This is a genomic window from Neptuniibacter sp. 2_MG-2023 (assembly GCF_030547495.1).
In the GTDB taxonomy this organism is placed as follows: domain Bacteria; phylum Pseudomonadota; class Gammaproteobacteria; order Pseudomonadales; family Balneatricaceae; genus Neptuniibacter.
Genome location: NZ_JAUOQC010000017.1, coordinates 1 through 53445, shown reverse-complemented (window position 1 = coordinate 53445; position 53445 = coordinate 1). Strand labels below are relative to the sequence as shown.

Below are 53445 nucleotides of genomic sequence, written 5' to 3'. Positions count from 1 at the left end.
TTCTCACCCTCCAGTTTGGTGCACTGAATTTCGGTGAGGAGGAAACTGAAAGATGTGGAGACATATAAAAAAGTGGCCGCCTGGAGGGATTATTCGCTGCGCTCACCCTGCGGGCCGTCGCAAGCTCCGTTGTCTCGCTTCGCTCGGCTCGAACCCATCGGGGATTCTCACCCTCCAGTTTGGTGCACTGAATTTCGGTGAGGAGGAAACTGAAAGATGTGGAGACATATAAAAAAGTGGCGCGCCTGGAGGGATTCGAACCCCCGACCAACAGGATCGGAACCTGCTACTCTATCCAGCTGAGCTACAGGCGCACTCAAGAAGTGTTTGCGTGGCGTATTCTACCGATGCGCTGCTTATTCGCCAAGGCTTTTTAAGCTCAATTTGTTTGGGATTGAGTAGAGGTCGTGCAATATAGGCTTTTTAACTCTTCTTCGAGGTCGCCTTGCATAATAACCTCCCATTCATCTTTGTCTTCTGTATAAGCTAAGAACGAATGGCAACTACTGCACCTATAGATGCGCTGATTAGGTATAGAACTTAATAAGGTAAGCTTGGTTGTTGGGCTTGGTTTACCGGTCAACGTTCGGCAAACACAATTCTCATACATTCCATTGCTGGTCATCATAACCCCGCTGTTGATTTTAGACCTTAGTCTTAATATATTTTTACTCCTTTAGTTTAATAAAATCCATTCCTTTATCAATTCCTTGTTAAATTTAAGGTTTATTGCTTTTTAACTACAAAAAATTGCCCTAAATCAGCGGATTGCTGCGTTCTCCTGCCAAAGCCCCATTTCAGTTGTGATTATTTACCGTTATAATCCGCAGCCGGTGAAACTTTGAGCAGTCGAGTCTGAATTTCCGCCTCAGAGCAACTTATGTTGTGGTTGGGCATCCTACAGATCGCACTGCGCATATTAATTTGTGGTTTATTGAGAGGTCGTGACTGTGAAAAAAATCACTTCAGCATTGGTTGCTCTAGGTCTAGGTATTGCATTAAGTGCATCTGTACAGGCGACATCTAACGATGAAGCTGTTGCCGAGCGCATTAAAGCAGTAGGTTCTGTTTGTATAGAAGGCGATGATAGCTGTGGCGGCGCTGCTGCTGTAGCGGCTCCTGCTGCGGCTCGTACAGCCGAGCAAGTTTATTCAACTAAGTGTGCTGCGTGTCACGCAACAGGCGCTGCAGGTGCACCGAAATTTGGTACTTCTGAGTGGGCTGACCGTGGAGCTAAAGGCATTGACGCTCTACTTGCTTCAGCGATTAATGGCTTAAATGCTATGCCACCACGTGGCTTATGTGCTGATTGTTCTGATGATGAGCTAAAAGGTGCGATTCAGCATATGATGGATAGCGCTCAGTAATTAAGCGCCGTTCTGATATAAAAAAAGCCGCTTATGCGGCTTTTTTTATCTTTGTCTTATAACAAATCTAGTCAAACATATTTTTTAAACTATTCAGCGTAGCTTGGCCCCGTTTCTGATTTTGCACAGGGCACTTCTCTCCCGCTCCCTCTATCTCTAAATCTTCAGGCGGTAGTTCATCTAAAAAGCGACTTGGTAGGCAGTCCAACACTTCACCATATTGTTTACGTTGCTTCGCTAAGGTAATGGTCAAACAGCGTTTCGCCCTCGTAATACCTACATAGGCTAAGCGTCGCTCCTCTTCGATATTATCGGTTTCTATACTGTTCCTATGGGGAAGCAGCTCCTCTTCCATCCCCATAAGAAATACATGAGGAAATTCGAGCCCTTTTGACGCATGCAATGTCATTAATTGAACACGATTTGAATCGTCCTCTTCCTCTTGCCTATCTAGCATATCGATCAATATTAAGCGGTTAATCGCCTCTTGGATTCCCGCATCAGGTTCTTCTTCCTGTAAGCGCTCCATGGTCGATTTAAGTGAGTCCATTAAGAAATGCACATTCTGCATTCGCTTTTCGGCCATCGCATCACTAGAGCTATTTTGCGCAATCCAGCCTTCGTAATCGATATCGCGCATCATTTCATAGATCGCATCAATCGGATCACCTTGGTGACATTGACGGTAGATATGTTGCATCCAGCTACAGAAACGGCGCAACCGCTCTAAAGCATTGGCAGGCATCACTTGCTCTAAACCTAGTTCTTCGCAGGCATTGAACATACTGATCTGGCGTTCAACCGAGTACTGGCCTAGCTTTTGTAGCGTGCTCGGACCAATCTCTCGGCGCGGCAGATTGATAATACGTAGAAAAGCGTTGTCATCATCAGGATTAACCAACACTTTTAGGTAGCTCATTAAATCTTTAATTTCTGCACGGGCAAAAAAGGAGGTGCCACCATTTAACTTGTAAGGCACTTGATAGTGTTGCAGCTTCATCTCCAATAGACGTGCCTGGAAATTGCCACGGTATAAAACAGCCATATCTTTAAACTGAATATTATTCCGCAGATGCAGGTCTAAAGTTTCTGTTGCTATCCGTTCACATTCAGCATCTTCATTACGCGTATGTATCACCCTTATAGGATCACCCATACCCATATCACTCCATAAGGTTTTTTCATACACATGGGGGTTATTGGCAATCAGGGTATTGGCTGCTTTCAGTATACGGCTCGTGGAACGGTAGTTTTGTTCTAGTTTGACAACTTTTAGACTTGGGTAATCTTTCTCAAGCTGCACTAAGTTCTCAGGCCGCGCGCCGCGCCAAGCATAAATAGATTGGTCATCATCCCCTACAACGGTTAGTGCGCCTCGATGCCCAACTAAGAGTTTAACTAAACGATATTGAGAAAGGTTGGTATCTTGGTACTCATCCACCAGCAAATAACGTAACCGGTTTTGCCAACGCTCTAAAACCTTCGGATGTTCTTCAAACAGGCGAACAGGCACAAGAATTAGATCATCAAAGTCTACTGCGTTATAAGCACGCAAGTGTTGCTCGTATTCCTCATAGGCACGGGCACATAAAATATCTTGTGGTAACTGCGCTGACGCCAAAGCTTGAGCTGGCGTTAGCATCTCGTTCTTCCAACTAGAGATCTGATTTCGGACTATATCAACCTGATCACTTTCTTCGTTGTTCTGTAGCATCAGATCTTTTAATAGGGCTTTTGTGTCCTGATCATCAAAGATAGAAAATCCCGGCTTAAAGCCAAGATGCTTATGCTCACGCTTAATAATTGTAAGGCCAAGGTTATGGAAGGTAGCAACGGTCAGACCTTTACCTGCTGGACTCCCCTCTAACAGAGCATTAACACGCTCTTTCATCTCTCGTGATGCCTTGTTAGTAAAGGTAACAGCGGCAATATTGCGCCCAGCAATTCCACATGAGTTGATCAAGTATGCGATCTTGCGCGTAATTACACTGGTTTTGCCAGACCCGGCACCGGCAAGCACCAGTAAAGGACCACCAATATAGTCCACCGCTTCTTTCTGTCGTGGATTTAATCGAGACATTCTTTAAAAAACCTTAAAAAACGGCTAAAGCTTAGCCATACGCAGCCGAAACATAAAGGATGCGACTAGGGTAATACCAACTATAAATTTAGATAACTCTTTGATATATAAAAATAAAACAAGTGTTTGAATAATTCTTGCAGAGTGTTAATCTGAATAAAGTAAGACTTATTGGTAATTATGACACGAAAATTTTACAGGGAGACATCTCTTTATAAAATTTGTGTCTATAAATAAAGTGTCACACTGGGAAGTTGGCGATGTGCTCAGCGCTACAGCAGTTACCCGATAAACATAAAAAGATTTTACTGATCGATAGTCATCAGGAGAATCAAAGCAGACTTAAGTCGATACTGGAGCAACATCCACTGTATCAACTAACGCGCTGCAATGACCATGTAGAAGCATTGCTGATTCTGCAGCAGTCCTCTATTGATTTCATTTTACTCAGCTGTAACAACTCTCCACTCCCTTGCACAACTATAATTTCTGACCTGCATAAATTTCGCCCAAACACGCCAATTATTGCACTCAGCCCTCACATTACCGAAGAACAGGGGCAGAAACTCTTAACAGCGAACGCCACCGACTTTTTATCTTATGAGACACTGAATACAGAGATATTTTTAAGGACGCTACGCCACGCAGAACTCACCATTAAGCAAAGCACAGAGATACAACTTTTACGCCATTCCGATACTTTAGCTCCTGTTGGCAACCGTCAATTCTTCTATTTAACCCTCCTATACAAACTCAATTCCCTAATACAACAAGGCCGCCAACTTGCCCTAATCACTATTGATTTAGACCATTTCCGTAAATTTAATACCCGTTATGGTTTTTCAGCAGGTGATGAAGTTGTTTTAGAATTAGGTAAACGTATACAAAGTAGCGTTAGCAACGATGAAATGGTCGCAAGAATAGGCAACGATGAATTCGCCATTATTCTGGATCTACCAAGTACAGCGCCACTATTAGACACCGTCAAATCCCTACTGGGTAAGCTTATCGCCACATTAAAATCGTCCTATACTCACAGCGAGTCTCAGACCCAGATCGACTGTAGCATTGGTGCGGTATTGGCCCCTGAACATGGCAGTGAAGTTGATCTACTTACCAAGCGAGCCAGCATGGCTCGTATGCAAGCCAAACAGATTCATGGCTGTAGTTACTCCATCTATCGCCCTGGTATGGAATTAACGTCTGATAAAACCGTAGGTCTTGAATCGGAAATAATGACCGCCCTAAGAGCAGAGCAGTTTGTGCTCTTTTACCAACCCCGTATCGACCTCCGTTCAGGCAAGATTGTCGGGGCTGAAGCGCTAATTCGTTGGCAACATCCAACCCGCGGAATGATAATGCCTGGCGACTTTATCCCCCTATGTGAGCGGAATGGTTTAATTGTACCTATAGGGTATTGGACCATTAGACAGGCAGGCTTGCACCTTAAAGAATTAAAAGAAGCAGGCATCCATATTGATCGTTTAGGGGTCAACTTATCTTTCCGGCAGTTTAAGGATGATATGTTAGTCGATACCATCAAACGTATTATCAAACAGGAAGATATAGATACATCGGTTCTCGAATTTGAGTTAACAGAGTCAGCTATTTTTAACGATGAGAACCACGTTAGGGAGTGCCTCGATTCCTTAGCAGAAGAGGGGATCACTTTTTCATTAGATGACTTTGGTACCGGCTACTCCTCATTTTCATTACTGCATAAACTGCCCATCAGTGCGTTAAAAATTGATCGCTCATTTGTAAGTCACCTCAATGAGTCTTCAGAAGCCGAGGAGATTGTGCGCTCTATCATTAGCCTTGCCCATAATATGAAATTAACGGTTGTCGCTGAGGGCGTTGAAACAAGGGAGCAGTTAGACTTTTTGATTCAAGATAACTGCGACCAGATCCAAGGCTACTTCTACAGCCCTCCCGTTAGCTTCAGTGATTTTAAGCGAATGCTTCCTAAACCTCAGTAGCAACAGAAAACCTCTTCGAGCTAATACAATATCACCGCTGCGCTATCAGCTTTATCTTAATAAAGCCCTAGCAGATACTCGATAGCTCAACGCTTCCAGTAGATGCTTACTCTCCACCTTTTCCGCACCAGCAAGATCCGCAATGGTTCGCGCCACCCTTAAAACACGATGATACGCACGAGCTGACAACTGTAGTTTCTCCAACGCCTTAGCCAACATATCTTTATCTGAATCACTGATACAACAGATCTGTTCAAGCTGTTTACCCTCCAACATCTGGTTTGGGTAGCCTTGGCGCTCCATCTGCTGTGATCTTGCAAGAATAACGCGCTCTCTTACCTGCTCACTTGTTTCTTCAGCATCGGGGTAAGCCATCAGCTCTTTTTGTGACAAGGCTTGAACACTTAACTGCAAGTCAATACGATCCAACAATGGGCCCGATACTCGGGACTGATAACGTCGCACTTGATCAGGACTACAGCGGCAACGTTCCGTACCATCATTGTAGTAACCACATGGACAAGGATTCATTGCGGTAACTAATTGAAATCGAGCTGGGAATACAGATTGACGGGCAGCGCGAGAGATTAAAATCTCACCCGATTCAATAGGCTCACGCAGTACCTCTAAAACCTTACGACTAAACTCAGGCAACTCATCTAAGAATAAAACACCTTGATGAGCGAGAGAGATCTCACCCGGTTTAGGATTCCCACCCCCGCCCACCAAAGCAACAGAGGATGCGGTGTGGTGTGGCGCACGAAAAGGGCGCTGACAGATAAGCCCTTCACCGCCACTACGTTGCGCAATCGAATGTATTGATGCCACCTGTAAACGTTCAGACTCTGTCATTTCAGGTAGCAAGCCGGGCAAACGATTGGCCAACATACTTTTACCGCTACCGGGAGGGCCGACCAATAGTATGTTATGTGAACCTGCCGCCGCGATCTCTAAAGCCCTTTTCGCTTGAAGCTGTCCCTTAACATCATTCAGATCTGGATAGACTGCACTATATGTATGCGCTCCGGGACTAGCGACCGCACAGCTAATCAATTGCTCTGCTTTTAAATGGGCGCAAACATCCAACAGATGAGAAGCGGGATAAACACTCAACCCTGAGGCAAGCGTTGCATCATCTCCATTTGAAGAAGGAAGAAACAAACCCCGACCAGCCCCACGACAAGCCAGTGCTACAGGCAGCACACCCGCAACAGGTCTGAGCTCACCAGAAAGAGCGAGTTCACCAATCAGCTCTAGGGACTTCAGGGGCTCCACCGGTACTTGGCCACTTGCAGCTAAAATACCAATGGCGACAGCAAGATCGTAACGCCCACCCTCTTTAGGAAGATCTGCAGGCGCGAGATTTACTGTAATTCTACGTTGAGGAAAGTCATATCCAGAATTTATTAAGGCACTGCGGACCCGTTCTCGACTCTCTTTAACCGCAGTTTCAGGCAAGCCAACAATGGAGAAACTAGGCAGTCCACCTGAGAGGTGAACTTCCACAGTAACTAGGGGCGCATCAATTCCCACCTGCGCACGGGTATAAACAATCGCTAATGACATAAGCTTCCATCCTTGGAAGAATATTGAAAAAACTAAAGATAACCGCTAAACAGAAACTTGAAAAGGGCCCTTCTTATCCATGATTATTGGAGGGCCGATTAATGCTCAACAGCCAAATGTTCAAGAAGCTGCTGCAAAGTTAGTGGCATACCAAAATAACGGCCCTGCATTAGCATACAACCTTGCTCTGATAACTGTCCTCGCTGCCCCTCAGTGCTAACACCATCGGCCAACACTTCAATATCCAGTTTATCCGCAATTTTTAAAACGTTATCAATAATTTTATGGCGCCCCTCATCACTATTCATCATAGTTACTAGGCCTGCGTCGAGTTTAATAAAATCAGGATCTATATCACGTATTTTCTCCAGAACCGGCGCCTCACAAACGAATCCGCTGATGGATAAAAGCGCTTCGCTAGTCAACAGATCAAACAAGGCGCCCTCTTTTTCCAACGCGGTTTGAATATCCACGTCGATCATCACCCGCCCTATTTGCTGATATTGGCTTAACTGATTAACCCAACGCTGAATACTTTCTTTGCTCGATAGCTGCTGAGATTCAATGCGAAAAGAGATAAAACGAAGGCTAGGGAAACGCTCCCAAACTACATCTAAAGAGCGCAGTTCTGAATCGATCCAATGCTCAAATTGTTCGATGGAATCTGAATGTTCCAACAGTGCTGAAAATTCAGAAAATGGCACTAAGCCTAACTCAGGATGAATCCAACTAGGCCTTGCATGTACAGCCACAACTCGATGACTATAAATACTGTAAATAGGCAGATAGGTCATCTGGATTTCATGGCTGACAAGCGCAGTCACCAGATCCTCCTCTCGGAGAATCTGAGGGCCTTTGCTTCTCTCCATTAATGCACTATAGGCTCTAAATGTGTTCCGCCCACCCTGCTTAGCCGCATACATCGCAACATCTGCTTTTTTAACCAGATCTTTACCCCGCTCTGCATGTTCGGGATAGAGTGATATACCTACACTACCACTAATAAAAATCTCTCGATGGTCAACAAACACACCATGGGATAGCTGCTCAACAACCCTTTGTGCCACTTTAACAGCCGCATCCATACCATCAACAGCCGGTAGCATCATCACGAACTCATCACTACTTAAGCGTGCTAATGCATCTTCATCACGTACCACTGAGCCTAATCTACGTGCGACCTCCTGCAACAAATTGTCGCCAACATCGCGCCCTAAATTATCGTTAATCCATTTAAAACGGTCCAAATCAACCAGCATTACAGCCAGCTGTTCATTATCTGCTTTAGATTTTTCCAGTCGCTTATCCAGTATGCTTTGAAACATCTCCCAATTAAGTAGACGTGTAAGCTCATCATATTGAGGAATTTGTGACGGCGCTTCAGCGCTAGTTTTTAGCTGACTCATATTAAAAAATTGAGCAATATAACCAACAAACTCATTGTCGTTATTGGTTATCTTTATCACATTAAACCAAGCGGGATAAACAGAACCATTTTTATGCCTATTGAACAGTTCACCCTGCCATACATGAGTATCATTAAGATCAAGCCAAGCTTGCTCGTAGCTCGTATCTGATAAATTACCCGCACCTAAGACGCTCGGTTTCTGACCCACAACCTCATCAAAGCTATAACCGGAAATTTGCTGGAAGGCAGGGTTCACCCGAATAATATTATTATCCCTATCCGTCACAATCACAGCCTGAGGAGAACATAGAAACAACTGCTGCTCAAAATCTTTCATTATAAAAAACCAACCCCGTCTGGGTTAAATGTAAATGAGATAACATGTAAAACGGCTTAACTTTTCTATTTAAGACTACGGCTTTTTCTGTAAGGTTTCGTCTAACGCCTTTAACTGCAATTCTAATGCTTCAACTTTTTCTCTCGTCCGCAACAAAACCGCTTTTTGCGCATCAAACTCTTCTCTACTGACAATATCCAATCGATCAAACGTACCTTGTAGTAGGGATTTCACCTGCGCCTTAACGTTTTCTTGGTCTAGCACTTTCGCTTCACCAGAGAATAACTGAGAAAACTGTTCTGCTAAGCCTTCAATTAAATGTGGCTTGATCATTTTGTACCTCTAAAATCAGATAAAACACGACTCCAACTATAGCAATAAACCCATAACAAACCAGCCTCTCAAACAACGGCACCATTATGGTGCATCTACAAAAATAGCACTCAAACAACCGCCCTAAAATATCGCACAAAAATCAACCAAAGACAAAACAAACCAGATAACCGATTGATATTAAACAACTTTTAAAACATGGCACATCCTTCGCTATAGTCAGGGCAAGAATTGGTAATTAACTGTTTACTTAGCAATTTAAGTATTTTGTATTGAATTTAGTATTTATGGGGGATAACAAAATGAAGATGGTCTCCGCTGTCATCAAACCATTCAAACTGGATGATGTCCGTGAAGCTCTTTCTGAAATCGGTGTTCAAGGCATCACCGTTACAGAAGTAAAAGGCTTTGGACGTCAAAAAGGTCACACAGAGCTATATCGTGGCGCTGAATATGTAGTCGATTTTCTACCTAAAGTACGTGTAGATGCGGCTGTGTCCAGCGACATAGTAGATCAGGTCGTAGAAGCGATCAGTTCAGCCGCTCAAACCGGCAAAATAGGTGACGGTAAGATTTTCGTTACTTCTATTGAACAAGTAGTGCGTATCCGTACCGGTGAAACCGGCACTGAAGCGCTTTAAACATAGACTTACGATTGCTTCTGGAGGAACCAACCAATGGAAGAACTTTTAAATTCAACAGCTGCTGATGTAACTCAGCTGAAGTATGCCCTAGATACTTTCTATTTCTTAGTATGTGGTGCATTGGTCATGTGGATGGCTGCTGGCTTTGCTATGCTGGAATCTGGCCTAGTACGTGCTAAAAACACCACAGAAATTCTAACTAAAAACGTCGCGTTATACGCGGTGTCATGCATCATGTACTTAGTTTGCGGTTACGCAATCATGTACGGTGGTGACTACCTACTTTCAGGTATTACTGGTGATGGATTCACTGGCGCTGAAGAACCTGCTACTTACGCTCCATCAGCTGACTTCTTCTTCCAAGTGGTATTCGTAGCGACTGCAATGTCTATCGTTTCTGGTGCCGTTGCTGAGCGTATGAAGCTTTGGGCTTTCCTTGCTTTCGCTATCGTAATGACTGGTTTCATCTATCCAATGGAAGGTTCTTGGACTTGGGGTGGCAATGCTGTATTCGGCATGTACACGCTTGGCGATCTAGGTTTCTCTGACTTCGCAGGTTCTGGTATCGTTCACATGGCTGGTGCTGCTGCAGCTCTTGCTGGTGTTCTGGTTCTTGGTGCTCGTAAAGGCAAATACACTAAAGAAGGTGGCGTTAACGCTATCCCTGGTGCCAACCTTCCTCTAGCTACACTAGGTACATTCATCTTGTGGTTGGGTTGGTTCGGTTTCAACGGTGGTTCTGTACTTGCTACATCCGACGTTGAAAACTCAAACGCTGTTGCTGTTGTGTTCATGAACACTAACGCAGCTGCTGCCGGCGGTGTTGTTGCTGCGCTAATTGTTGCTCGCCTACTGTTTGGTAAAGCGGATCTAACAATGGCACTTAACGGTGCGCTAGCAGGTCTAGTTGCTATCACTGCTGAACCATCAACTCCTTCTGCACTACAAGCTACATTGTTCGGTGCGATGGGTGGTGTATTAGTAGTATTCAGTATCCTAACACTTGATAAAATGAAGATTGATGACCCAGTCGGTGCAATCTCTGTACACGGTGTTGTAGGTCTTCTAGGTCTTCTACTAGTACCACTAACTAACGATGGTGCTGCGTTCTCTGGCCAGATCATTGGTGCACTAACTATCTTCGGTTGGGTATTCGGAACAAGCTTGGTTACTTGGTTTGTAATTAAAGCGGTTATCGGTGTACGTGTAACTGAAGAAGAAGAGTACGAAGGTGTAGATATCTCTGAATGTGGTATGGAAGCATACCCAGAGTTTACATCTGCTAAGTAATCTATCTCTAGATTGAAAAGGGGTGCTTCGGCACCCTTTTTTTGTATTATTAACAAGCGCTTTTGAACCCCCTCCTGTAAATCTGATATACCACTCTGCATTTTTCTAGGTATACTTATCCCCATAGTTCACTGTAGTTAAAACTGCTAAGTGTTGAGCTAAACACTTAACGCAGGTACAAACTGAGGAATCGCATAATGAAACTGGTCACGGCGGTGATTAAACCATTTAAACTTGATGATGTACGTGAAGCTCTTTCTGATATTGGTATTCAAGGCGTTACCGTTACAGAAGTTAAAGGCTTTGGCCGTCAGAAAGGCCACACTGAACTCTATCGTGGCGCAGAGTACGTAGTAGACTTCCTACCAAAAGTTAAAATCGAAATTGCTGTTGATACAGATATGGTTGAGCAAGTGATCGAATCTATTGCAAAAACAGCTAATACTGGAAAGATCGGGGACGGGAAAATATTTGTTGCCCCCCTTGAACAAGTGATACGAATACGTACAGGCGAAAGCGGGCCTGACGCCCTTTAAAAACAAAAAAGCGCCTAACGGCGCTTTTTTTTACTAAAAGACAAAACGCTGAGCCAAATCAAACTATTTAAATGAAATAAAGTTCATTATCTAGTGATCTTCAGTAAATAATTAAAACAAAAATAATATAATGTCGAAACTATTGCTGTCTAAAAATAACATCAAAATGCTGATCGATTGGTTTAGCCAATCCAGTATCGGTATTTTGTTACTTGATCATTCACTGCAACCGGTGGCGAGTAATCCCTACGCGCTCGAACTCATTTGGGGATCCGCACAAACAGCCGAGTCAAAAAGTGAATTGCCTCAACTATTTAAACAAAAGATCAAGGCTCACTTAGACCACCTGAAAAATACTGATACCCAACATCACTCCGATTATCAGCTTATAGAGCAATCTAATTCACCTCCTATTCTACTCAAGATCGAATGTTCTCTAGTCGAAATAGACCCAACAGAACAAGGCTTTTTCATTACCCTTCGTAATGCGAGTAAAAATGCTCATTTAGCAAGAGAACTCAAACTGTTTAGGAATGCTGTAGAAAACACAGGAAGCGCCGTAGTTATTACGAATGCTCAAGGTGAAATAGAGTACGCCAACACTCGTTTCAGCGATATTACCGGTTATAGCTTTCCTGAGATACAGGGTAAAAAAACCAGTATTTTACGCTCAGACACAACATCAAAGGGTGCCCATGACAACCTATGGGAAACCATTAGTCGTCATAAAAAATGGCATGGAACACTTCTAAATAAACGGAAGGACGGCACTACATATTGGTCTTTACAAAATATATCGCCAATACATGATGAGCTAGGAAATATAACGAACTTTGTCTCAGTCAGTGAAGATATCTCTAAAATAAAAGAGCATGATCAGCAACTGGAAAAAATGGCTTATTTTGACCCGCTCACCAATTTAGGCAATCGTCGAAATTTCAGGCGAACCCTTGATCAATATCTGCAAAGCCCAGCCAATGAGGGTCCCCATGCTCTACTGCTTCTGGATTTAGATCATTTCAAGCAGATAAACGACACTATGGGTCATGAAGCAGGCGACGCTTTACTCAATACCATCGCCAATAGGCTCTGCTATTGCGTGCCAGATCAGGCCTCTGTCTTTAGATTAGGCGGCGATGAATTTACCATCATATTCCATGCGCTGAATGACCCTAATTTAATTATCCATAATGTAAATGAGATTCTGAGACTCCTCTCACAGCCAGTACAAATAGGCTTCCATGATGTGAGAATCACCGTCAGCATAGGGATAACCTTAATTGGTGCCGATAGCCAAGATCCGAGCGACCTGTTAAGAAATGCAGATTTGGCTATGTATCATGCTAAGCAACTCGGGCGAAATACCTTTGCTTTTTATGAAACATATATGGATGAAAAAGCTCAACGAATACTAAGCATCGAGCACGATTTAAGAAATGCACTCACAAGCAAGCAATTATCCCTAGCCTATCAACCTCAAGTTGATGGAAAGGATGGGCGAATTTCTGCAATAGAAGCACTTTTACGCTGGGAACATCCGACCAGAGGGACGATTCCACCCGATGAGTTTATTCCCCATGCAGAAGAAACAGGGGCGATTATTCCTATTGGCCGCTGGGTATTACTAGAAGCTTGCAAAGCAGCCCAGCAGTTGCAAGATGAAGGTTTGCCGCCTTTAAAGGTCTGCGTAAATTTATCCGCCCGACAGTTCGATGATCCCGATCTAATTGAACATATTGAGGAAGCTATTTCTAAATCCGGCTTGGCCTCAGAATGGCTAGAATTAGAGATCACCGAAAGCATGCTAATGCGTGATATGCAGCATGCTATAGAGACACTTAAAAAAATAAAAATGATGGGTATCAGCTTAGCTATAGATGATTTTGGAACAGGCTATTCATCATTAAGTCATTTAAAGAAAATGCCCGTAGACCTATTAAAAGTAGACCGCTCTTTCCTACAAGACATCCCTGCCGATAAAGACAATATTGCTATTACATCAACCATTATCGCCATGGCAAAACAACTGGGCTTAAGTGTAGTAGCAGAAGGCGTAGAAACTAAAGAGCAGATGCTCTTTCTCCAAGGGATAGACTGCAGGATGATGCAAGGGTTCCTATTTAGCCGACCCATCAGTTTTGAAACATTCAAAACTCTGTACCAGACCTGTCAGTTTCATTGTGGGATATGCAAAGAATATGAAATATGCACATTAAAACAGGATGCCGAAAAAGGTGTGTCTTTTCTCAATTAAAAAACGACTAACCGGAAGGCAAAGCCCGGCCTTATTAGAATCAACACTGTTCTCTGTCTGTATATCCTGAGCATATATCCTATAAAAGCTCGTTTAATATCAGGCCGAACCCAACACCCTCTATGTAGTGGTCTACAATGTTAAATAATATTAATAAATATAATGGCTTTTGAGCGTTTTATGGCTAAATTAGTTTTAGGTTATATCTGCCTATTGCTCGCCTTCCCAGCACAGTCGCACACTGCACCACTTGAGTTTAAAACAACTCATTTACCTCCCTTTATGTTCACTAAAGATGGAAATGTAGAGGGACCTGGCAAAGAGATTATTGCGGAAGCATGTAAAGCTGAGCAGTTAGAATGCCACTTTGAGATGCTCCCATGGCGACGTGCCCAGCAAGCAGTCAAGAGAGGTACGGCTGACGGTTTATTCCTAGTAGGGAAAAATAGCGATAGAGCAAAATGGCTGTACTTCAGTCCGCCTATTTTAGAAACAGGTTACGGCTTTTTCTCCCATAGCAGTCTGGATGTAAACTACACCCGCTTAGAGAGCTTAGCGGGTTTATGTGTCGCCGTAAATTCGCCCTCTAACATGCTGAATCGTTTAAAAGGCATCAGAGAGGGGATGGTGTCTAGTAACATAGAACCGATTAAAGTCATCACTACAACCAACTTCCCTACCGCCATCAAGATGGTCAATGGTGCCCGATGTGATTTGGTTTTCGGTAACGTAGATGTAGTAAAAACAGTTATCAAAGAACTACAGCTGGCATCTATACGCCCTGCAGGTTTCTATAAGCATGTTTTCTATTACGTAGGGCTATCAAAAAGCAGATTTTCTAAAGATCAAGTTGATAGGTTCAATCAGCAATTGATGCAACTCTATCAACAAGGAAAAATCCAAACGATCTTAAGGCGTTATGATTTAACGCCTGCAGATCTTACGGACACCGATTGGGATTATTGAGAATCCGATAATCGCCTATAACAGCGTCCCGTTAAAATTACCTAGTCTTAGGTAAATTATCTTTTACTGATTACGTGCACAAGGCAAGCGGATTATAGCTTCTAGCCCACCTTCTGGATGATTACGTAAAACGAGCGTTCCGCCTAAGCGCTCTATCGCGCGCTGCGCAATACTTAGGCCTAAGCCATACCCTTCTGTTTGACTCTGCCCTCTATAGAAGGGATTACATAACTGTGTCAATTGCTCTTCAGTAACACCTGGGCCATGATCTCGAATACAAACAACACACTGATCTGCTTTATCCACCGTTAAATCAATTTGAGTGCCTTCAGGTGTATGTTTACAGGCATTACCTAAAATATTATTAATCGCTCGCTCCAGCAATTTAACATTCACGCCGATCTCACAATCGGACTTCATATCAAGACAGAACTCCCTTTTTGGGTAGGCAAAATGTGCATCATCCACCCATTCCTGTAACAAAGGATAGAGCCATACATTTTCACCAAGCCCCTCCATCTGCTCAAGGCGAGACAAAGATAGAATCTCCCCGATCAATTGATCTAAGCGCTGACATTCACGAATAATTCGCTGCACCGCTTTATCATCTTCTCCCATGCGCTGTTCAGCTATACCTGCAGCTGCCTGCAAACGGGCTAAAGGAGCACGGAGCTCATGGGAAACATCCTGCATTAAACGTTGATGCGATGTGATTGTTTGTTGTACATAATCAGCCATGCGATCAAAATCACGGGCTAGCTCACCTAATTCATCCCCTCTTTTACGCAGCTTTTTATCAGTACGACGTTCTAATTCTCCACGATAAATCGCCTGACTATGCTCTCGCAGCAAGTTTAATGGCCTTGTGATAATCATCGAAACGAGCAACGCGCCTGCAGAAGCGATCAGCAGTATAAGTACCATCTGCACGGACAGAATCGTCGCTAAAACATGGGTAAATGGCGAAGCATCCCAATGCAGATCTACATCAACTTGATAAATGTTCCCACTATCGGAGCTCACATTAAAAACATAAAGCGAATCCGCATCACGCCGGAAGTTATTAAAACCAATCACTTTTTTCTTTTGCTTTAGATCAGTAATAAAAACGCGTTCAGAAATATTCCACCAAACATCACGACGAAAATTCTCACGCTGATTATTGTCCCTAGCGTGTTTGTCCTTTTTACCGCTCTCCTTATCATCGTCATCATCGCGATGCCGCGGCGGTGGAGGTGGGCGCGGCAATAAGGTTTGAAAGCCTTTACGCTCATACTTTTCAACCATTATCTCTGCATAGCCTTGAGCTTTCGCAGTGACGACCTCTTTAAAACGATCTTGCTCAGTAACTGCGCCGACAAAGAAAATCGTTGCCAGTAGCACGATAAAGCTGACGGCCCAAATAGAGGCAAAAACTTTCCAGAATAGACGCTTATACCACTTCATTGCTCACCTTTAACAAACTGATAACCTACTCCACGCACCGTTTTAATAAGCTCTTTTCCTGAAAGATGCTCCGCTAACTTCTGCCTAACTCGGCTAACATGAACATCAATAGCTCTATCATAAGCAGCGAGCTTCCGATGAAGCACCAGTTCAGTCAGCTGCTCTTTCTCTAAAACATTACCTGCATTAGCAATAAGGTAAGCCAATACATTAAATTCGGTACCCGTCAGATCAATTTCGTTTCCATTTACTTTTACTTCGCGAATACCTGGATCTAAACTAACGCCACCAACAGCCACTGAAGCTTCAGGAAAGAGCGTAGTTCGCTGTTGAGGCTCTGCACGCCGAAGTACCGCTCTAATACGCGCAAGCAGCTCACGAGGATTACAGGGCTTACTCAGGTAATCATCCGCCCCCATCTCTAACCCAAGAATACGATCAATATCCTCACCCCGACCCGTTAACATAATGACGGGAAGCTGAACCTTAGGGCGAATCTGTTGTAATAACTCCAAGCCACTTTTACCTGGCATCATTACATCCAAAATAATCAGATCATAACGATCCGCACGGGCCAACCGCTCACAAGCCTCATCGGCATTATGTGCATACTCCATCAGATAGCCTTCGTGCTCCAGATAGTCCCCTATCAATTCACACAACTCTGTATCGTCATCGACCATAAGTAGTCGTTGCTTGTCACCCATACTTATACTTCCCAACTATTAGTTATCAATACTGCCATTAAATAATAGAGCTTTTAGCTTTAAAAAACCTGACCGTTAATGCGCATTTACTAAACTTTACAACTCCTATACCCAACTTTGCAGTGACATCACGCAAACTTCACTACATCGAAACAGACAACACCGGAGAGAACAAAATGCGTAAACAACTTATTGTAGGTATCTCAGCAGCGATTATTTCTTTATCTAGCGCTGGTTTTACATTAGCGCATGCCGACGATGACGATCGTATGCAAAAACGTCACGAACACCGTATCGAACATCGCATTGAGCATTTAACTAAAACATTGAGCCTAACAGAAGAACAGCAGGTTCAGCTAAAAGAGCAGATGTTAAGCCAACAGGAGCAGCGCGGAGACAAACAAGCATCTCGTAAAGATGTGTTTAAACAGCTCCAGCAGCTTGACCCAAGCGCAGCAGACTACCAAACACAGCTGAATAGCTTAGTGCTACAAGCCCAAGATCAGACTAAATCTATGATTTTGGAAAAAGCGGAACAGAAAGAGAAACTGTTTGAGATCTTAACGCCCGAACAGGAGAAACAGTTCATCGAATTAAAAAGCGAAATGGATGACAAAAAATCTAAACATCGTCCCGACCACAAAGATGATCGTCACGGTGAAAAGAAATGCCGCTAATCGCATGTTCCTGTAAAGCGAATTAGCACTAACTTATTGTCATAAGCTCCTCTAGTCAGACTTTTGCCCGCCCCCCAAGCGGGCTTTTTTTTGCCCATAAATCATCTGAGAAGCCACACTTGTGATCACAACAGAGATCGATCAATGCTTACCTTAGCAAGCTAAAAATTATCTCAAGGGCTTCCCTCTGACACCCGCTCTGGGTATAAAGGGTGAGTTCCTACAGGCGTCATTCTGAGTAAAAAGCACCTATCTCCGCTTTCTTGCGTTAAAAAGTCTTTTCAGATTTCCGTATTTACCCATCTTTACAACACTTATACCCAACTTTGCGGTGACATCATGCAAACTTCACTACATCGAAACAGACAAACACCGGAGAGACGAAAATGCGTACCAAACTTATTGCAGGACTTTCAGCAGCGATCATTACTCTATCTGGCGCTGGTTTTACATTAGCGCATGCCGACGATGACGATCGTATGCAAAAACGTCACGAACACCGTATCGAACATCGTATTGAGCACTTAACCAAAGACCTGAGCCTAACAAAAGAACAGCAGGTTCAGCTAAAAGAGCAGATGTTAAGCCAACAGGAGAAGCGCGGAGATAAACAAGCATCTCGTAAAGATGTGTTTAAACAGCTTCAGCAGCTTGATCCAAGCGCAGCAGACTACCAAACACAGCTGAATAGCTTAGTGCTACAAGCCCAAGATCAAACTAAATCTATGATTTTGGAAAAAGCGGAACAGAAAGAGAAACTGTTTGAGATCCTAACACCCGAACAGGAGAAACAGTTCATCGAATTAAAAAGCGAAATGGATGACAAAAAATCTAAACATCGTCTCCACCACAAAAATGATCGTCACGGTGAAAAGAAATGCCGCTAATCGCATGTTCCTGTAAAGCGAATTAGCACTAGCTTATTGTCATAAGCTCCTCTAGTCAGACTTTTGCCCGCTCCCCAAGCGGGCTTTTTTGTGCCCGACACTATCAACTTAGAAACCACACCCTTTATCACAATAGAAGTCGATTAATGCTTAGCACGTTGGAAGCTATTTATCTGAGGGGCTCTAGTCTTTCTTCTCGATCGTTACTTCAAGGGTTTTACTCTCACCCGCAAACCATTTCTGAACATACAGAGAACCCACAATCGGGGCTGTACCTTCGTCAGGTACTTCCTTATAACGCACACTATTTTTAGTTTCTTTCTCGTACTCAAAAGTAACAACTTTTTTCGACATAGCTCTGTTCCCAGTAAACGATTTGTCGGCGTGATGTTTTCTTAAAGGAGTGGAAAAAGCAAGAGCGGACTCCGTTGATGTTCTTGCGACTAAGCGAGCTTAGCCACCAGCCTTTCGCTCTGGCACCCGTTCCGAGTATAAAGGATGAGCTCCTACAGATACTTTGTCATTCAAAGCAAGCGCCTGTAGGAGGCCAACCTTTGGCCGAAGCCGCTTACAGAGTACCTGTCCTTGGCTATTTTAACGGTGATGAAGGTGAGCTTAGCCACTGAGCTGTACCGCTGGTTTTGATTAGCATTGTATGTACTTCCCGATTGCTGCCAGAGCAGCTAAGAACGAAAAAGTTGATCCAAGCAGGAACTTCCAGTAATGCTTGCAGAAATGTGCCTTTGGTGACTTGAGTCTTTGTCCTTCCTGAAACCCAAGTGGTGTTAGGTAAAAATGATAGGGGCTAGCGATCCCTTCGCCTGATATAAATTTTTTAAGTTTTAAATTTTCAAAATATCTACCATCTGAATTTTGTCGATTGTGCACTTTTTCTTTCGTTATTCTCGGGACATTTTCGAATAACAGTGGATCAAGTGACGAAATCTGATACGCATCAAGCGCAGCGAATTGCTCACCATTGTCTTCAACGTATTTATCGAGAATAGCTATCAAAAGCTTTTCCTCATCCTTTATGAAGTAGTCGTTACTCATAACCTTGTTCCTAATGTAGGCCTAACGCCATAATAAAAGACGAGTGTAACAAGTCCAGCTCACAGCTTTTTGTGGGCGATTTTTCATTGCTTTGTTAAGTGCTTTGCTTGACATAGAGCTCCTTCGCTTTTGGTAACCGTTTTACAATGGCTTTAAATCTTGGACCTTTTCTAACATCAGCTATACCCTTAACTCCATTTTTCAAATAGAAGGACTCTACCTTTTCAATGTATTGCTCACAGTAGAATATTTCTTGCTGGTAGTCTTTGTTCTTTCTAGAAAGAATTGCAACACGCTCAAAGTAATACGGAGCAGAAACTAAATCTGCTTTTCCCATTTTTTTTAACTCCGTATCACAGCAATATTTCATGGCCTCTAGATCATCCTTTTTTTCACTTGCTAGCTCCCAAGTTTGTTTGCCATCAACCAAGTTGGTACCATCCGTTACTTCAGAGATCAATTCACCACTGGTTTTTAGTAACCCATCCTCTTTTTGCAAAGATGGTTTCTTTTTCTTAAATAGAAAACTTAAGAGACTCACGCACACTCCTTTGCACCTAACATTTATATACACGGACCCAGTATATCTACCCTTACCGCAAGTAAATAAAAACAGATAGTGTGATTTGAAAAGGAAGGAAAAACTAAAGAGTTGAATCCCTATCTTCCGTGACAAAACAAGCATAGGTATTAGAACCCCACTAATACAGGCTCCATATACCTCCCCATGCCAGACATCCACCTGTCTGATCTACTTATCGTTGTAACCTAGTCGGGATCGCAAAACAAGTACACGGCCTAGGGCGTTAAAGACAACACAAAGAGACAGCTCATACCTATTCGGCACTAAAAAAAAGGCTGATGCATTGCATCAGCCTTTTTATTTTGATCTGTCATAAAGCAAGAATAATTTAGCTGGTTTTCTCAAACATCAAATCCCAAACCCCGTGACCTAAACGCTCTCCGCGCTTCTGGAATTTGGTCACCGGACGCCATTCAGGTTGGGGAGAATACTGCTCCTCACCGGCGAAATTAACATAGCCTTCAGCGGCGCTCATCACGTCCATCATATGTTCCGCATAGTTTTCCCAGTCGGTTGCCATATGGAAGACTCCGCCTACTTTTAGCTTCTGGCGTAGGGTTTGTGCAAATTCAGGTTGTACGATACGGCGCTTATGGTGACGTTTTTTATGCCAGGGGTCAGCAAAAAAGAGCTGTATGCAATCTAAGCTATTATTTGGAATACATTGGGCTAAGACTTCAATAGCATCCTCACAGAAAACACGGATATTGGTTAGGCCTTCCTTTTCTGCATTGCTGAGTAAGCGGCCAACACCCGGACGGTGAACTTCAACGCCGATGTAGTTTTTTTCTGGCTGATCTTTCGCCATCTCAACCAGTGAATCGCCCATACCAAAACCGATCTCAAGAACTACAGGCGCTTCGCGACCAAACACTTGGTTAAAGTCCAGTAGGCCATTTTTCAGCTCTAGCCCCATGATTGGCCAGACATCATCCATCGCCTTCTGTTGCCCTTCGGTCATCCGACCCGCGCGTAGTACAAAGCTTTTAACCGTACGCATGTGCTTTTCTTCAGCGGGATTTCCATCCTGCTGTTGTTCGACCTTATTCTCTTCTGACATCAACCTGACCTAAAAAGCAAAGCCTGATCTTTCGATCAGGCTAAAAAAATATTCCATAGCTTCGAACTTAGCGTAACTACTGTAGAAACAGCAGCCTAGCCAATAATAGTGCCATCCATTGGTGAGGATGCACTGGCATATCGTTTACGCGGCATACGACCCGCAAGAAACGCTTCACGACCCGCTTCAATGGCTTTGCGCATAGCTGACGCCATTAAAACAGGGTTACGGGCACCGGCAATAGCTGAGTTCATCAGCACCGCATCACAGCCCATTTCCATGGCAACAGCCGCTTCAGACGCCGTACCTACACCAGCATCCACTAATACAGGCACTTTCGCGTCTTCCATAATGACGTTGATGTTGTGCGGATTCAAAATACCTAAACCAGAACCAATCATAGAACCCAATGGCATGATAGCTACACAGCCAAGGCTCTCTAGCTCTTGCGCCACGATGGGATCATCACTGGTATAAACCATGACTTTAAAACCGTCTTGGACCAGTTTATCCGCTGCTTTAATGGTATCAACCACATTTGGGTAAAGCGTTTTCTGATCACCTAAAACTTCAAGTTTTACTAGGTCGTGGCCATTCATTAACTCACGCGCTAATTTACAGGTACGCACTGCGTCTTCTGCGTTAAAGCAGCCTGCTGTGTTAGGCAAAATTGTGTATTTATCGGGTGTGATGATATCCAATAAATTAGGTTCATCTGGGTTTTGCCCTATATTGGTACGTCTAACGGCAACCGTCACAATCTCGGCACCACTTGCCTCAATAGCGATACGGGTTTCTTCTAAATCTTTGTATTTACCAGTACCAATTAACAAACGTGAGTTATAACTCTGCCCTGCGATAATCAATGGGTCATTCTGATGAGACATGATCTATATCCAAAAAAGTTGTAGTAATTATGAGTCGATTTTAGGCTTAAAACTATCGACCTCAACCTCCACCAATCGCATGGACAATTTCAACGCGATCCGCTTCTTTCAATACTGTTTCTGCATGTTCACTACGGGGAATGATTTCTAAATTAAGCTCAATAGCAATGCGTTTATCACCAAGCTCAAGCTGTGAAATCAGGCCAGTAAGGGTGATCTCATCCTGCACTTGCAGCATCTCACCATTTACCTGAATCTGCATTGATTTATCTCCTGTTCGAAATAATTGCTGTATAGCCGACGAGTGCCCACCCACATAAGAAAGCCACGCCACCTAATGGGGTTATCGCCCCAAGCACCTTAATGCCCGTCAACGCTAACAGATAAAGACTGCCGGAAAAAAGTAGGATCCCTAATGTAAATGCGATACCCGCCCATCCTAAGTGTTTACTGGATAAATTCGCCGGAGCTACCGCAATAAATAGCAGTGCAAAAGTGTGATAAAACTGATATTCCACACCGGTTTGATAGACTGCGTACAAGTTTGGCTCAAGCAGATCTTTTAAGCCATGCGCACCGAACGCTCCGCAGGCAACGGCAAAGAAACCGCTCATTGCCGAGATCATTAATATAAGTTTTTTCGACATTAGGAACCCAGATATATTAAAGATTATACCGAAATAGTTCATCCATGTAGCTAGAGATCTGTACCAAACGCTTAGATTGCAGGCACAAAAAAGCCGCTTTGCGCGGCTTTTTCTAAAATAGTACTGACTAGGCTTCCATAGAGATGCGGATCTTCTTCATCGCATTCTTTTCTAACTGGCGGATACGTTCGGCTGAAACCTCATATTCCGCAGCTAACTCATGCAGAGTTGCTTTATCATCAGACAACCAACGACGCGCTAGAATATCTTTACTGCGCTCATCTAAATCGGACATAGCGCTCATCAAACGTCGCTGAGAGTCTTGCTCCCAGTTGCTATCTTCTACTTGCTGCGACGGATCTGCACTTTTATCTTCAAGGAAGTGCGCAGGCGCCCAAGCAGCCTGTTCATCGTCAGCACCTTCAGGCGCATCAAATGCAGTATCAACGGATGCCATACGGCCTTCCATTTGACGTACAACCTTAGCATCTACACCTAAATCTTCTGCGATAGAATTAACTTCATCCGTTGTCATCCAGCCTAAGCCTTTTTTCTTCGAACGAAGATTAAAAAACAACTTACGCTGAGCTTTAGTAGTCGCTACTTTAACAATGCGCCAGTTACGCAGAATAAACTCATGCATTTCGGCTTTCACCCAATGCACAGCAAAAGAGACCAGACGCACGCCCATAGTAGGATCAAAGCGTTTAACGGCTTTCATCAATCCGACATTACCTTCCTGAATTAGATCCCCTAAAGGTAAACCGTAACCAGAATAGGTTTTAGCAACGTGAACAACAAAGCGTAGGTGAGACATAACCAAGCGGCGAGCCGCTTCTACATCACCATCAAAATGCAAACGCTCACCCAAAGAACGCTCCTCTTCGGCACTTAATACTGGTATAGCAGTAACAGACTGCATATATGCATCCAGATTACGTCCCGGAGAAAGTGTATCAATAACTTGTAAGCTAGTGCTCATTAATGACCTCGCATCATTTTTGCATCTTCTAAAGTTCGCAAATATGACTCAATTTATAGTACAAAAGTTCAATCTAATTTCCGTTACTTGGCATAACGGACCGAAAAATATAGCAGGATAACAATAAAACGCAAATGTTACTGCTCGATGAAATCGATTTACTGAGGTTCTATCTCTCTCAAATGACGGCCAACCGCTAATCTCGCCCCAAACAAACCCAGCAGTACTCCAACACCAATCAAGGATAGACTATCCATAAAGCCTAAGCGTTGTAATTCAAAGTCTGTTTGATATAGCTCAATAAGTTGTCCTACTGGGGCACTAATCAAAAGAAAGCTAATTTCCACAAATATCCAAGCGATAAATGAGCCGATCAGCCCAAACCAAAAACCTGTATAGATAAATGGCCGCTTAACCCAAGCATCCGTTGCGCCTACTAATTTAGCCACTTGAATTTCATCTTTACGACTTTCTATAGACAACCGAATTGTATTACCCACCACCAGCAAAACGGAGAGTGCTAATAAGGCGCCTAAGACCAATACTAAACGATTTGCTAATCGAACAAAGGACGCTAAACGTTCAACCCACACCATATCAAGTACTGCATCCTCCACCTCTGGGAGTGCGATAAGCTCTTGTTGAAGCGCGGTTAGAACAGACTTTTTGTTATCCAATGGCTGTACAACAACAACCGCTGGCAACGGGTTTTTATCGAGAAACTCCAGCACGTCCGAAAAGCCTGATATGCGCTGAAATTCATGTAAACCTTGCTCTTTAGTCACTAATTCAACCGCAGCTAAATCCGTTCGCAGTAACATTTTCTGACTAAAGCGTTCCGCTTCTTCTACAGGCAGAGTCTTTTGTAAATAGAGAGATATACGCGGATCACCTTTCCATTCACCACTTAGCTGATTTATATTTTTTAGACCAACAAACATTAAGCCGGGAAGCGCTAAAGCGATCGCAAGCACCGCCAATGTCATAAAACTAGGCAGAGGAGTTAACCACAAACGCTGCAATGATTGTTTTGCCGTACTTTTGTTATGGCGAACCCAGCTTTTAAACTCTGCGACAAAATCAACCTTATGCTTTGCCGCCCCTTTATGTGCAGAAGCAGCTGCTCCATCGACTGCGGGCTTTTCTACGGACCTTTGACGCTCCGCCCCTCTTTTGATCGGTTCACGGTTAGACATTAATCAGTCTCCCTTGATCAAGGGTCAATGTCCGATAGGGCATACGTGATACTAGAGCCAAATCATGGGTTGCGATTAAAACCGTAGTACCGTGGAGATTAAATTCCATAAACAGACGCATAATCTCTTCAGACAACGCAGGGTCTAAGTTACCTGTCGGCTCATCCGCTAATAGAACTTGAGGTTTATGCACAATCGCACGGGCAATACCTATACGCTGCTGTTCACCTGTGGATAAAGTAATAGGGTTGAGTTTTTCTTTATGTAACAAACCAACTTTGTCTAACGCTGCACGTACCCGCTTACCTATATCTTCCTCATCGTAGCCGGAGATATGTAGAGGCAAAGCGACGTTTTCAAATACGCTGCGATCAAATAGCAGCTGGTGATTCTGGAAAACCACACCTATACGACGTCGATGATAGGGGATATCGTCACGACTAAACTGAGCAAGATCTTGACCTGCGATAGACACCTGTCCACGACTTGCCCTTTCCATCAACATAATTAATTTGAGAAGGGTACTTTTACCTGCGCCAGAGTGTCCTGTAAGAAAGGCCATCTCCCCGCGGTTTAGTCTAAAACTGACATCACGCAGGGCGTCATGCCCTTCTGGGTAGCGTTTACTGACGTTCTCAAACTTAATCATCGCTGACGGTCATATCCAAACACGTATACAAAAGTTAGGCTAGATGCCGCTAATCAAACAGGGCGTCTACAAACTCTTGTGAGTTAAAAGGGCGCAAATCATCAATCTGCTCACCAACACCGATAAAGCGAATCGGCAGATCCATCTGCTTAGCTATAGCAAAGATTACCCCACCTTTAGCTGTACCATCTAGCTTGGTCAGTGAGATACCTGTGACGCCAACGCTCTCTTTAAAAATCTTAGCTTGGCTCAGTGCGTTTTGGCCTGTACCGGCATCAAGTACTAACATAACTTCATGGGGCGCTTCAGGCGATAGCTTTTGCGTTACACGCACAACTTTCTCAAGCTCTTGCATCAGGTTATCTTTGTTCTGTAGACGACCTGCCGTATCAGCGATCAAAATATCAATATTCTTCGCTTGTGCCGATTGTACAGCGTCATAGATAACCGAGGCAGAATCGGCTCCTGTATGTTGAGCTACGACGGGAACTTTATTACGCTCCCCCCAAACTTGTAACTGCTCAACAGCGGCCGCACGGAAGGTATCACCCGCAGCCAACATGACAGACTTACCTTCACTTTGGAACTTCTTAGCCAACTTACCGATGGTCGTCGTTTTGCCTACACCATTAACACCTACCATCAAAATAACATAAGGCTTTTGACTGCAATCAATCTGCAATGGCTGTTCTGATTGATGTAAAAGAGTTGATAACTCCTCTTTTAAAGCCGCCTGCAATGCCTGCGGATCGCCCAACTGCTTACGGGCAACCTTTTCTGTCAAACGACCAATAATATCGGAGGTTGCTTCAACCCCAACATCAGCCATTAACAGTAGGGTTTCAATCTCTTCAAGTAGATCATCATCGATCTCCTTAGCGCCTAAAAAGATGTTACCTAGCTGCTCAGTTAAGCTTGCTTTAGTTTTACTTAAACCCTTTTTGATTCGCGCAAAGAAGCCTTTTTTCTCCTCCACCTGATCTTCGCTTTTCAGGTCGACCTCTGCTTCTTCAGGTTCAGGTATTTCATCTATGATCGCATCAACTATCTCTTCTTTTTCAGCCGGCTCCTTAGAGAGCGTAGGCGTCTCTTCAAAAACCTCAGCGGCAATAGTTTCAGGAACGGTTTCCGGCTCAACTGTTTCTATTTCTGGTTCAACATTTTCCGTAGCAACAGAATCTTGCTCATCTATAGTTTTTGCAACCGCTGGCTGCTCTGCTTGATTCTCTTTTAGCTCAGCGATCGGCTGCTGGCTCTCTTCAACTTTCTCAACTGAGTTATTTTCTACTTCACTATGCTCAACGGTTTCTTCAGCTGAAGAGCCTCCGAACATGGATTTCAGTTTTTTAAACATTTAACGTCCTCATGCTAAGGCGTTAGACAACCCCAACCTCAGCTTAAAAAAATTCGATTATTGCCAATAGCAAATCAATCGGATGAATTGTCATCACGAAGATAACGATAGATACCCGCCAACACGACAACTGTAATAAAGGCACCGGCATAAGCGATGTAACTGGTATCCCAACCTTTATCAACAAACATCTCTTGTAAACTTAACATCCGCTATCCACTCTCAATTACCTTATAACAACTGAAAAATCAGCAGTTCATCGACAAAGTCTGGTATCTTATCACAGTAAATCGGCAGCATAACCCAGATCAGAGACCCAAGCGGTTCTATCTTTATGCTTAGGCCAAATTGGTTTAAGCCAAAGCGCCGTTATATGAACATTTAGTGCCTGAGAATCTTCAAGATGACAAACGAGTACCGCCCCATTTTCAATCGCAAATATCTTGTAGGCTTAGTATGGTTCAGCCTCATCGCCATTCTTATTCTTTCATCTATGGGACCCGGTGCGGTTAAGTATCACAGCATCGAAAACAACGACAGTAAAACCATCTATTGGATGGAACTGGACGACCAACCGATGCAGCTGGTTTTTCTTTTAGCTACTCAGCCAGCGCTCAATAATACTCAACAACAACTTCAGCAATTAAAAAGCTTAATTTTACAGCAACGTTTACGGTCATTAGCCAGCCCCACCTATAGTTATAACGTCAATCCTAAGCAAGACCGTATCGAAATCACTTTATCTTGGGCTAGCGGCCAACCATTACCAGAGCTCAACACTATATGGAAAACCCTAAATAAGCCGGTTGATAGTGTTCGCTGGAAGGAGCCGTTTACAAAAATTCAGGCACGTTACTATTTAGCTGATCAATCAGAAGAACAAAAATTGATTAACTATTTCTATCAACAGCTCCAACCCAGCAATAATACTGCCGTACTCAGTCTGCTTAACGACTCCTATCTTGGGTTATTTGACGCACCTATATTTGCTATCAGTGGAGAGGATGCGGAGGATTATGTTGAGGTTATTGAGGAGCAACTGCCACACTCGCTACAATCACACCAAACCCAAAAAGCTCAAATTAATAGCGCCGCGCTGGTTCGCGAACAAAGCCTAGGAGATAGATTCCGTTTACTGCTTGGGCAATCTCTTCCTCCGCGAGCATCACAGGACTTTGTTACACACCGCATTACCGCTCAAGTCGTGCAAGATCTACTGACCGAATACAAAGAACAACACAAACTAAACTTCCGCATTCTCTGGGCTTCCCTCAAGGATATAGGTTTTCAGGCGCTTATTTTTGAAGGCGATCAGAACCCCGAGCCTATTCTGCCTCAACTACAGCAACAGATTAATGAGGATTTAGTTGAGCAGAGTAAAAACCGACTCGCAGCAAACTGGCAAGAACGTATGCGTGACAATATGAACCAAGTCACCGCTTTGAGCTTAATCGCTTTTTATCAGCTGCCAACTGATACAATGGAAATCTATATTGATCAGATTCTAGATCAAGACGCGGATGATATTATTAAGCAGACACAGCAAGCACTGGATAGATCGCAACCTATTAGCCTTTTCCAATCTCCAGTGCTTTAAGGACCATAAATGAGCCATAAAAACCCACCTCGTCGCAAACAAGGCAAACCATCTACACCAAGCTCTCAGCTACGCATTATTGGTGGTGAATGGAGAGGGCGTAAACTTGAGTTTTTAGCCACAGAAGGCTTACGCCCTACACCTGATCGTGTCAGAGAAACGCTATTTAATTGGATACAAACGATCGTACCCGGCGCTCAATCTTTAGATCTGTTTAGTGGTAGTGGTGCTCTGGGCTTGGAGGCTCTCTCTCGAGGTGCAGAACGTACCACCTTCATAGAGAAAGATACGGCAGCTGCTCGTCAATTAAATAACAATCTACAGCGTTTAAAAGCTCAAAATGGAGAGGTTATTCAAGCTGATGTACTAGAATGGCTGGAGTCTCGACAACAAGATCAGGAAAGTAAGTATGACCTAATCTTTATGGACCCCCCCTTTAGGAAAAACCTAATAGCTCCCTGCTGTGAACTACTGGAAAAGAGAAATTTGCTCCGCGACAACGCTTATATCTACATTGAAACTGAAGCAGAACTTATAGACCCCAACGTTCCAGCCCATTGGCATGAGCATCGTAAAAAAACGGCGGGGCAGGTTACTTACCGCCTATATCAACGAATCTCAGATTCTGAGATATAAGCATTTATTATGCTTATATCTCCAAGCCATATAAAAAATGTTGAGTAAGACATTTAATTTGCTGCTTGCTATCGACCAACCCAGATCCCGTATTACGAATACTTGTTGTAATACCCATGATCAAACCTAAAGCTGCGGCCGGTATAGGATCGCCTCCCCGTGAAGGCTTCTGAGCAATCTGCTTCTGCTTACGTGCTTTTTTAACAATTTTTGCTAATAGGTGTAACCACTCTCGGTGTTCATCCCGAATCTTATCCGAGATTGCTTGTAGCTCAACTGTGTGAGCAACACCTTGATGGAAAACCTGCCAGATACGTGCAGGGCGCCCTTCGGCTAATATGAGCGCGCTCCACTGCGTAATAAATTCACCCAATGACTCTAACGCATCTTGTCGTGCCGATTGCAGCTGATCGATAAAGATATCGTCTATAGGAAAACGACATTCATCATACAGCGCCTCAACAAGGTTTGTACGGTTTTTAAAATGCCAATAAAGCGCACCGTGAGTCAGCCCCGCCGCTGACGCAACATCTTTCAAGCTAGTATTAGAGATACCTCTCTCAGCAAATAAAGTTAATGCTGTATCCAAAAGCAACTGGCGTGTTTGTTCTGCTTCTTCTTTGGTCCTTCGTGACATATACCTTTAACAACCGTCCATTAAATCGGATACGCATTATATAGTAGTCACTACACTCGATAAGTTACAGAAAGATTAAGTCTCTTATGAAAACACCTATAAAAGTAAAATTAGCGCGCGGCTTGCACATCATCCAAATATAATTTGGCGCTGTATTTTTTAAGGTCATCAACATTAAGCGAGTTTGGCAGTGAAAATCTCGCTGTAAAAACTTGTCCTGGTTTGATATATCCGTCCACATGGGAAACATAACGCTCTATTTTCCCATTACGTTTTAGATATAACCCCATCACAACATTAGTTAAGGTAGGTCCATTAGCAGCATAGCGCCAACGGGTATCTAAAAGATGAGACCCCGCCTTGCGCGTTGACTCAACCTTGAGAACAGACTCCACCGACTTAACAAAATTCGCTTGCTGAAGCTGACGTAGCTCTTCACCTTTAGCTTGCTGATGCTGGACATATGCGCCTAGAGCAGTCGATAACAACGCTGTAACTCCACCCCCTTCACCAGCAGCAACCTCATTACTATTTTTTTGCCACAGCACGTTATTATCTAGCAGGGCAGCAGCGCGTGGATTAATTTGATTCTTTTTGTAATAGGGCAGTACCTTCGTCCCTACAGTTTTTGCTTCTTGATAACGTTCGGCATTCACTGGGTGATCATGGTGAAACAGCGCACGAGCATTCCCCTCCTGCGTATATTTACGCTGCCAAATACGGCTTGCAGCGAGAGGGTCATAGCCCGCCAGCGCTGTATACAAAATACCAATGCGATCCGCCTCTCGCTCACTCTCATGGGTAAATGCAGCTTGATAGCCACTACGTCCCGCAGAATTAGAACCAACCAAGGCACTAACCTGCGCATGTGTTTGACGCTCATAAACATGGTTAGCCACAGTATGTGCTATCTCATGCCCCAATACAGCGGCAAGTTCGGCATCATCTTTCAAATCGGTCATCAACTGCGAATGAACAACAATATAAGTGCCCCCCGTAGTAAATGCGTTAAATGAATTACGCTTAATCAACAGCGGCTGCCAACGCTCCTGCTTCAGATGAGAAACTTTGTGAATACGGTCAAAGATACGAACAAGGCGCTGATATTGCGTCCGGCTAATTGCCGCATTAATCGGGCGCTTATTTTTTTGTTCCTGTGCAATGATCTTTTCAACATAGGCATTTCCCTGCTCTATCTGCGCACTACGATTAGCCATACTCAAACTTCGCTGCCCAGTAACGCGGTCACGCTCACTAACAGACTCCGCCACTTGATATAAACCTTGATCAACTTTTTGTAGCGCTTGGCACCCTGATAAAGCTACCAGTATCAGAGCAACAAAACCTATTCGCCATGACCGAGTCACACTAATACCCCTAAAATCCTTATAGTTATTTGTAATAACGAATTGTTTTTTTATAACCGATAGAGATCAACACATTCCATTATAGTATTTGTACAGCCCGAACAATTCGGATAATATGCCGCAATTGCAAACTTGCTATGTCACTAGAACTTGATTAAGCGAGTTTTAAGTAGACAATAACTCCTGTGAACCATATATGAATATTGCTGTTTATCCAGGAACTTTTGACCCAATAACGAATGGCCATGCTGATCTTATTCAACGTGCAGCCAAACTTTTCGATAAAGTCGTTGTCTCAGTTGCTGAAAGTCCCAAAAAACAACCCATGCTATCCTTAGAAACTCGTGTAGCATTGGTTCGTGAAGTAACTGAACACCTTGATAACATCGTCATTGTAGGTTTTGATTGTCTATTAGCAGAACTACTTGAGCAACAGAACGCTAATATTATTTTGCGTGGGTTACGTGCAGTATCGGATTTTGAGTACGAGTTTCAACTTGCTGCGATGAACCGACATTTGACACCCGATGTAGAAAGTATTTTTTTAACACCGGCGGAACACTTATCTTTTGTTTCCTCCACGCTGATCCGTGAGATCTCAAGCTTGGGTGGAGATGTAAGTAAGTTTGTACACCCTTCGGTGGCAAAGGTCCTGAGTGAGCACCTGGACCATTAATTTATAGAGTGATAGTGAGGTAGCCACCATGGCATTGATCATTACTGACGAATGCATCAACTGTGATGTATGTGAGCCGGAATGCCCTAACGAGGCAATCTCTCCAGGTGATGAAATTTATGAGATTGAGCCTTCAAAATGTACTGAGTGTGTAGGTCATTACGACACACCACAGTGTGTTGAAGTTTGCCCAGTTGACTGTATCCCTAAAGATCCGGATCATGTTGAAACTGAAGCACAGCTAATGGAAAAATACACTAAGCTTACCGGCTAATTGTATTTCCCTTAGCACAATAAAAAAGCAGGCTTAGCCTGCTTTTTTATTGTCTAAATATTATCCAAGCTTATTGATAACGTTCCTGCCAGAAGATCATACGATCACTCCCTCGCGCACGTCCAAACGTCACTATCGCATCCGGAAGATTAGCATCATCGCCACTACCATCTTGATTCCAATCATAGCGTAACCAAGCATCAAGATTGACCACTTCGACAGGGAAAGATCCTGTATTATCATCGCCGCCAGTTCCAACGCCCGGCGCACTAAAGCCTAAATTAAATTCACCAGCGGTTGCCGCAGCATTAGCACCTGTAATATTTAACGAGCCTAGCGTACTACCATCGCCAACAGACACTGTTCGCTCGGCATCAGTCACTCCACTTAGAGTACTATCGAAAGCAATTGAGCTTAACGGTATTACCGTACAACTGTCGTCAAGGCTAGTTACAAAAGCGCTACCATCCCAATATTGCACAGAGAAAGGCACCTCAAGGTCTTCACTTTCGGGCCCATGAACTGATTGAATTTGCAGGCGGCCATAACGCAGAATTTGCTCTCCACCTATAGCGGCCGCTGAACAGTTACCATCGACAACACAATCGTTATTATCTGCAGCATTCATTGTAAGTTCGCTCGTAGAGAACCCTCTAGCATCTCGCTCACTTGAAATACTTAGGCCTAGTTGCAGTTTATTAAACGGACCATCTTCTAGCCCCGCCGCATCTGGATTTCGGCTAAAGAAAGTGCTCGTGCTATCAAAGGCATATTCACCCAATTGCCAATTATCACTATTAGAATAGCCACCCAGTCTCGTGCCTAAATCTATACCTAAATTATCATTTTCAGCTTCTGCTTGAATAGTTGCAGTCCCGCTGTATTCGTTATAATCATAATTCTGAGTAATCCGTTGCGCGTCACTCGCCGTACTATCAGTCACCCCTGCTGGCCGAGCCTCTATAGTGTACTTAAACTCAGCGAAAGGTTGCTGCATATAAGTAAATGAAGATGAGCAACTTGCCACAATGCTATCACTAACGATCGCAAAGTGGTCGGGGTAGAAGCGTCCAACCTTGACTGGAACACTGGTAACATCCCCGGCGATACTACCCAGATAATTAGCAAGGGATGCTTTTATATTGATACTACCCACTTCATCATATTGAAGAGTTCCGGTGACTGCCGTGCCACCTCGGGTTAAATATGACTCAAACGTTAGAGGAGTCTCTCCTGTTAAATTACCTTCTATACCACTCGCCGGTGTAAAAGAATCAACACTTAACTCAACATCGCCAGCGAAATTAGGCGTCACGTCATTACCTACAGTGACATCCACACCCGCATCAGGCACACCATTTTGATCTGTGTCGTAAGCCGTTTGGTAAAGATAGGCATTAACAGTGACATCGAAATCGCTTCCAGCAGAGGTAAAGCCAGAACCTGAAGTCTCATCACCTTGTGGATTATCTACTGAACCGGCCTGAATAGAAGAAAATCCAAAGGCAAAAGGTCTAACGATAAACGAGTTACTACTGCCCTCAATTGTCGCTGTACCGCTCCCTCCGGTCACCTCTACCTCGGCTTGCACAAACAGCTGAATTTGCCCGGCATCTCTATAATCAAAAACGATTTCACCCTCACCGGCAGCATTGAAATCGACAGCAGAAGTAACATAAGTTGGAGTTCCGGCCAGATCAACACCAGGCGCAGGGGTCCCATTACCGTTCACAAACAAGGCATCATCAGCAGCGCACGTATTGGGCGATATGCATTGGTAACCAAACCCAACATTAATGCCCGATCCGGGCTTCAACGCCGTGCATCTGCCCGTGTCAGGGTCAGTTTGGATCGCTTTAATTGTTACAACCTGCGCGTTCGGCGCGATATTATTCAGCTTACCGGCAATCTGAATATCGATCCCATCCAACACTCCATCGGCATAAAACTTAAATGCGGCGTCAGCATACTCAATATCGGGATCAGTAATATCTCCGTCACGATCCGTTGCAGAGCCATCATCCACATCGATATCAAGCACTCCAACGGAGGTACGTATCAACTGAACCGTGGTAGCCATGGATGTGCCATCAAAGGTGTAGGTTGCTGGGCTAAAGGTATTGGCTACATTAGCACCAGCGACTAATTCACTCGATAAGCTAATCGTGGTTCCACTCTCAGGAGCAATACTTTGCCCACTCTCATCTTTAGCCGTAATCGTTATATTGGCCGCTTCACAAGTGAGCGCAGGAGAGCTATGGCTTATCTCATAGTAAGAGACGGCAGAAGCACACTCCTCTCGAACCGTACCATTCCAGTTTTTACCCGCAACTTGATTAGCATAAATATCGCTGACATCACTATCGGCTAAAACATCTTCAAAAATAATAACTTCATCCAACTGACCGTCGAAGTAAACGGGCGTCCCTTGGGTGTTCTCCATACGTCCGATGGATGAAAAGCCATTACCAATATCACCCGTAGAGCTTGTTCCGCTTTTATCCAACGCCCCGTCGATGTAAATTTTATATTCACCCGACACCACCTCTCGTGTTAACACTACATGGTGCCAACTCCCATCATTTATCACTGTATTGGACTTGGTCGCTGCGTAATCATCGCCGACGGTTAGCCCTATATGTCCTGACGCATCAATCCATCCCCAAAAGATATCATCAGCACCGCCATTCTCCTCTATACCCGCCACACCGGGCGCTTGCCATGCCACATCATTCCCTGATTGAGTAGTTTTAATCCAAAAAATCAGACTCGCAGTTGTCTGTAACTGCGACAAGTCGGTAGCCGTTACATAATCAGTAACACCATCAAAATCACCCGCCCGACAAATAGCTCCAGAGGAAATTGTATCTGCATTTTGAGCCACGCCGTGATTATCATTACCACTGCTATCTTCAACTTCGTCAGCAGTTCCATTCCAGCCACTTTCATCAAAATGCCAATCGGCCAACGCGGAACAACCGGGACGCAAAGAACCATCATAGTTTTTGCCTGCATTTTGGTTAGTGTAGATGCTAGATATATCCGCGTTACTTAACACGGAATTAAAAATAAGTATTTCATCCACATCACCATTCGCAGAGTTAGCACCCTCACCGGCAATATAACTACCACGATTATCACCCACATAAAGCGATAGCAGTTCACCAATACCCAGACTTGAAGGGATACTGCTATTTATCTCCTCCTCTCCATTTACAAATAGCTGCATCTGCTGGCCCGTCATATCCCATGTTACAACGAGGTGTACCCAATCAGATGAACCATAGCTAAATGTGCTTGAAGAGGAGTAACGATAATCTGCATCAGAGGTATTTTCCAAACCAAACCGGAGACGACTATCGGTTTCTTCGGTTAAGAAAAAATACTTATTATTTGGATCAGGTGTTGAGGCACTGAGCAAGACTTTACGGCCATCTGTTCCCCATGTAGTGGAGGATCGGTACCAAAAGCTTATCGTGCCGGTATTACCCACTTGGTCATCAATGTCGATCGTAGTATCAATCGCATACTGTTCAGCAGCTGTTGTATTTTGGCCTATATTCCCTGCACGGCAAACTTTACCGTCAACAATACTAGTTACATTTCCGCTGCCTGTATCAACAATAGAGCCGTTATTGCTCCCAATACTGTCAACTATTTCACCACTAACGCCACTCCAACTACCCTCATCCAAACGGTATTCGGCAAGGGGGGTTGGTAGTACACTGGTACAGGTCACCGACGCCCGCGTACTTCCATCAGCGTTTAAACCATTACCTTCATTTGTATAGATCTGGCTGGCATGGGAGGCATCTAACTCTGCAGCATAAATTTTAAATTCATCCATATAGCCATCAAAAGCTTGGCTACTACTGAAACTCCCGCCAAAGGCGTCTTGCTCCTGCCCGATAACAACAGCCGATGCATCATTAATTGAAATTTGCCCAGAACTACCAGAGGTATGACAGCCGGCTAACCCACCATCCACATAAAGACACATCCCGTTCCCGCTACGGGTTACTAACAAGTGATGCCAACTGTCATCGGTCAGTGTAGTGCCAGCACTTATCGTCGCACCGCTATCTCCGACATTAAGTCTCACTTGAGTACTGTTGACGAGGTAGATCTCAATCTCCTCATCCCCAGTAGAGCTACCTAAGGCATGGAAGATCTCTTGCTGGGATTTAGAAACGGCTGTTTTAATCCAAACCGAGACACTAAAATCATTTAAAGAGTTCACCGCACTTTGAGGTACGGTAATCCAGTCTAGCGTGCCCGTTGCGCTCAGGTCTAAACTTCGATTAATCTGCGCCACACTATCCGTGCTATCGGCACTATTTGCCGTACCATCATAAAAACTCGCGCTATCGGTTACACCCGTTGCCAGTGAACATTCATCAAACCGATACTCTAAACGCGGGCTAGGCAGAGCTATTGACGTGGTTTCTAACTCAATTTTCACATAATCAGTATAGTGTGTAGCGCTTTGATTATTATTCTGTTTCCGCCCACTGTTAACCGATAATATTTCGATCTCCCCATCATCAATATAATTAGAAATATTAGAAGAGACCGATCCAGTCAACGTATCAAGACTTGAGCTGCTGCTACTATCAAGCTGCTCGAAACTACCATTAAAGTTACGTATATAAAGAACCGCACCTCGCTGACCATTACTTGAATGATCCCCAAACCCAACCCAAGTGGCGGTAATAGAATTTATATCGGCAGCATCTTCATTAATCGAAAACCGATACAACATTTTGGGATAATGACGGCGAGTAGAGGCGCTATAACTGGCACTTGAACCGTTCTGAGTATTTATATTGGAGTCAGTGAAGCTGCTTAGATCACTAGTCGCAGTTAACGTTGTATTGCTACCTCGTAAGGAGGTGTGATTACCAGAACTAAAATCATAAGTGACCGTAGCCGCGTTAAGATGCAGTGACAAACCACAGAGTACTAAAAAACACCCACACATGCTGCGCATAGTCTGGCTAAGCATTTAAAACTCCTGTGTAATTAACGACAACGGCCCCTTGAGTATAAACAAGAAGTTAGCAACTTTCCGTAGATAAGATTTCTACTGGTCATTTAACGCGTTGTTTGTAGGGAGGCAAGATCAAAGCGCTGATCTAATATTCGTCCAATCACCGAGCCTTCAGCCAGATGATAGGCATACTGCATATGCAGGCAGCGGATTTTGTCCCACTGGGAGATACCGCCGATCCCATACTGTTGATAGAGATGAGTAAAACCTAAATGATCAATTCGTGATTTTTGATCATCAGTTACGGTGGACCAGCGCAGATCCACATAACGCTGCTGATCAGCAAGGTGTTCAGTAAGAAGAGCTTCATCCTCCAGCAACTCCTGCTCCAACTGCTTTACAGCTCCTGAAGTCTCAATCTCCGCTATCGCTTGATAGATATCTTTGCTCGATAACCAAAATAGGGTCGGGAACGGCTTATCATCAACTAAAGCCTCCATCTGTAAAACAAGGGGAACACCCTGCTCATTCTGTACGGCAATTCCTGCTAATCCACGTGGTGTACGCCCTAGTTGCTGGCATATAAGTTCTAATTGCTGTTCTGTCGGTTTAATCAAAGCACTTCTCATTATCAATGGAATATCACAACTATCTATCAGCGAAGGCTTATTAATATTTGGAATAATTATACGTTGCCATAATCCTCACCCCGACCTAACCAACGCTGGACCAGAGATTCAGAACTGTCAGGCCAGTCTTGCATGTGAGAGGCGAGCATTTTAACTCGGCTTAATAGATCTGAATCCCGCTGCAGATCGGCCATTTTAAACTGCATCACGCCTGTCTGTCTTGTTCCTAAAACTTCACCGGGGCCACGTAATTCAAGATCTTTCTCAGCGATACGGAAGCCATCGGTTGTTTCTCGCATTACACTCAGTCGCTCACGCCCCTGTTTGGAGAGTGGCGCATGGTACATCAGCACACAATGGCTCTCTACCGAGCCTCGCCCTACACGTCCCCGCAGCTGATGGAGCTGAGCTAAACCGAGCCGCTCGGGATTTTCTATAATCATCACACTGGCATTAGGTACATCCACACCCACTTCAATCACCGTAGTGGCCACCAGCAGATCCAGCTCAGCCGCTTTAAACTGACGCATAATGTCTGCTTTTTCTGCAGGCTTCATACGACCATGTACTAAACCCACTCTTAGTTCGGATAAAGTTTCTTTTAACGTTTCAGCTGTGACCTCTGCCGCTTGACATTGCAAGGCTTCAGATTCTTCGATCAACGTACACACCCAATAAACCTGACGCTGATCTTTACATGCATTTCTCACCCGCAGGATAACTTCTTCGCGACGGTTATCAGCAATCACCACTGTATTAACAGGTGTGCGGCCGGGTGGTAATTCATCAATAATTGAGCAATCTAAATCAGCGTAAGCGCTCATTGTTAACGTACGAGGGATAGGTGTGGCTGTCATAATTAACTGATGAGGCGCCAATTCACCATTACGGCCTTTCTCCCGTAAAGAGAGGCGTTGATGTACACCAAAACGATGCTGCTCATCAATCACTATCAACCCTAAATCGAAAAACACGACCTCTTCCTGAAATAGCGCATGGGTACCTACAACCACGCGCGCCTCACCACTACGGATTAATTCAAGCTGCTCTTTTCGCGCTTTACCTTTTAGCTTACCTGCCAACCACGCAACTTTGACCCCTAAAGGCTCCAGCCATTGACTAAAGTTCAAAAAGTGCTGTTCCGCAAGAATCTCAGTAGGAGCCATCACCGCAGCTTGAAGCCCACTCTCGACGGACTGAATGGCCGCTAGGGCCGCCACAATCGTTTTGCCGGAACCTACATCTCCTTGCACCAGTCGCAGCATAGGGAAGGCCTGAGAGAGGTCAGCAGCGACTTCATCACTAACCCGAGTTTGAGCACCGGTCAACGGAAAAGGCAGCTGATTTAGAAACTTGGCTTTCAGCTCACCACTGCCCGGCAACTCTGGAGCCCCTTTTTGACGTGTTTTTTGACGTAGCTTCAACAGCGATAGGTGGTGGGCTAGCAGCTCCTCAAACGCCAAACGTCTCTGCGCTGGATGCATACCTTCTAATAAAAGTTGTTTTTCTGCATCAACCGGAGGTCGATGTAGAAAAGCAACGGCACTATCCAAGCCGGGAAACTGCCAACCTTGTCTTAAAGATTCGGGAACAAGTTCCTGTAAAGCACCTTGCTCAAGGTAACCTAGTGCTTGCTCAGTTAAGGCGCGTAAACGTCCTTGATGAAGCCCTTCAGTCGTGGGGTAAATCGGTGTTAAATGCTCCTCCACAGGCACAAGGTCATCAGGATCAACCTTTTTGTATTCAGGGTGAACAATCTCTAAACCATTAGCACCAGTACGTGCCTCACCAAAACAGCGGATCCGTACCCCCGGTTTAAGGTTATTCTTCTGTGCCGCAGAGAAATGAAAAAAGCGTAGGGTCAGCATACCTGTCCCATCTTGAATCCGACAAAGCAAACTACGGCGGCGCCCTTTGCTCACATCAGCAAGCTTTACCTCACCCTCAACAACACATTCATCTCCCGGCCTTAAAGCACCTATAGGCACAATATGCGTTCGATCTTGGTATCGTAAAGGCAGGTGAAAAAGGAGATCCTGCAAGGTACGAATACCTAAGTTATGGAGCTTAATTTCTAGTGCAGCTCCTACACCTTTAAGCTCGCTAACCGGTATACCGGCTAGAGATGTCGTCATTGTTTACTCGCAGGGTTAAAACTACCAATCGCATCAATCAATACATCAATTGCCTGCGGCCGAGGATAGCTCGCACGCCATGCAACACCAACTGTTCGCTGAGGCACGGGGTCTTTAAAGGGACGTGTAACAACAAGATCTGAAGAAGCGGGGCCATAAACAGCCGACTGAGGCAGTACGGAACAACCCAATCCAGAACCCACCATCATACGTATAGTTTCGAGTGAACTCCCCTCGGTAATAGTGTGTTGGTCATGGAGCGTTTGCGATAAGGTTGGACAAGACTCCAACACTTGATCGCGAAAACAGTGCCCCTCACCCAGCAGCAGCAAAGGCGTTTGCGGCAGGTCTTCACTGTTGATCGTTTTATATTGCGCCCAAGGATGGTTCTTTGGCATCAACATCTCAAAATCTTCATCATATAAAGGGCGAGTAAGGATATCCGGTTCACTAAAAGGCAAAGCAACAATAATGGCATCCAACTCACCATTCCGAATTTTCAAACGTAGGCTTTCTGTGAAGTTTTCTTCAATATACAGCGGCATATCTGGCGCTAGCTTCTGCACTTGAGAGACGAGATGGGGAAATAGATAAGGTCCAATCGTATAGATAGCACCGACTCTTAATGGGCTTTTAAGTTGATCTTTACCCTCAAGTGCCAAATCTTTGATTGTGTCAGCCTGCTCGAGAACGCGTTGCGCCTGCTGGACAACTTTTTCGCCTACAGGCGTCAAACGAACTGAGTTTTTACTACGTTCAAATAGAGGAACACCTAGCTCCTCTTCTAATTTCTTGACCGCGATAGATAAGGTGGGCTGGCTGACAAAGCATTTTTCTGCAGCGTGGCCAAAATGCTGTTCTCGGGCCAACGTCACGATATATCGCAGTTCTGTTAGAGTCATTCAGCGTTATCCTTTGCTATGATGCCATTTGGTTAATTGGAGGCCTTATGCAACTGAATACACAACAACACACTATTCTGATCGCAGGTTGTGGCGATGTAGGTTCAACCTTAGGTCAGTTATTAACTACTCAAGGGAAAGAAGTCATTGGCCTGAGACGTAATATAAACCAGCTTCCACAAGGCATCCAAGGAATAAGCGCAGATCTATCACAATTTGATGATCTGAAAGCAAAGTTACAAGGTATTCATTGCGATATTGTAGTTTATGCAGCCTCTGCACCCAGCTTTACCCCTGAAGCTTATCAACAAACCTATGTCGATGGCCTAAAAAATATTATTAACAGCCTAGACACTCCACCTAAACATCTATTTTTTACCTCTAGCTCAGGCGTCTATCACCAAAATGATCACGGCTGGGTTGATGAACAGAGTCCTTGTTTACCCTCTGCGTTTAGTGGGCAGATAATGCTAGAAGCGGAACAAACAGCGTTAAGTACAGAGTATCCGGCAACGGCGGTACGCTTTACTGGAATTTATGGACCGAATCGTAATCACTTATTAAACAGGGTAAGCCGGGGAGATGTAGCTCCTGAATCCCCTACCCAATTTACAAATAGGATTCATCGCGATGACTGTGCGGGTGTTCTTGCACACTTAATCACAAAAGCCTTAAATGATGAGCCTCTTGAGACTATCTACCTCGCAACCGACGATACTCCTGCCACAATGTATGATGTAACCCATTGGATGGCACAACAACTCAGCATTAAGGTCATCTCCGAATCGGCTTCTCGACGGGCAGGAAGCAAACGCTGTAGCAATCAACGCTTAAAAGAGAGTGGCTACAGCTTTAAATATCCTAGCTATAAAGAGGGTTATAGCGCGTTATTAGATCCTGATCATTAAGATTGCTCGATAACAACAAGCACAAAAAAACCCAACGCTGAGCTGGGCTTTTTATTCACTTAAGATTTACACTTATCGTTATCGTGCAAACTCTTCAAGCAATGTTTGTTGCGCAGAGAAGACCTCTTCATCTTCAGCTGGCTGGTTTTGCAAATAACTACCATCCGCCTGCAATTCCCAGCTTTGGCAGTTATCTTTCATATAGTAATCCAGTTCACGCTTCAAACGTTCCGCATGCTTTCCAAATACTTGGAAGCCGGTTTCCACACGATTAAGCATGTTACGCTCCATCCAATCGGCACTTGCACAAAACACCTCGGGCTTACCATTATTACCAAAATAGTAAACTCGGGTATGCTCTAAGAAACGACCAATAATAGAACGCACATGAATATTATCAGATAGCCCTTCAATACCAGGGCGTAAGCGACACATACCACGAATAATCAGATCAATTTTAACGCCCGCAGCCGACGCTTCATAAAGCGCTCGAATCATCTTAGGCTCAGTTAAACCATTAACTTTGACCATAATATGGCCCTGCTTTCCTGATTTAGCTAAACGGGTTTCATTACGAATTAGCTCGATCATTTTTGCATGCAATGTAAAAGGTGCGTTATACAGCTTTTTAAGCTTCTGTATTTTACCCATACCCGTAAGCTGCTGGAAAACCTTATGTACATCTTCACCTACATCTTGATCCGCGGTGAGATAACTATAATCTGTATACAAACGGGCGGTGCCTGAGTGGTAGTTACCTGTCCCTAAGTGGGAGTAACGCACCAACTTTTGCCCCTCTTCGCGAATGATCAACATCGCTTTCGCGTGACACTTATAGCCAACCACACCATACACAACAAGACAGCCTGCCTCTTGCAGCCGTGCCGCTAAATGCAGGTTGCTCTCTTCATCAAAACGCGCTCTAAGCTCAATAACAACAGTTACTTCTTTCCCAGACCGTGCAGCTTCCACTAACGCGTTAACAATGTCGGATTTAACACCCGTACGGTAAAGCGTCTGCTTAATTGCAACCACATCAGGGTCTTTCGCCGCTTGACGGAGTAGATCGACCACTGGCGTGAATGATTGGAATGGGTGCATCAAAAGCTGATCGCCAGATTTAAGCGCTTCAAAGGCATTATCCCCTTTAAGCTTACCAGGCACACCGGGTGAGAAAGGCTTCCAACGTAGATCATTACGTTCAACCAAATCTCGAACCGCCATTAGACGCGTCAGGTTCACCGGGCCATTAACACGGTAGGTCTGAGACTCATCAAGCTTGTACTCTTTCTGCAAAAATGCGATCAGCTCTTCCGGGGTACGCTGGTCAACCTCAAGTCGTACAGCATCACCATACTTACGCGAATGAAGCTCACCACGTAATGTATTTGCAAGATCTTCCACCTCTTCCATATCAAAGGTCATATCCGCATTACGGGTAATACGGAACTGGAAGCAACCTTCTACCTTCATGCCAGGGAACAGTTCATCTGCAAATTCATGGATAATAGAGGAGAGAAAGATAAGATTATCCCCCCCATCACACAGCTCATCGGGAAGACGAATTAAGCGCGGCAGAGAGCGAGGCGCAGGAATAATAGCCATACCAGTTTCACGACCAAAGGCATCTTTACCATCTAATTCCACAATAAAGTTTAAACTTTTATTAACAAGACGTGGAAAAGGGTGTGATGGGTCTAAGCCAACAGGGCTAATAACCGGTACGACTTTTTCTTGAAAATAATTTTCGACCCAAGCTTTCTGGTCATCCGTCCATAAATGACGTCGAATAAAGTGGATATCCTCCTTCTCCATCTCCAAGAAGAGCATATCATTTAAGATTCGATATTGACGATCAACGACCAAGTGGCAGATCTCACTAATACGATCTAGCACTGTTTTAGGGTGCATCGCATCAGGTCCTACCGCTTCTCGGCCATATTTAAGCTGCTTCATCTGCTCAGCAACACGAATCTCAAAAAACTCATCAAGATTGCTAGAAAAGATCAAGAGAAACATCAAGCGCTCTAGCAGAGGATGTTGCTCATCCAACGCTTGTTCAAGTACGCGAATATTAAATTGAAGATGGCTCAGCTCTCGGTTGATATATAACTCAGGCGCCTTTAAATCGACCGGTGTCTCTTCAACTTCCTGCTCTGTAATCGCTACACTTTCACGACTTTCCAGCAGTGCGGCTGCAGCTTCCCTCTGCTCAAACGCCGCGGCGGCTTCACTTTGTGCAAGCGCCGTTGCCGCTTCATTCTGTTCAACTGTATCAACCATACTAACTCAGCCTATTTCCTTGATCATTTCAGCCTAAACAATAGTAGACTGATTACTCATTTAATAACTGTGCAACACGTTTAGCAAAATATGTCAGCACACCATCAGCCCCAGCACGCTTAAATGCGACAAGAGATTCCAACATCACACTACGCTCATCCAGCCAACCATTTTGGAAAGCTGCCATATGCATAGCGTATTCACCACTTACCTGATAAGCATAAGTAGGTGCTTTTAATTCATCTTTTACGCGACGGACAATATCTAAATATGGCATCCCTGGTTTAACCATGACCATATCTGCGCCTTCAGCTAAATCCAATGCAACTTCATGTAAAGCTTCGTCACTGTTCGCGGGGTCCATTTGATAACTAAACTTGTTACCTTTACCTATATTCCCTGCAGAGCCTACAGCGTCACGGAAAGGTCCGTAGTAAGCACTTGCGTATTTAGCAGAGTAGGCCATGATCAGCGTATTAACAAAGCCTCCACTTTCTAGCTCATCGCGAATAGCACCTATACGACCATCCATCATATCGCTCGGCGCAATCACGTCTGCACCCGCTTCAGCATGGGAGACCGCTTGCTGAATTAACGTATCAACTGTGCGGTCATTAAGAACATAACCCGTCTCATCGATGATGCCGTCCTGTCCATGGGTAGTAAATGGATCAAGCGCCACGTCCGTCATAATACCCATATCCGGACAGGCATCTTTAATCGCTTTAACTGCGCGCTGAGCAAGACCGTCAGGGTTATACGCTTCTTCCGCAAATTCTGTTTTTACATTAAGAGGGGTCACAGGAAATAACGCCATCGCGGGTACACCCAACGAACTCAGCTCTTTAGCTTCCTTGACCAATAGATCGATACTCATCCGCTCAACACCAGGCATAGAAGCAACCTGTTCAGTTTCATTTTGCCCTTCAATGACAAAAACTGGATAGATGAGATCATCTGGCGTCAGAACGTTCTCTCGCATAAGGCGACGTGAGAAATCACTCGCACGCATACGACGCATACGGGTTTCTGGAAAAAAGCGCTGGCTGTTATTAAAGGACACGGTAACTCCCTTCTAATATAGATAGGTGATTGGACATAAAAAAGATGACAAGCATATGACATCAGGACTTAAAACTGAGTTTAAACCTATTTTTCGGTCATTCTTTATCATAATAGTAATAAAATAGATCTTATCTTAATCTCTACCCAAAAGGGTATGACCGAACTCATATGATGCAAAGTTAAAGGACTTAAAGTTATGAAAAAAATCGCTGTGATTTTATCAGGCTGTGGTGTTTATGATGGTTCTGAAATTTATGAATCAGTGCTCACTCTATTAGAAATTGCAAAAAATGGGGCTGAATATCAATGTATGGCTCCTAATATCGAACAATTTCATGTTATCAACCATCTGAGTGGCGACATTGCAGAGAATGAAAAGCGTAACGTGCTCACTGAAGCCGCCCGCCTAGCCCGGGGTGATATTATCGACTTAGCAACAGCAAAAGCGGAAGACTATGACGCATTAATCATTCCTGGTGGCTTTGGAGCCGCGAAGAATTTATCTGATTTTGCAATCAATGGCTCCAACTGTCAGGTCAATGGCGATGTTGCAGCTTTTACTCAAGCAATGCATAAAGCAGGCAAACCGGTAGGTTTGATCTGTATAACGCCAGCGATTAGTCCACTTCTATTCGGAAATGACGTTAAATTCACCCTTGGGAACGATATAGACACAATTCAGACTGCAGAAGCGATGGGCGGCACTCATATCAACTGCGCAGTTAACGATATTGTGGTCGATGAAACTCTAAAAGTCGTAACAACACCCGCCTATATGCTTGCAGGCTCAATCACTGAAGCAGCGGCCGGTATTGAAAAACTGGTGAAAAAAGTTCTTCTACTTGCCTAACAACTTAAGTGTATAAAAACCCTTCCCATTGTCTCAGGGAAGGGTAAGAACACTACTTATTTAGGTGTTTTTTGGCAGGGAAATTCTGATTTAAGGCCGGTGAAAATAGAATTTTTAAGCGCTGTCGCATCATCATCTCTATCAGAAAGATAAGGTGCTAATTGCTCAATCACATCCGCTCTAGCTTTTGAACTAGGCACACAGAAATGAAGGTAGCTATCATCCGAACCTCGATCGCCCAATCGCGTACGTAATGCCCGCTCCATAAAGCCACTTTTTTCCGCCTGTTTTAGCTCATCGGCATTATTCTTATCTGTAACTAATGCACCATCTAAAAATCCGCTGATATAGGTCGCGCAAGCAAGAGCCTCTTCTGAAGCTGGATTCTTATGTAACAAATGACAAGAATTTAACAGTTCATCTTCATGCATCTGAAGTAAAGCAGCAGAAGCTGAAAAGGAGGTAAGACTGATCGCGATCGCTAAACAAAATTGAATCTTAGCGCGACGATAAAGACGTTTATTGTTTTTAGTGTTCATGCCGATACCTCTGTAAAAATAACATGTCGTAGTACTTTAGCCTCTATCAACAAGTATCATCAATAAAACAATCGTATATTATTAATAAAAGAGTTGATTTAGTTCAGCTGTTACATAAATCATAACGATATAGACCCATATTCTGAGTGCAACTCAATCATAAAAAGGCCCATTCTCTTGGCCGCAGACAATAAAAAAGCCCCTTTCGGAGCTTTACTTAACCTACAGTTCGAAAAAGGATATTAAAGGCGAACCTCGATACCATTTTTACGCATATGTTCTTTTGCTTGAGGAATAGAGTACTCATTAAAATGGAAGATTGAAGCCGCTAAGACAGCATCCGCCTTTCCTTCAATACAGCCTTCAACAAGATGATCTAAATTACCAACGCCACCAGAAGCAATAATCGGCACATTTACCGCTTCACTGATTGCACGCGTGACTTCAAGATCATAACCATTTTTCACCCCATCCTGATCCATAGAGGTTAGCAATATCTCACCAGCACCTAACTCAACCATTTTTTGCGCCCATTCGACCGCATCAATACCTGTAGGTTTTCGCCCACCGTGGGTAAAAATCTCCCAACGGTTCTCTTCACCCTCGGTAGAAACTTTCTTGGCATCAATTGCGACCACAATACACTGAGAACCAAAGCGGTCGGCGGCTTCTTTTACAAATTCAGGATTAAATACTGCAGCAGAGTTAATCGAGACTTTATCTGCACCCGCATTAAGCATAGTGCGTATATCATCGCAGGTACGAATACCGCCGCCAACCGTCAGTGGGATAAACACTTGAGAAGCCATACGTTCTACCGTATGAACCATAGTGTCACGACCTTCGTGAGTTGCAGTGATATCAAGAAAAGTGATCTCATCAGCCCCCTGTTCATCATAGCGTTTAGCTACTTCCACAGGATCCCCCGCATCACGAATATCGACAAACTGAACACCCTTAACAACGCGACCGTTTTCTACGTCTAAGCAGGGAATAATGCGTTTTGCTAATGCCATTAGATTTTACCGTCCCAGTTAAGGAAGTTCTTCAACAATTGCAGACCCGCTTTTGAGCTTTTTTCTGGATGGAACTGCACGGCAAAAGCATTATCTCTCGCCAACGCCACATCAAACTGCTTGCCATAATGACAAACACCTGCCACAAGATCGCGGTGCTTTGCTTCCACATAATAGCTGTGGACAAAATAGAAGCGGCTGCCATCAGCTATATCAGCCCACAAAGGATGGTCACCTAACTGAGAAACCTCATTCCAACCCATATGTGGTACTTTTAGACGTTCGCCGTTTTCCTTTAGGTCATCACCAAAGTATTTCACATTGCCCGCAAACTGTGACAAACACTCAACACCACCGTTCTCTTCGGAATGCTCCATCAACGCTTGCATACCGACACAGATACCTAAAAACGGCTTACCGGACTCAATAGCCTCTGTGACTTCTTTATCAACCCCAAGACGTAGCATCTCAGCAACGCAATCACGAATAGCACCAACACCAGGCAAAATAACACGATCAGCACTAGCCACTAGAGCAGGATCTGCAGTTACACGCACCTCAACACCCGGTTCAACAAATTCCAACGCTTTGGCAACAGAGTGCAAGTTGCCCATTCCATAGTCGATTACAGCTACACTCGACATAGTTTATAGGCACCCTTTTGTAGATGGCATGACATTAGCCGCACGCGCATCTATCTCTAATGCATAACGTAGCGCACGACCGAAAGCTTTGAAAATCGTTTCTGCTTGGTGATGAGCATTAAAACCTTTCAAGTTATCCACATGCAGCGTAACCCCGGCATGATTTACAAAACCTTGGAAGAACTCCCAGAACAGCTGAGTATCAAAACGCCCTATATTTCCACGGGTAAAATCAACCTTCATCTCTAAACCTGGACGGCCGGAAAAGTCGATAACGACACGCGACAAGGCTTCATCCAGCGGGCAATAAGCATGGCCATAACGCATAATGCCTTTACGATCACCTACCGCTTCTTTAAACGCTTGGCCTAAGGTAATTCCTATATCTTCTACGGTGTGATGATCATCAATGTGGTTATCACCTTTTGCCTGGATGTCCAGATCAATAAGGCCATGACGGGAGATCTGCTCCATCATATGCTCTAAAAAAGGCACACCGGTGTCTGCCTTAAATTGGCCAGTACCATCAATATTTACGGACACAGTAATTTGTGTCTCTAAAGTGTTTCGGCTTACCTTGGCTGTGCGTTCCGCCATGGTTATCTCCCGCTAGTATTATCAGAGCAGCAATTATACAACCATAGTCATCTCCATGCACCGTTACATCAGCATTCGTTTCAAGCAAAAGTTGCATAGATGAACTATCTTGAAAGGAGAGCAAATAAGCTAGGCACATAATTCAGATGGATGATACAAAGCTACATCAACTTTTGCGGGATAATAATAAAGCGCTACTCTTAGTGATAGACGCTTTACCTTTTCCTATCTATTACAAAGATATTCATGGCAGATACCTTGGTTGCAATAAAGCCTATACCGAATATGTTGGGGTCGAAAGGGAAGTTATTATTGGTAAAACCGCATATCAACTCTTTGCCCCTGAAGTTGCTGATATTTTTACAGCTTTAGATAAACAACTGATTAATGAGCCGGGGATTCAAATCAATGAAACACCTATTCATAGGTCCGATAAAGATAGCAGCTATGTCAAACTGCATAAGGCAACCTTTTGTGATGAAACAGGGAGTGTTGCTGGATTAATTGGTGCGATCATTGATATTACGGAACAGAAAAATCTAGAAAATAAATTCCAACACTTAGCCTCCTATGACGATCTGACCGGCATCTACAATCGCAGAGAAGGGACTAAGCAGTTAATCAACCTTTGCACTGAAACTATACGAAAAAAGCGCCCACTATCCCTTATCATATTAGACCTAGATAATTTCAAGAGAGTTAATGACACTTATGGTCACGGTTCAGGTGATGTGGTTTTAAAAATGGCTGCGCAAACGCTTGAACACAATTCACGAACCAGCGATATCATCTGCCGTTATGGCGGCGAAGAGTTTTTAATCATACTTCCAGAAACTACAACAGCTGGAGCTATTATTATCGCTGAGCGCTATAGATTGCTACTTGAACAATTAAACGTCCAAATCACCAGTAGTGATAGCTTAACCATCACAGCAAGTATGGGCATTGGCGAGTTGGATTTAAACTTCCCAGACCAAGAGCTAATGCTAAAACAAGCCGACAAAGCTCTCTATAAAGCCAAGGAAAATGGCAAAAACCAAGTCTGCTATTAAAATTTATTCATCCCCTCTTAAGCGTAAAAGATTGAAACTTCACTAATACTGTTTATCCTCACAGATCAAACCACTAGCCAAGGAGAGAATAATGAAAGGTTTGCTGAAACTTGTCGCTGGATTAGGCGTACTGGTGATTGTATTAATTGTTGCCGGTGGTGCTATTCTCGGCGCGTTTTTCGACCCAAATGAATATAAGCCTGAAATTGAAAAAGCAGCTTTAAAAGAAGGCGGCATTGAGCTTAAAATCAATGGCGATATAGGCTGGTCAGTTTTTCCTTGGCTTGGGCTAGAAGTTAATAAAATTGATGTTAAGTTCCCAGGTAAAAACGATCTAGCTAGCTTAAACAAAGCACAGTTAGCGGTTCGTATTCCCGCACTGATCTCAGGCAAGGTTGAGATGAAGAGCATCGTTGTCGATGGGCTTCAGTTAAACCTTGTTAAAGAGAAAGATGGTTCAACAAACTGGATCGCAGAGGTTAGCAGTACAGTCTCTAGTGAAAGTGAGACAAATACGAAAACTGAAACCAGCACGGAAAAGTCATCATCTCCAGCGATTGCTCTTAATATAGATAGCATCCAAATAAGCAACGGTAATATTAACTATTTAGATAAAAGCACAGACACTCAAGCACTGCTAAGTGATTTTAATATGAGTTCTGGCCAAGTCGTTACTAATGCTTTTTTCCCTGCAGAGTTGAGCTTCAATGCAACACAACTAGTCAAAGGTGAAGAACAGGTAAAAGCTGCGGCTAATCTATCTGCTGAGTTTTTCTTAGATCTTGATAACCAGCTTTACAAAATTAAAGGCCTAGATAGTAAGTTTAATTTATCGGGCAAACCTTTAGCGGGCAAAAGCTTAGAGATCACAAGCACAGCAAACATAGAAGCTAATTTAGCGACACAACAGCTAACCCTATCGGACCTAACCCTTTCCTTAGCAAATCTAAAAGCTACAGGTAATCTAGCGGTAAGTAGCTTCGCGGCACCGATTATCACTGGTAAACTATCTGTAGCATCCTTTGATCTCAATAAATTATTGACCTCTATAGGACAAGCCGAGATTGAAACTACAGATTCTGATGCCCTCTCAGCCATTAGCTTCAATACAGAGCTGGCAGGTCCCGCCAACACAGTAACAGCTAAAACATTGAACCTAACCTTGGACGACACTAAGTTCAGTGGTTCGGCAGCTTTTAACCTCGCTAACAGCAACATCAGCCTGAATATTCAAGGCGACAAACTAGATGCTGATCGCTACATGCCACCAGCAACAGATAAAAAAGCATCAGAAGCCTCTACAGCAGAAAAAAGTGCTTCAACAACGGCTAGTACCGGCTATTCAAAAGATGAAATATTACCCATCGATACTCTCCGCTCATTAGCTCTCGACCTTAGCGTTGGCCTAAAAGCATTACATGTCGCAAACCTCGATGTGAGTAATATCTTAGTAAAGGTAAGTGCTCATAATGGATTAATAAAAGCGAGCAAAATTGATGCGGATCTGTACAAAGGTAGCGTTAAAAATAATGTAACTATTGATGTACGCAACAACACACCGATCATTACGTCACAGAAATCTATCTCAGGTATCCAGATCGGTGACATGCTCAAAGCACTCGCGGATGTGGATCAGCTTACCGGTTCGTTAAATTCTCAATCCAATTTAACCTTACGCGGTAACTCTGTATTTGATTTTGTTAACAGCGTTACAGGTACAGCAGACGTCAACATGAAAGATGGCGAACTGCACGGTATCGATATGGCCCAAACGGTTTGCCAAGGTCTTAACAATCTTAGTTCGCTTGGTGTTAACACAACAGAAGTCGACAAATCCACCCCGTTTGCCAATATGGGTGCATCCGCCAATATTAAAAATGGTGTCATTAACAACCAAGATTTAAAAGCCGCTCTGGATGCGATGAGCTTAAGCGGCAAAGGTACAGTAAACCTACCTAAACAGCTGCTTGATTACCGTTTAGGCTTTATGGTCGAAAAGAATCTATTTAAGGAAACCTGCTCTTTCCCTGACAAACTTGAAGGCGTAGAGATTCCAATCGATTGTAAAGGTAGCTTTGATACCGATCCGGTAAAACTGTGTAAACCTGATTTCAGCTTTATTAGCGATGCGCTAAAAAATCAGGTAAAGGAAAAAGTTGAGGCTCAAAAAGCAGAAGTGAAAGAAAAAGTGGAAGCCAAGAAGGAAGAAGCTAAAGAAAAACTTAAAGATAAGCTTGATAGCAAACTTAAAGGGCTTTTCTAAATATAATGTTCTCCGAGAACTTCTCAAGCGCCGTGCTGGACTGGTTTGACCAGCACGGCCGCCATGATCTTCCATGGCAGCAAAACAAAGACGCTTACCACACTTGGATCTCGGAGATAATGCTTCAACAGACCCAAGTCACCACGGTTATTCCATACTACCAACGCTTTATTGAACGCTTTCCTACTGTGGACTCTTTAGCTAAAGCTGAGCAAGATGAAGTCCTACACTTATGGACAGGCTTAGGCTATTACGCCCGTGCCCGCAATCTTCATAAAACGGCCCAAATAGTCGCCAATGAACTCAACGGACAGTTCCCCGAAACCGTTCTTGAACTAGAAGCGCTACCTGGAATAGGCCGCTCTACTGCTGGCGCTATCTTATCGATCAGCACTGGAAAGTGGGCACCTATTCTTGATGGTAATGTTAAAAGAGTACTCGCGCGTTTCTATGCGATAGAAGGCTGGCCAGGTACAACCGCAAACCAGAAAACCTTGTGGCAATATGCAGAGCAAAATACGCCTCAAGAACGAGTAGCAGACTACACCCAAGCGATGATGGACTTAGGTGCAACCCTTTGTACTCGGAGCAAACCTAGCTGCTTACTCTGCCCACTACAACAAGGGTGCAAAGCATGGGAGTTAGGTAAAACCGATCAGTTGCCTACACCTAAGCCGAAAAAGACCCTGCCAATTAAACAAACCTATATGTTGATCCTGCAACAACATAAAGAAAATGAAGTACTGCTTTATCAGCGCCCACCTAGTGGTTTATGGGGCGGCTTATGGAGTTTTCCACAAGTGGCTGATCTTAGAGATACCTTCAATGAAACAGGCTTAGAGCTAGATCAGGCGTCTATACAAACCTTAGCTCCAATCCGCCATACCTTTAGTCACTTCCATTTAGATATCACACCTGTACAAGCACAAATAAATACCCCTACAGACTGTGTCATGGAAGGAAAACCTATGCTCTGGTATAACATACAGCAACCAGAAAATGTTGGCCTAGCAGCACCAGTGAAAAAACTACTGGAATCACTGGCTAACTAATAACCTAGAAATGAACGCTTTCGGAGTCACAAATGAGCCGCACTGTTTTATGTCGAAAATACAAAGAGGAACTTGAAGGGTTAGATCGTCCACCCTACCCAGGACCTAAAGGCCAAGATATTTATGACAACGTATCCAAAAAAGCATGGAAAGAGTGGACTGACCATCAAACCATGATTATTAACGAAAAACATTTAAGCCTTATGGACCCATCAACTCGTGAATATCTTCAATCTGAGATGGAAAAATTCATGACCGGTGACGACTATGAAAAGGCCGAAGGTTATGTGCCCCCTTCGAAATAGTTTTTTTCTAACAAGTGGTTGACAGTTTTACGCGAAGACGGTTTAATACGCGCCACTTGAGTAGCCCAGATAGCTCAGTCGGTAGAGCAGAGGATTGAAAATCCTCGTGTCGGCGGTTCGATTCCGTCTCTGGGCACCAC

50 protein-coding genes, 2 tRNA genes and 1 other RNA gene are annotated in these 53445 nt (G+C 43.9%); 20 read left to right on the top strand and 33 right to left on the bottom strand.

Annotation, left to right across the window (positions count from 1 at the left end):
* Positions 1-73: 73 nt before the first annotated feature.
* The 3 genes from Q4486_RS14255 to Q4486_RS14245 form a co-directional block, all read right to left on the bottom strand.
* Positions 74-191, bottom strand: a non-coding RNA gene (locus Q4486_RS14255) — RtT sRNA.
* A gap of 46 nt (positions 192-237) precedes the next feature.
* Positions 238-314: transfer RNA gene (locus Q4486_RS14250), tRNA-Arg, on the bottom strand.
* A 65-nt stretch (positions 315-379) separates the two neighbouring features.
* On the bottom strand, positions 380-628 hold the full coding sequence (locus Q4486_RS14245) for a hypothetical protein (protein WP_303417737.1): 249 nt from the start codon (positions 626-628) through the stop codon (positions 380-382).
* Between the two features lie 322 nt (positions 629-950).
* Between Q4486_RS14245 and Q4486_RS14240 the strand changes: the two genes are divergently transcribed.
* Positions 951-1367, top strand: coding sequence for a cytochrome c5 family protein (locus Q4486_RS14240; RefSeq protein WP_303519876.1), 417 nt, complete (start codon positions 951-953; stop codon positions 1365-1367).
* Between the two features lie 67 nt (positions 1368-1434).
* Here the strand turns inward: Q4486_RS14240 and rep are convergent, their stop codons facing one another.
* A complete protein-coding gene (rep, locus tag Q4486_RS14235; RefSeq protein ID WP_303417741.1) occupies positions 1435-3447 on the bottom strand; it encodes a DNA helicase Rep in 2013 nt (670 codons plus the stop codon).
* A 260-nt stretch (positions 3448-3707) separates the two neighbouring features.
* Between rep and Q4486_RS14230 the strand changes: the two genes are divergently transcribed.
* Positions 3708-5426 carry a GGDEF domain-containing response regulator gene (locus Q4486_RS14230; protein WP_303519875.1) on the top strand — a complete coding sequence of 573 codons (1719 nt, stop codon included), beginning with the start codon at positions 3708-3710 and terminating at the stop codon, positions 5424-5426.
* A 51-nt stretch (positions 5427-5477) separates the two neighbouring features.
* Here the strand turns inward: Q4486_RS14230 and Q4486_RS14225 are convergent, their stop codons facing one another.
* From Q4486_RS14225 to Q4486_RS14215, 3 genes are all read right to left on the bottom strand, one after another.
* On the bottom strand, positions 5478-6992 hold the full coding sequence (locus Q4486_RS14225; protein WP_303519873.1) for a YifB family Mg chelatase-like AAA ATPase: 1515 nt from the start codon (positions 6990-6992) through the stop codon (positions 5478-5480).
* 98 nt (positions 6993-7090) lie between these two features.
* Positions 7091-8737 (bottom strand): diguanylate cyclase, encoded by a 1647-nt coding sequence (locus tag Q4486_RS14220; protein WP_303417747.1) that lies wholly within the window; start codon positions 8735-8737, stop codon positions 7091-7093.
* A gap of 75 nt (positions 8738-8812) precedes the next feature.
* A complete protein-coding gene (locus Q4486_RS14215; protein ID WP_067869797.1) occupies positions 8813-9070 on the bottom strand; it encodes an accessory factor UbiK family protein in 258 nt (85 codons plus the stop codon).
* Positions 9071-9372: 302 nt separating this feature from the next.
* On the opposite strand from Q4486_RS14215, the gene Q4486_RS14210 reads away from it, so the two are divergent.
* The 5 genes from Q4486_RS14210 to Q4486_RS14190 all read left to right on the top strand — a co-directional run bounded on the left by Q4486_RS14210 (position 9373) and on the right by Q4486_RS14190 (position 14760).
* Positions 9373-9711 (top strand): P-II family nitrogen regulator, encoded by a 339-nt coding sequence (locus Q4486_RS14210; RefSeq protein WP_067869800.1) that lies wholly within the window; start codon positions 9373-9375, stop codon positions 9709-9711.
* Between the two features lie 36 nt (positions 9712-9747).
* A complete protein-coding gene (locus tag Q4486_RS14205) occupies positions 9748-11004 on the top strand; it encodes an ammonium transporter (protein WP_303417752.1) in 1257 nt (418 codons plus the stop codon).
* Positions 11005-11201: 197 nt separating this feature from the next.
* Positions 11202-11540: a P-II family nitrogen regulator gene (glnK, locus tag Q4486_RS14200; RefSeq protein WP_067869806.1), complete on the top strand. Its 339-nt coding sequence runs from the start codon at positions 11202-11204 to the stop codon at positions 11538-11540.
* A gap of 130 nt (positions 11541-11670) precedes the next feature.
* A complete protein-coding gene (locus Q4486_RS14195) occupies positions 11671-13794 on the top strand; it encodes a bifunctional diguanylate cyclase/phosphodiesterase (RefSeq protein WP_303519871.1) in 2124 nt (707 codons plus the stop codon).
* Between the two features lie 180 nt (positions 13795-13974).
* The gene (locus Q4486_RS14190) at positions 13975-14760 is read left to right on the top strand and encodes an ABC transporter substrate-binding protein (protein WP_303519869.1); all 786 of its coding nucleotides are present in this window, start codon (positions 13975-13977) and stop codon (positions 14758-14760) included.
* Positions 14761-14823: 63 nt separating this feature from the next.
* Here Q4486_RS14190 and Q4486_RS14185 read toward each other — a convergent pair whose 3' ends face one another.
* Both Q4486_RS14185 and Q4486_RS14180 read right to left on the bottom strand, forming a co-directional pair.
* A complete protein-coding gene (locus Q4486_RS14185; protein ID WP_303519867.1) occupies positions 14824-16206 on the bottom strand; it encodes a HAMP domain-containing sensor histidine kinase in 1383 nt (460 codons plus the stop codon).
* A complete protein-coding gene (locus Q4486_RS14180) occupies positions 16203-16913 on the bottom strand; it encodes a response regulator transcription factor (RefSeq protein ID WP_303417761.1) in 711 nt (236 codons plus the stop codon). Before Q4486_RS14180 ends, Q4486_RS14185 begins: the two co-directional genes overlap by 4 nt.
* 176 nt (positions 16914-17089) lie before the next feature.
* Here Q4486_RS14180 and Q4486_RS14175 point away from each other — a divergent pair, with 176 nt between their 5' ends.
* Complete coding sequence (locus Q4486_RS14175) at positions 17090-17590, top strand: Spy/CpxP family protein refolding chaperone (protein WP_303519865.1); 501 nt, start codon at positions 17090-17092, stop codon at positions 17588-17590.
* Between the two features lie 386 nt (positions 17591-17976).
* A complete protein-coding gene (locus Q4486_RS14170; protein ID WP_303519863.1) occupies positions 17977-18477 on the top strand; it encodes a Spy/CpxP family protein refolding chaperone in 501 nt (166 codons plus the stop codon).
* Positions 18478-18660: 183 nt separating this feature from the next.
* Here Q4486_RS14170 and Q4486_RS14165 read toward each other — a convergent pair whose 3' ends face one another.
* The 12 genes from Q4486_RS14165 to Q4486_RS14110 form a co-directional block, all read right to left on the bottom strand.
* Positions 18661-18831 carry a hypothetical protein gene (locus Q4486_RS14165; RefSeq protein ID WP_197462746.1) on the bottom strand — a complete coding sequence of 57 codons (171 nt, stop codon included), beginning with the start codon at positions 18829-18831 and terminating at the stop codon, positions 18661-18663.
* A 291-nt stretch (positions 18832-19122) separates the two neighbouring features.
* On the bottom strand, positions 19123-19530 hold the full coding sequence (locus Q4486_RS14160) for a hypothetical protein (protein WP_303519861.1): 408 nt from the start codon (positions 19528-19530) through the stop codon (positions 19123-19125).
* Positions 19531-19624: 94 nt separating this feature from the next.
* Positions 19625-20071, bottom strand: a complete 447-nt coding sequence (locus Q4486_RS14155; protein WP_303519860.1) for a hypothetical protein — start codon at positions 20069-20071, stop codon at positions 19625-19627.
* Positions 20072-20441: 370 nt separating this feature from the next.
* Positions 20442-21173: a tRNA (guanosine(46)-N7)-methyltransferase TrmB gene (gene trmB, locus Q4486_RS14150; protein WP_303519858.1), complete on the bottom strand. Its 732-nt coding sequence runs from the start codon at positions 21171-21173 to the stop codon at positions 20442-20444.
* Between the two features lie 95 nt (positions 21174-21268).
* Positions 21269-22060 (bottom strand): thiazole synthase, encoded by a 792-nt coding sequence (locus Q4486_RS14145; RefSeq protein WP_303417771.1) that lies wholly within the window; start codon positions 22058-22060, stop codon positions 21269-21271.
* Positions 22061-22121: 61 nt separating this feature from the next.
* Positions 22122-22322: a sulfur carrier protein ThiS gene (thiS, locus tag Q4486_RS14140; RefSeq protein WP_067868849.1), complete on the bottom strand. Its 201-nt coding sequence runs from the start codon at positions 22320-22322 to the stop codon at positions 22122-22124.
* Positions 22323-22326: 4 nt separating this feature from the next.
* Positions 22327-22707, bottom strand: a complete 381-nt coding sequence (locus Q4486_RS14135) for a DUF423 domain-containing protein (RefSeq protein ID WP_303417774.1) — start codon at positions 22705-22707, stop codon at positions 22327-22329.
* A gap of 127 nt (positions 22708-22834) precedes the next feature.
* Entirely contained in the window at positions 22835-23689 is an 855-nt protein-coding gene (gene rpoH / locus Q4486_RS14130; RefSeq protein ID WP_067868843.1) for an RNA polymerase sigma factor RpoH, read from the bottom strand.
* Positions 23690-23847: 158 nt separating this feature from the next.
* A complete protein-coding gene (ftsX, locus tag Q4486_RS14125) occupies positions 23848-24885 on the bottom strand; it encodes a permease-like cell division protein FtsX (RefSeq protein ID WP_303519857.1) in 1038 nt (345 codons plus the stop codon).
* A complete protein-coding gene (ftsE, locus tag Q4486_RS14120) occupies positions 24878-25534 on the bottom strand; it encodes a cell division ATP-binding protein FtsE (protein ID WP_303417779.1) in 657 nt (218 codons plus the stop codon). The genes ftsX and ftsE overlap by 8 nt, the downstream gene beginning before the upstream one ends.
* A 49-nt stretch (positions 25535-25583) precedes the next feature.
* Positions 25584-26888: a signal recognition particle-docking protein FtsY gene (gene ftsY, locus Q4486_RS14115; RefSeq protein WP_303519856.1), complete on the bottom strand. Its 1305-nt coding sequence runs from the start codon at positions 26886-26888 to the stop codon at positions 25584-25586.
* 74 nt (positions 26889-26962) lie between these two features.
* Positions 26963-27097 (bottom strand): hypothetical protein, encoded by a 135-nt coding sequence (locus Q4486_RS14110; protein WP_269454622.1) that lies wholly within the window; start codon positions 27095-27097, stop codon positions 26963-26965.
* Between the two features lie 194 nt (positions 27098-27291).
* Here Q4486_RS14110 and Q4486_RS14105 point away from each other — a divergent pair, with 194 nt between their 5' ends.
* Together Q4486_RS14105 and rsmD are read left to right on the top strand one after the other, a co-directional pair.
* A complete protein-coding gene (locus Q4486_RS14105; protein ID WP_303519854.1) occupies positions 27292-28485 on the top strand; it encodes a hypothetical protein in 1194 nt (397 codons plus the stop codon).
* A 9-nt stretch (positions 28486-28494) separates the two neighbouring features.
* Positions 28495-29121, top strand: coding sequence for a 16S rRNA (guanine(966)-N(2))-methyltransferase RsmD (gene rsmD, locus Q4486_RS14100; RefSeq protein WP_303519853.1), 627 nt, complete (start codon positions 28495-28497; stop codon positions 29119-29121).
* A gap of 13 nt (positions 29122-29134) precedes the next feature.
* On the opposite strand, the gene Q4486_RS14095 is transcribed toward rsmD, so the two are convergent.
* Both Q4486_RS14095 and Q4486_RS14090 read right to left on the bottom strand, forming a co-directional pair.
* The gene (locus Q4486_RS14095) at positions 29135-29758 is read right to left on the bottom strand and encodes a TetR family transcriptional regulator (RefSeq protein ID WP_303417786.1); all 624 of its coding nucleotides are present in this window, start codon (positions 29756-29758) and stop codon (positions 29135-29137) included.
* A 110-nt stretch (positions 29759-29868) separates the two neighbouring features.
* Positions 29869-31125: a M48 family metallopeptidase gene (locus Q4486_RS14090; RefSeq protein ID WP_303519851.1), complete on the bottom strand. Its 1257-nt coding sequence runs from the start codon at positions 31123-31125 to the stop codon at positions 29869-29871.
* Between the two features lie 196 nt (positions 31126-31321).
* On the opposite strand from Q4486_RS14090, the gene coaD reads away from it, so the two are divergent.
* Both coaD and Q4486_RS14080 read left to right on the top strand, forming a co-directional pair.
* Positions 31322-31801 carry a pantetheine-phosphate adenylyltransferase gene (gene coaD, locus Q4486_RS14085; protein ID WP_303417790.1) on the top strand — a complete coding sequence of 160 codons (480 nt, stop codon included), beginning with the start codon at positions 31322-31324 and terminating at the stop codon, positions 31799-31801.
* A 28-nt stretch (positions 31802-31829) separates the two neighbouring features.
* Positions 31830-32075, top strand: coding sequence for a YfhL family 4Fe-4S dicluster ferredoxin (locus Q4486_RS14080; protein ID WP_067868824.1), 246 nt, complete (start codon positions 31830-31832; stop codon positions 32073-32075).
* Positions 32076-32145: 70 nt separating this feature from the next.
* Here Q4486_RS14080 and Q4486_RS14075 read toward each other — a convergent pair whose 3' ends face one another.
* The 4 genes from Q4486_RS14075 to Q4486_RS14060 all read right to left on the bottom strand — a co-directional run bounded on the left by Q4486_RS14075 (position 32146) and on the right by Q4486_RS14060 (position 40731).
* The gene (locus Q4486_RS14075; RefSeq protein ID WP_303519850.1) at positions 32146-37080 is read right to left on the bottom strand and encodes a LamG domain-containing protein; all 4935 of its coding nucleotides are present in this window, start codon (positions 37078-37080) and stop codon (positions 32146-32148) included.
* Between the two features lie 89 nt (positions 37081-37169).
* Entirely contained in the window at positions 37170-37682 is a 513-nt protein-coding gene (locus tag Q4486_RS14070) for a DUF501 domain-containing protein (RefSeq protein WP_303519849.1), read from the bottom strand.
* 68 nt (positions 37683-37750) lie between these two features.
* Positions 37751-39829 (bottom strand): ATP-dependent DNA helicase RecG, encoded by a 2079-nt coding sequence (recG, locus tag Q4486_RS14065; RefSeq protein ID WP_303519848.1) that lies wholly within the window; start codon positions 39827-39829, stop codon positions 37751-37753.
* On the bottom strand, positions 39826-40731 hold the full coding sequence (locus Q4486_RS14060; RefSeq protein WP_303417798.1) for a hydrogen peroxide-inducible genes activator: 906 nt from the start codon (positions 40729-40731) through the stop codon (positions 39826-39828). Before Q4486_RS14060 ends, recG begins: the two co-directional genes overlap by 4 nt.
* Before the next feature lie 47 nt (positions 40732-40778).
* Between Q4486_RS14060 and Q4486_RS14055 the strand changes: the two genes are divergently transcribed.
* Positions 40779-41639: an SDR family oxidoreductase gene (locus Q4486_RS14055; RefSeq protein ID WP_303519846.1), complete on the top strand. Its 861-nt coding sequence runs from the start codon at positions 40779-40781 to the stop codon at positions 41637-41639.
* A gap of 78 nt (positions 41640-41717) precedes the next feature.
* Here Q4486_RS14055 and ppk1 read toward each other — a convergent pair whose 3' ends face one another.
* Both ppk1 and hemB read right to left on the bottom strand, forming a co-directional pair.
* Complete coding sequence (gene ppk1 / locus Q4486_RS14050) at positions 41718-43922, bottom strand: polyphosphate kinase 1 (protein ID WP_303417802.1); 2205 nt, start codon at positions 43920-43922, stop codon at positions 41718-41720.
* 52 nt (positions 43923-43974) lie between these two features.
* A complete protein-coding gene (gene hemB, locus Q4486_RS14045; RefSeq protein ID WP_303417804.1) occupies positions 43975-44985 on the bottom strand; it encodes a porphobilinogen synthase in 1011 nt (336 codons plus the stop codon).
* 198 nt (positions 44986-45183) lie between these two features.
* On the opposite strand from hemB, the gene elbB reads away from it, so the two are divergent.
* On the top strand, positions 45184-45837 hold the full coding sequence (gene elbB / locus Q4486_RS14040) for an isoprenoid biosynthesis glyoxalase ElbB (protein WP_303519845.1): 654 nt from the start codon (positions 45184-45186) through the stop codon (positions 45835-45837).
* Positions 45838-45893: 56 nt separating this feature from the next.
* Here elbB and Q4486_RS14035 read toward each other — a convergent pair whose 3' ends face one another.
* The 4 genes from Q4486_RS14035 to hisB all read right to left on the bottom strand — a co-directional run bounded on the left by Q4486_RS14035 (position 45894) and on the right by hisB (position 48633).
* Positions 45894-46376, bottom strand: coding sequence for a hypothetical protein (locus Q4486_RS14035; RefSeq protein WP_303417808.1), 483 nt, complete (start codon positions 46374-46376; stop codon positions 45894-45896).
* A 242-nt stretch (positions 46377-46618) separates the two neighbouring features.
* Entirely contained in the window at positions 46619-47392 is a 774-nt protein-coding gene (hisF, locus tag Q4486_RS14030) for an imidazole glycerol phosphate synthase subunit HisF (protein ID WP_303519844.1), read from the bottom strand.
* A complete protein-coding gene (hisH, locus tag Q4486_RS14025; RefSeq protein WP_303417813.1) occupies positions 47392-48036 on the bottom strand; it encodes an imidazole glycerol phosphate synthase subunit HisH in 645 nt (214 codons plus the stop codon). Before hisH ends, hisF begins: the two co-directional genes overlap by 1 nt.
* A gap of 3 nt (positions 48037-48039) precedes the next feature.
* Positions 48040-48633, bottom strand: coding sequence for an imidazoleglycerol-phosphate dehydratase HisB (gene hisB / locus Q4486_RS14020; RefSeq protein ID WP_067868783.1), 594 nt, complete (start codon positions 48631-48633; stop codon positions 48040-48042).
* Between the two features lie 146 nt (positions 48634-48779).
* Between hisB and Q4486_RS14015 the strand changes: the two genes are divergently transcribed.
* The 5 genes from Q4486_RS14015 (at position 48780) to Q4486_RS13995 (ending at position 53444) form a co-directional block, all read left to right on the top strand.
* Complete coding sequence (locus tag Q4486_RS14015; protein WP_303417816.1) at positions 48780-49685, top strand: GGDEF domain-containing protein; 906 nt, start codon at positions 48780-48782, stop codon at positions 49683-49685.
* A 91-nt stretch (positions 49686-49776) separates the two neighbouring features.
* Positions 49777-51948 carry an AsmA family protein gene (locus Q4486_RS14010; RefSeq protein ID WP_303519843.1) on the top strand — a complete coding sequence of 724 codons (2172 nt, stop codon included), beginning with the start codon at positions 49777-49779 and terminating at the stop codon, positions 51946-51948.
* A 5-nt stretch (positions 51949-51953) separates the two neighbouring features.
* Complete coding sequence (gene mutY / locus Q4486_RS14005; RefSeq protein ID WP_303519842.1) at positions 51954-53000, top strand: A/G-specific adenine glycosylase; 1047 nt, start codon at positions 51954-51956, stop codon at positions 52998-53000.
* A 32-nt stretch (positions 53001-53032) separates the two neighbouring features.
* Positions 53033-53305: an oxidative damage protection protein gene (locus tag Q4486_RS14000; protein WP_067984955.1), complete on the top strand. Its 273-nt coding sequence runs from the start codon at positions 53033-53035 to the stop codon at positions 53303-53305.
* 63 nt (positions 53306-53368) lie between these two features.
* Positions 53369-53444, top strand: a tRNA-Phe gene (locus Q4486_RS13995).
* The last annotated feature ends 1 nt before the right edge of the window (position 53445 follow it).

Excerpts from the sequence above, each read along its gene's own strand:
- hisB (WP_067868783.1), bottom strand. The coding sequence starts at position 48,633 with ATGGCGGAACGCACAGCCAAGGTAAGCCGAAACACTTTAGAGACACAA.
- coaD (WP_303417790.1), top strand. The coding sequence starts at position 31,322 with ATGAATATTGCTGTTTATCCAGGAACTTTTGACCCAATAACGAATGGC.
- elbB (WP_303519845.1), top strand. The coding sequence starts at position 45,184 with ATGAAAAAAATCGCTGTGATTTTATCAGGCTGTGGTGTTTATGATGGT.
- recG (WP_303519848.1), bottom strand. The coding sequence starts at position 39,829 with ATGACGACATCTCTAGCCGGTATACCGGTTAGCGAGCTTAAAGGTGTA.
- ftsY (WP_303519856.1), bottom strand. The coding sequence starts at position 26,888 with ATGTTTAAAAAACTGAAATCCATGTTCGGAGGCTCTTCAGCTGAAGAA.
- Q4486_RS14175 (WP_303519865.1), top strand. The coding sequence starts at position 17,090 with ATGCGTAAACAACTTATTGTAGGTATCTCAGCAGCGATTATTTCTTTA.
- hisF (WP_303519844.1), bottom strand. The coding sequence starts at position 47,392 with ATGGCATTAGCAAAACGCATTATTCCCTGCTTAGACGTAGAAAACGGT.
- thiS (WP_067868849.1), bottom strand. The coding sequence starts at position 22,322 with ATGCAGATTCAGGTAAATGGTGAGATGCTGCAAGTGCAGGATGAGATC.
- Q4486_RS14210 (WP_067869800.1), top strand. The coding sequence starts at position 9,373 with ATGAAGATGGTCTCCGCTGTCATCAAACCATTCAAACTGGATGATGTC.
- Q4486_RS14205 (WP_303417752.1), top strand. The coding sequence starts at position 9,748 with ATGGAAGAACTTTTAAATTCAACAGCTGCTGATGTAACTCAGCTGAAG.
- Q4486_RS14215 (WP_067869797.1), bottom strand. The coding sequence starts at position 9,070 with ATGATCAAGCCACATTTAATTGAAGGCTTAGCAGAACAGTTTTCTCAG.
- ppk1 (WP_303417802.1), bottom strand. The coding sequence starts at position 43,922 with ATGGTTGATACAGTTGAACAGAATGAAGCGGCAACGGCGCTTGCACAA.
- glnK (WP_067869806.1), top strand. The coding sequence starts at position 11,202 with ATGAAACTGGTCACGGCGGTGATTAAACCATTTAAACTTGATGATGTA.
- Q4486_RS14055 (WP_303519846.1), top strand. The coding sequence starts at position 40,779 with ATGCAACTGAATACACAACAACACACTATTCTGATCGCAGGTTGTGGC.
- Q4486_RS14080 (WP_067868824.1), top strand. The coding sequence starts at position 31,830 with ATGGCATTGATCATTACTGACGAATGCATCAACTGTGATGTATGTGAG.
- Q4486_RS14135 (WP_303417774.1), bottom strand. The coding sequence starts at position 22,707 with ATGTCGAAAAAACTTATATTAATGATCTCGGCAATGAGCGGTTTCTTT.
- rsmD (WP_303519853.1), top strand. The coding sequence starts at position 28,495 with ATGAGCCATAAAAACCCACCTCGTCGCAAACAAGGCAAACCATCTACA.
- Q4486_RS14075 (WP_303519850.1), bottom strand. The coding sequence starts at position 37,080 with ATGCTTAGCCAGACTATGCGCAGCATGTGTGGGTGTTTTTTAGTACTC.
- trmB (WP_303519858.1), bottom strand. The coding sequence starts at position 21,173 with ATGTCAGAAGAGAATAAGGTCGAACAACAGCAGGATGGAAATCCCGCT.
- Q4486_RS14015 (WP_303417816.1), top strand. The coding sequence starts at position 48,780 with ATGGATGATACAAAGCTACATCAACTTTTGCGGGATAATAATAAAGCG.
- hisH (WP_303417813.1), bottom strand. The coding sequence starts at position 48,036 with ATGTCGAGTGTAGCTGTAATCGACTATGGAATGGGCAACTTGCACTCT.
- ftsE (WP_303417779.1), bottom strand. The coding sequence starts at position 25,534 with ATGATTAAGTTTGAGAACGTCAGTAAACGCTACCCAGAAGGGCATGAC.
- Q4486_RS14145 (WP_303417771.1), bottom strand. The coding sequence starts at position 22,060 with ATGTCTCATCAGAATGACCCATTGATTATCGCAGGGCAGAGTTATAAC.
- rpoH (WP_067868843.1), bottom strand. The coding sequence starts at position 23,689 with ATGAGCACTAGCTTACAAGTTATTGATACACTTTCTCCGGGACGTAAT.
- Q4486_RS14110 (WP_269454622.1), bottom strand. The coding sequence starts at position 27,097 with ATGTTAAGTTTACAAGAGATGTTTGTTGATAAAGGTTGGGATACCAGT.
- Q4486_RS14190 (WP_303519869.1), top strand. The coding sequence starts at position 13,975 with ATGGCTAAATTAGTTTTAGGTTATATCTGCCTATTGCTCGCCTTCCCA.
- Q4486_RS14170 (WP_303519863.1), top strand. The coding sequence starts at position 17,977 with ATGCGTACCAAACTTATTGCAGGACTTTCAGCAGCGATCATTACTCTA.
- Q4486_RS14035 (WP_303417808.1), bottom strand. The coding sequence starts at position 46,376 with ATGAACACTAAAAACAATAAACGTCTTTATCGTCGCGCTAAGATTCAA.
- Q4486_RS14010 (WP_303519843.1), top strand. The coding sequence starts at position 49,777 with ATGAAAGGTTTGCTGAAACTTGTCGCTGGATTAGGCGTACTGGTGATT.
- Q4486_RS14225 (WP_303519873.1), bottom strand. The coding sequence starts at position 6,992 with ATGTCATTAGCGATTGTTTATACCCGTGCGCAGGTGGGAATTGATGCG.
- Q4486_RS14165 (WP_197462746.1), bottom strand. The coding sequence starts at position 18,831 with ATGTCGAAAAAAGTTGTTACTTTTGAGTACGAGAAAGAAACTAAAAAT.
- Q4486_RS14185 (WP_303519867.1), bottom strand. The coding sequence starts at position 16,206 with ATGAAGTGGTATAAGCGTCTATTCTGGAAAGTTTTTGCCTCTATTTGG.
- rep (WP_303417741.1), bottom strand. The coding sequence starts at position 3,447 with ATGTCTCGATTAAATCCACGACAGAAAGAAGCGGTGGACTATATTGGT.
- mutY (WP_303519842.1), top strand. The coding sequence starts at position 51,954 with ATGTTCTCCGAGAACTTCTCAAGCGCCGTGCTGGACTGGTTTGACCAG.
- Q4486_RS14095 (WP_303417786.1), bottom strand. The coding sequence starts at position 29,758 with ATGTCACGAAGGACCAAAGAAGAAGCAGAACAAACACGCCAGTTGCTT.
- Q4486_RS14160 (WP_303519861.1), bottom strand. The coding sequence starts at position 19,530 with ATGAGTAACGACTACTTCATAAAGGATGAGGAAAAGCTTTTGATAGCT.
- Q4486_RS14230 (WP_303519875.1), top strand. The coding sequence starts at position 3,708 with ATGTGCTCAGCGCTACAGCAGTTACCCGATAAACATAAAAAGATTTTA.
- ftsX (WP_303519857.1), bottom strand. The coding sequence starts at position 24,885 with ATGTCTAACCGTGAACCGATCAAAAGAGGGGCGGAGCGTCAAAGGTCC.
- Q4486_RS14180 (WP_303417761.1), bottom strand. The coding sequence starts at position 16,913 with ATGGGTGACAAGCAACGACTACTTATGGTCGATGACGATACAGAGTTG.
- Q4486_RS14105 (WP_303519854.1), top strand. The coding sequence starts at position 27,292 with ATGACAAACGAGTACCGCCCCATTTTCAATCGCAAATATCTTGTAGGC.
- Q4486_RS14220 (WP_303417747.1), bottom strand. The coding sequence starts at position 8,737 with ATGAAAGATTTTGAGCAGCAGTTGTTTCTATGTTCTCCTCAGGCTGTG.
- Q4486_RS14060 (WP_303417798.1), bottom strand. The coding sequence starts at position 40,731 with ATGACTCTAACAGAACTGCGATATATCGTGACGTTGGCCCGAGAACAG.
- Q4486_RS14245 (WP_303417737.1), bottom strand. The coding sequence starts at position 628 with ATGATGACCAGCAATGGAATGTATGAGAATTGTGTTTGCCGAACGTTG.
- Q4486_RS14195 (WP_303519871.1), top strand. The coding sequence starts at position 11,671 with ATGTCGAAACTATTGCTGTCTAAAAATAACATCAAAATGCTGATCGAT.
- Q4486_RS14000 (WP_067984955.1), top strand. The coding sequence starts at position 53,033 with ATGAGCCGCACTGTTTTATGTCGAAAATACAAAGAGGAACTTGAAGGG.